Below are 57,671 nucleotides of genomic sequence, written 5' to 3'. Positions count from 1 at the left end.
GCGCGCCGTGCGCGGGATCGAGCAGCGCCGCGTCGAGCAGCACGGCCCGCCCGCCGCGGCTCACCCGGATGCGCGACGCATACCTGTCGAACGCCCAGCGCTCGCCCCGCGCGCTCCGGCCGGAGGACAGCGCGTCGACGAGCACGAGCGACGCGTCGTCGGCGAGCGCGACGTCGATGTCCTGTTCGTACCGCGAGCCCGCGAAGCAGACGACCGGATCGGGGATCGCGACGAGGAGCCCGCCTCCCTGGACCTCGGCATCGAGGCGCTGGCGGCCGCCGAGGGGCGAACGGTAGACCTTGGTCGAGGCCTGGGTGCTGAGCAGCGCGGCAGCCCCGCGCCCGACGCGCGCGTGGAGGTGGAGCTCGTCGCCGCCGACGAGGCCGCCGCCGAAGCTCGCGACGAACACCCACGCTGCCTGTCCGTGGTTCTTCGGAGCGAGCAGCCTGAGCGGGCTCCTGGCGAGCGCCTTCTCGAGCACGGTGCGCCCTGCGACGCGCGTGAACACGAGCTCACCGCTGCCGGCCTTCCCTGCGCGCCGCGCGGGCGGCGGCGGGTCTCGCAGGGCGGCGGGAGGATCGCTGGGCGTGGTCACGGGCCGGCGTGCGTACCACGGACCGCGCCTTGGCTGCGAGGAAGCGGAGCGCTTCCCGGGTGTGAGCGGCGCGAGCGGCGCGAGGGCGTGCTGCGCGCCCCGGCCGTGAGGGAGCTGAGCGCTTACCGGGCGCGAGGGAGCACAGGCGCGTACGGGCGCGAGGGTGCGCAGCACACACAACACAGGGGATGGATACGTCACGCGACCAGGAAGACGGCCAGGAAGGTAGGGAGAAATTCGAATCATCTTCCCGATTTCCCTCCTTCGCCTGGAACATGAAACATCCCGGACACGTGAGCATGCTGTCGGGACTCTCCCGAACACCACTACGGTGCTATGAGCGAGCCAGCCACTGCGTTCCTCCTGTCCCTGACGACAGCGCGTGTCCGGGGTGTCCGCCGGCCGCTGTGGGCGTTCCGTGACTCGCTGTGATGGCGTTTGCATGGATGACATGTTGCTTGACGGGAAAGCGCAGCTCGGGTCAGCTCGTCGGGCGGCCGGGGGGCCGCGGAGGGGGTCCGATGTTCATCGTCAGGAAGGGCGAAATGCCGCCGTGGTCTCGTCGGTTCAAGGAAGCGGCGTCGCGCCTGCTGGAGCGCCACGGCGGGACCCCGTTCGAGCTGCGCTTCTGGGGCGGCGAGCGGCTGCGCTTCGGCGCGGGCGCGCCCGAATTTGCCGTGACGTTCAGGACGCGTCGGTCGCTCTGCGAGACGGCGTTCCGGGGCACGCTCGGCCTCGGTGAGGCGTATGTCCGGCGCGAGGTCACGTTCGAGGGAGATCTCGAGGACTCGCTCGCCGGTCTGTTCCAGCTCGCGCGGTCCGTGGAGGCGCGCTTGCCGCGCCTCGTGCCCGCGTCGTCGTCGTTCGACCGCGGCCTCTCGGGCGTGCTCGACGCGCTCCGGCTCGGGCTGCTCTCCGGGGCGGCCAAGCGTGAGAGGCTCGCTGTCGAGCGTCATTATGGGCTAGGCAACGACTTTTACCCTCTTTACCTGGACAGGCGCCTCCAGACGTCGTGTGGCTATTTCAGCTCTCCGGGCGAGACGCTCGACGACGCGCAGGCGCACAAGATCTCCCTCGTCGCGCGGAAGCTCGCGCTCCGGCGCGGGCACAGGCTCGTGGATCTCGGCTGCGGATGGGGGCACCTCATGTTCCACGCCGCGGAGGCGTACGGGGTGCAGTGCCTCGGTATCACCCTCTGCGAGAACCAGGCGAGGTACATCCGCGAACAGGCGGCGGCGCGGCGGCTCCCGGTCGAGGTCCGCGTGATGAGCTGCGACGAGCTCGAGGACGAGCCGCGGTGGGATCGGCTCGTCTCCCTGGGCTCGATGTGCCATGCCGGAGAGCGCCGTATCGAGGTGTTCTATGACACGGTGAAGGCGCTGCTCGCCCCGGGCGGCGTGTGCCTGCTCGAGAGCGTCACGAGAGAGCAAGAGTCGTCGCGGACTGACCCCTTCCTGCAAAAGCACATCTTCCCGGGGTACTGGCCTCCTTCGCTCCAGGGGATGGCGACGCGCGCCTCGGCGCGCGGGCTCGACGTGCTCGACGCAGAGAACCTGCGGCGCCACTCGGCGCTCACGGCCCGCTGCTGGCGCCGTAACTTCCTGGAGAACAGGGAGAAGATCGAGCGGGTCACCGGCTTCGACGGCGCCTTCATGAGGACGTGGGAGTTCTATCTCGCGTGCGCGGCCGCCGCGTTCCGCAGCGGGCACCTGGGCGCCATCCAGATGGTGCTGGCGAACGGGGCTCCACGCGACTACCCCCTCGCACGCGAGCCCCTGTATGCCACGGAGGAGCCCTCTCTGCGGGAACGCGCGCCGATCGTCCCGGCCGTGCAGCTCAGTTCGTGGGGGGCGGCGCTGCCGTCCTGATCTGTCGGGCACTGTCCCGCGCGTGCGGCGGGGCGCGCGGCGCGCGCGTCCCCTGCGCGGAAGAGCTTGTTAAGCCCGCGCGGCCAGCTATCAGCTAAGGATGAGCGAAAGGCTTGCGGCCAGCGCCCGTCGCGGCGCCGCGCCCTCGTCGTCCGTGTCGCGCCCTCGCTCCGCGGCGCGCGTGGTCTGCGCCGCCGCGGGGCTCGTCGCGCTCTGTCTCGTGCTCGCATCGTGTACTCAGGTCCGCTACCTCGCGCAGGCGGGCGCCGGCCAGCTCTCGATGGCCTGGCGCGCCGAGTCGCTCGAGGACGCCGCCTTCGACGCCCGCAGGCCGTGGCGGACGCGCGCGCTGCTGCGCGAGGTCCCGCACATCAAGCGCTTCGGGGAGCGCCACGGGCTGACCCCGACCGGCAATTACAGGACGTATGTCGAGCTCGATCGCCCAGCCGCGGTCTGGGTGGTGAGCGCGTGTGAGCCGCTCCGGTTCCGCTCGAAGACATGGAGTTTTCCTGTCGTGGGTACGGTCCCCTACATGGGGTGGTTCGATCTCAAGGATGCCAAGGCGTTCGCGGCGCCGCTCAAGGCGGCCGGCTGGGACGTCGACGTGCGTCCGGCGGGCGCCTACTCGACGCTCGGCTGGCTCGAAGATCCGGTCCTGTCCACGATGATCTCGGACGGGGACGAGGCGCTCGGCGACCTCGCCAACGTGGTGCTCCACGAGTCGCTGCACGCGACGCTCTACCTGAAGGGGCAGACGAGGTTGAACGAGAGCCTCGCGAGCTTCGTCGGGGACGAGCTCACCAAGCTTTACCTGGACGAGCGGGTGGGCCCCTTCTCCGCGGAGAAGACGGCCTACATGAGGGAGCTGGAGAGGGGCGAGGTGCGGACGCGCGCGCTGCACGCGGCCTACGTCCAGCTCAATCGGCTGTACGCGTCCCCGGCGCCCGACGCCGAGAAGCGGGCGGAGAAGGACGCGGTGCTGGCCCGGCTCAAGGCCGACATCGGGGCGCGCCGTCCGATCAACAACGCGTCGCTCGTGCAGTTCCGCGTCTACAACTCGGGGACTCCGGAGCTCCGGGCGCTGCTCGCGACCTGCGGTGGCAGCTGGCCGAGGTTCCTGGGCGCGTTGCGGAGGCTCGAACGCCACAGGTTCTCCACGCCCCAAGAGAACATCGCCCGGGTGGTTGAGCCGCTGATCCAGGCCGGCTGCAGGTAGTCCAGCGAGCTGTGCTGTGTGCCTGTGCCGCGAGCTGTGCCCTGCGCGCCGCGAGCTGCGCTATGTGCCGTGCGCTGCGCCCATGTGCGATGAGCTGCGCGCCGCGCTGCGTATTGCGGGCTGCGCCGCGTAGCGCACTGCGCCTTTGGCGGGGAGCGCGTCGTCGAGATACGACGCAAAGCGTCGGTGGTGCTCGTCCTGCCTTATTGAGTTTCTTCACTTCCACGGTGCAATGCAGGGCGTCCCGCTGCTCGATGGTGAACGTATTCATGTCCAGGTGACATTTGCGTTCTGGATCTGAACCCATCCCTGGATCGGACCAGTCCCTGCGGAAATGTATGACCGGTGCTGGCTTCCGGGATCGTGCGCGCGCCTCGGAGGGTGGGTTTTAGCGGCAATTTTGGCTGCTGGGCGCCAGGGCCGCGGCGCCTCCGCCGTTGGCCCGCCGGTTGCTCTATGTATCCACCAGATGTCGCCCCTGCTCGTCGTCCTGTTTCATGCGGACTCGAAGGGGATGACCCCTGGCATAACCTTCGCAATGCAAGCCTCGGTCTTCGGGGGGACGCCAAGCGAGGTGATCGGCGGCGCTAGCCGAGCGATCGCGACCCCGCCGTCACCCGAATGCCATGGCCCTTGCGGTATCGGGCTCCTTGATTGACTTGTCGCCGGGTGCCGGCGGAGAGCTTCGGTTCACGTGACGACAGACGCCTTACGAGGCGGTTAAGGAGGGATGGCCGAGGCACGCGCGACGCGCGTTGCCCCTTGCGTTGGCTTATCCTGACCAGCTTGTCAGACCTCGGTCTGAGCTTTTCTTATCTGTTGTGCCGCTCTCGATGTTGACGCTGCTTCCCGCTTCGCTTCAGCTTCTCCCCTGCTTCGCTTGAGCTTGCCCGTTCGATTCCGGTTTGCGCTTCGCTCTTTGCTTCAGCTTCATCTTTCGGTTTGACTGGCTTCTCGAATTGTCTTAATCTTCGGCCCGTCTTCGCTTTGTCTTCGCTCTTTACTTGATTGCGCTTCGAATTGCTTTCCTGACTTCTCTCTTCTGATCTCTTCTGATCGTGGGCCTCTCCAGGACTCCGGTGGATTCCTCCACCGGCGGTCCTGTGCGGTCCCGGTGGGTCCGCGAAAGCGGGCCTCAGGCCGGCGGGTTCTTCCCGACCGGCCTTTCTTTTTTGGTGCACATGAGCGCTTCCCGGGCGCGCCCTCGACGCCCTACGGAACCCCCTTATTGGGCAGCCTTTTTCAGCGGGGAAATTGAACAGGGAGGCGAGGAGACAGGGAGTATTTGAAGATGTGCTCCCCGTCTCCCCGTCTCCCTGTGAACTCTCCGAAGAATCTAAGGGGATGCCTTAGCTAGACGCCGCGAAGCCCGTGGCGGGTTGCGTCTCGAGTCTGAGCGTCGTTGTCAGTGGCTGTCGTCGCCAGGGGTGTTCCTGGGGTGGACGGTGGCAGAGACGATCTTCCACTCGCCGTCGATCTTCTCGAGCCGTAGCACCACGGGCAGCTCGTCGCGCCGGACCTCTTGCCCGTGCCGGGCGCCCGTGACCGTCGCAGTGGCGGTCACCTCCGCCGTCATACCGGCCGGGTCGATCTGGATCTCCGTGCCACCCAGGCTCACATCCGCGGTCTGATAGACGACCGCTGCCTGGGTCGCCGCGTTCGCGAGCTCGTCGCGGCCGCGGAGGCTGTCGCCGATCTCGGCGATACGGGCGCTCGCCTCCTTCGCGAAGATCTCGGCGAACTCACTGCGAATGCGGCCGTGACGCACCAGCGGATTCCGCTCGCCGTCGTCGACGCGCACCGCGTCCTCGAGCTGGGTGAGCCGTTCGCGGATCCGTTCCTCCTCGGAGGGCGACAGCAGCAGCGCCGCCGCGCCGAGGACGGCGCCGGCGGCGATGAGCCCGAGCGGGAGCCAGCGTTTCATGCTGCAAGTATAGGCGAAGGCGCGGCGCGAGCGCGCGGAACAGCGGAATCGAACCCCGCTGGCGCCCTCTGTGGGCGATCGGAGCTATCGCCCCACGATCGGCTCGAGGCACCGATCGCGCGCCTCGCGCAGGGCGCGGAGCTCGACGTCGATCCCCTCGCCGCCGCCCGCGTCGATGGTGAGCCGGTCGCCGCCGGTCGTGCCGAGCTCGGTGCAGGGCACGCCCGCCGCCTTGGCCTGCCGCGCGACCTCGGCCGCGTCCTCGGGCCGGACGCTCACGATGATCCGGCTCGGGGCCTCGCCGAACAGCGCCTCGGCGAGCGGCTCGCGCGCGCCGCCGTCCGGCGCGCCCGGCAGCCGCACCTTCGCGCCCACCAGCGCCGCCGGATCGTCGGCGGCGGCGCAACACTCGCCGAGGGCGATCGCCAGCCCGCCCTCCGAGACGTCGTGCGCGCTCCGGAGGAGCTGCGGCCGCGAGCGCGCGAGCGCGAGGCAGAGCCCCTGGAGCCGCGCCTCGCGGTCGAGATCGAGCGCGGGCGGCGGCCCCTTCACCTCACCCGTGTGGCGCGCGACGTACTCGGAGCCGCCGAGCGGGCCGCCGCGCGGATCGCCGAGCAGCAGCACGGTCAGGCCGGCGGCGGGGAACGAGGCCCGCTGCACGTCCCCTGCGTCCGCGACGAGCCCCACCACCGCGACCGTCGGGGTCGGCAGGATCGCGCGGCCGTCGGTCTCGTTGTAGAGCGACACGTTGCCGCTCACGACGGGCACCGACAGCGCGCGGCACGCCGCCGCCATGCCGTCGATGGCGAGCGCGATCTGCCGCATGATCTCCGGCCGCTCCGGGTTGCCGAAGTTGAGGCAGTCGGTGAGGCCGATCGGCTCCGCGCCGGCGCACACCACGTTGCGGCACGCCTCCGCCACCGCCATCGCCGCGCCCTGGAACGGGTCGAGCTCGCAGAGGCGCCCGTTGCAGTCGCTCGAGAAGGCGAGGAGCTTCTGGTGCCGCTGGCCGTCCTTCTCGCAGGGGACGCGCACAACAGCCGCGTCGCTGCCGGGCCGGACCTCGGTGCCGCCCCGCACGATCTGGTCGTACTGCCGCCAGACCCAGGCGCGCGAGCCGAGGTTCGGGGAGCCCGCCATCTCGAGGAAGAGCGCGGACCACGAGGCCGGCGCCGGGATGGAGCGCGGATCGAACGCCCGGCGCGCCGGCAGCGAGGCGTCGTCGCGCTGCGGGCGGTCGTACTTCGGCGCCGCGTCGGTCAGGAAATCCACGGGCAGGTCGCAGACGACGACCGGGTCCAGGGCCACGCCGGCGGCCGCGCCGCCGAGCGGGTCGTAGCCGGGCGTGGCGCGCACGACCCAGCGGCCGGTGTCGGTCACCTGGCCGATGATCGCCGCGTCGAGCTCCCACTTCGTGCAGATCTCGATGACGCGCGCCTCGCACCCGGGCTTCGCGACGAGGAGCATGCGCTCCTGCGACTCGCTCAGCAGCATCTCGTACGGCGTGAGCCGGGCCGCGCGCCGCGGTACGAGGTCGAGGTTGAGGTCGAGGCCGCTGCCGCTCCGGCCCGCCATCTCGACCGACGACGAGGTGAGCCCCGCGGCGCCCATGTCCTGGACGCCGACGAGCAGGTCCTCCGCGAAGATCTCGAGGCACGCCTCGAGCAGGAGCTTCTCCATGAAGGGATCGCCGACCTGCACCGTGGGGCGCTGGCTCGGGCCGCCCTCGGAGAACTCGTCCGAGGCCATGGTCGCGCCGTGGATGCCGTCGCGCCCCGTCTTGGCGCCGACGTAGAGGACGTTGTTGCCGACGCCGCTCGCGCGCCCGTAGAAGATGCGGTCGGCGCGGACGACGCCGCAGGTGAAGGCGTTGACGAGGATGTTGCCGTCGTAGGCGCGATCGAAGAAGAGCTCGCCGCCCACGGTCGGCACGCCGATGCAGTTGCCGTAGCCGCCGACCCCCGCGACGACGCCGCGCAGCAGCTGCGGCGTGCGCGGGTGCTCCGGCCGGCCGAAGCGGAGCGAGTCGAGGTTCGCGATGGGGCGCGCGCCCATCGTGAAGACGTCGCGCAGGATGCCGCCGACGCCGGTGGCCGCGCCCTGGTAGGGCTCGATGTACGACGGGTGGTTGTGCGACTCCATCTTGAAGACGGCCGCGAACCCGTCGCCGATGTCGACGACGCCCGCGTTCTCGCCGGGCCCCTGGATGACCCGCGGGCCGGTCGTGGGCAGCCGGGCGAGGTGGACGCGAGAGCTCTTGTACGAGCAGTGCTCGCTCCACATCACGCTGAGCACGCCGAGCTCGGTGAACGACGGCTGCCGCCCGAGGCGCTCGCGCGCGCGCTCCCACTCGCTCGCCGAGAGCTTGTGCGCTTGCGCGAGCGCGGGGTCGACCGGCGGATCGCCGGGGAAGGGGGAGGGGGCGTTGACAGGGGCGGCGCTCATCGCGGCCTAGCTAGCGCAAGGACGGGACGAGGGGAAGCCGTTGAGCGCCGCCCTAGGAATCCCGCTTCACGAGCAGCGCTGTCAGGTCGTCGATCTGCTTGGCCGAGCCGGCGAAGCGGCGCACCTCGGCGAGGAGCGCGCCGAGGATGTCGGACGTGGGGCGCGCGTGCAGGCGGTGGATGAGGTCGCCGACGCGCTCCTTGCCGAACACCTGCCCGGCGGCGTCCTGGTACTCGTAGAAGCCGTCGGTCAGCAGCACGAGGAGATCGCCCGGCGCCATCACGAGGGGCGGCGTCGGGGGCAGGTCGAGATCCTTGAACATGCCGAGCGGGACGGTCGACGGATCGCGCCACACGACCTGGCCCTCGGCCGCCCGATAGTGGAGCAGCGGCCCCTGCCCGGCCGCGTGGAAACGCAGCTGGTGCGTCGTCGGGTCGAGGATGCCGAGGAACGCCGTGATGAAGCGGTCGTTCGGCAGGTCCTCGATGAGCTGCTGGTTCACGTGGTGCATGAGCGCGTCCATGTCGGCCGAGAGGCGCAGGCCGATGCGGAGCATCGCGCGGAACTGGGTCACGCTGAGGGCGGGGCCGATGCCGTGGCCGGCCGCGTCGGCGAGCAGCAGGAGCATCGGCGACATGTCCGCGCGCTCGTCGAGCCGGATGACGTCGTAGATGTCACCGCCGGTGTCGTCCGCCGGCTTGCTGAACGCCGACAGCGAGTATCCGGGGCAGCGCGGCAGCCGCCGCAGGAGGATGTTCTGCTGGATGTCGCGCGCGATGGTGAGATCGTGCTCGAGCTTCAGCTTGATCATGCGCTCCTCGAGCAGGAGCGTGCGCTGCACGGCGACGGCCGCCTGCGCCGCGAGCAGCTCCGCCACGTCGCGCTCGTCCGGGCCGAAGTGGTCCGCCTTCGAATTCAGCATCTGCAGCACGCCGACGAGCTTGTCGTCGAGCCCGATGAGCGGCACCGTGATGAGGGATTTCGTGTGATACCCCGTCCGGCGGTCGATCTCCTGATTGAACCGCGGGTCGGAATAGCAGTCGTCGACGAGGATCGTCTGGCGCTTGCGCGCGCACTCCCCGGCGATGCCCTTGTCGATGCTGACGCGGATCTGGGCCTCGCCCGTGGCGACACGGGAGTAGAGCTCCTTGGCCTCCTCGTCGTAGAGGAAGACGCTCCCGCGGTCGGCGCCTATCACCTCCCGCCCCGTCTTGATGATGAGCTCGAGCAGCTCGGTGAGATCGCACGGCGCCGCGAGCTTGCGCGAGACGTCCAGGATCAGGATGAGCGACGACGCATCGATCAGGGAGGGAGTGCCGGCGCGCATGCGGCCGGAGAGTTTGGGCTACGTGGAAATAGGGGTCAAGACATGGTCTCGCCCCGGGGGCTCGTGACGACCTCGTCGCCCGCGCATGTCCGCGCCGCCGTTCCGCCGTTCCGGCATGGTTCCCTCGGCGCGGCCCCGTTTTTCGAGCGACGACGGCCGCGAGCGGCCCCCGCGACGATGCGAGATCGCGGTCGATGCCGTCGGCGCGGGGCCCGGGGCGGTGGAGGTCGGCGCTACCACCTCGGCCCTACCTGTCCTAGAACACGCGACGCACTCTCCTTGAAAGCGAGCTCTTCGATGAACCGCCTCCGCCTCGTCGCCCTCGCCCCGGCCGTTGCCCTGGTCGTGGCGGCCTGCGACGCGCCGCCCGCTCCCGTCGGCGCGGCGCCCGACGCCTCGCCCTCCGCCGCGCAGGCCCTGCCGCAGCCGGCCGCTGCGCCGCCGCAGTCGGCCGACGCGCCGCCGCAGGCGAGCGCCCCCGCGGCGGCTGACGGCGCGGGCGCTCCGACGGCGACGGACGCGGCGGGCGGTGGTGCGCCGGCCGACGCGGGCGCGCCGGCGGTGGACGCGGGCCGGAAGCGCGAGGACGCGGGCGCCGCGACGGCGGGGCGCGACGCGGGGCCGCTCGTCGGCGACGCGGCAGAGCGCGACGCGGGCGGAGGGCGCACCGAGGCGCCGGCCGCGACCTCCGCTTCCGCGCCCAGCACGGCGGCGCCGCCCTCGGTGCCGCCCGCCGCGGTGGGATCCGCGGACGCTGTGGCGGCCGAGGTCGACGCGATCTTTGTGGGCAAGAAGACATACTCTGCGCGCTTCAAGCAGGAGCACACGCAGAAGGTCTCGGGGGCCGTCAAGAAGCAGAGCGGGACGCTGTCGGTCCAGAAGCCGGACAGGATCTCGTTTCGCTACGATCCGCCGAACCAGAACCGCATCGTCTCCGACGGCGTGTCGCTCAAGGTCTACGTCGCCGAGGACCGGCAGATGTTCGTCACGCCGGTGCAGAACTCGGAGTATCCGGGCGCCCTCTCGTTCCTCATGGGCCACGGGCTCCGCCCGTCGTTCACGTTCACCTTCAACGAGAAGGCGAAGTTCGAGGGCGGCCCCGTGCTCGTCGGCAAGCCGCGGTCGCCGACTCCCCACTACGAATTCGTGATGTTCTATATCGACAAGGCGCTCCTCGCGAAGAAGGACCCGGGCGTCGTGCGCCGCGTCCTGATCGTCGACGCGCAGGGCAACCGGAACCGGTTCGACTTCGAGAACGCGTCGCAGCCCGCGTCGATCGATCCGGCGGAGTTCCAGTTCACGGCGCCGCCGGGCACCGACGTCAAGCAGAACTGATGACCCCGCGCCTCTCGCTCTCGGAGCTCTTTCCTGACATCCATCCGGAGTGGATCCTCGCCGAGGATGACGATCTCATCGTCGTCGACAAGCCGGCTGGCCTGTCGACGCACGCGCCGGAGGCGGAGCGGATCGACGACATGGTGACGCGTCTCCGCGCCTTTCTCCGCGGCCGGGGCGACGCCGAGGCGTACCTCGGGATCCACCAGCGGCTCGATCGCGACACCTCGGGCGTCCTCCTGTTCACGCGGCGGCGCGAGGCGAACGCGGCCGTCGCGCGCCAGTTCGAGGGGCGCACGGTGCAGAAGACGTACGTCGCCGCGGTCTCCGGCTTCGGCGATCGCCCGCCGCGCGGCACCCTGCGGCACCGCCTCGTCCCGGCGCCGGGAGGTGCGATGCGCGCGCTCGCCGAGACCGGCGGGGCGCGAGAGGATCGGGCCGCGGGGCGGGAGGATCGGGCTGCGGGGCGGGAGGATCGGGCCGCGAACGGCGTACTGGCGATCACCCGCTATCGCCTCCTCGAGCGCCGCGGCGACCGCGCCCTGCTCGAGCTCCGGCCCGAGACAGGCCGCACCCATCAGCTCCGGGTGCAGCTCGCGGCGATCGGCCTCCCCATCGCCGGCGATCCGCTCTACGGCGGCCCCGAGGCGCCGCGCCTGCTCCTGCACGCCGCCGAGCTCCGCCTCGATCACCCGGCCACGGGCGCGGCCGCGATCTTCCGCTCGCAGCAGCCGGCGGCCTTCGAGGCGTGGCTCGCTGCCGCGCCGGCGGACCCGTACGCGGGCGGCGTCGCGGCCGTCGAGCGCGCCATGCGCGAGGCCGCCGAGCGGCGGTACGGGATCGCGCGCGCCGGCGACACCACGGCGCTCCGGCTCGTCCATGGCGCGGGCGACGGCCTCCCCTCCGTCTCCGTCGACCTGTACGGCGAGCACCTCGTCGTGTCGCTGTTCGGCGCGGGCGAGGGCGAGCCGGGCGCGCCGCCGCGGGACCTCGTGCTCGACGCGGCCCACCGGCTCGGGGCGAAGGGCGTCTACCTCAAGGCGCGCCCGAAGCACGCGAGCGTCATCGTCGACGCGCGGCGCGAGGAGTTCGCGCCGCGGCAGGCTGTTCGAGGGGAGGACGCGCCGGAGGAGTTCACCGTCCTCGAGCACGGCTTGCCGTTCAAGGTGCGGCTCGGCGACGGGCTCTCGACCGGCGTCTTCCTCGACCAGCGCGAGAACCGGCGGCGGGTGCGGGAGCTGTCCCGGGGGGCCCGGGTGCTGAACCTGTTCGCCTACACGGGGGCGTTCACCGTCGCGGCCGTGGCGGGCGGCGCGCGCGAGAGCGTGACGGTCGACGTGTCCCGGGGCGTTGTCGCCTGGGCGCGCGACAACCTCGCCGCGATCGGCGCGGACCCGGCGGCGCACGTCGTGGTCGAGGCCGACGTGTTCCCGTGGCTGAAGGCCGCCGCCCAGTCCGACCGGCGCTTCGACCTGGTCGTGCTCGATCCGCCGAGCTTCGCGACCACGAAGAAGAGCCGCTTCAGCGCGGCGAGCGATTTCAGCGCGCTCGCCGCGCTCGCCTTCCGCGTGCTCGCCCCGGGCGGCAGGCTGCTCGCCTGCACCAACCACCGCGGCATCGCGCGCGCCAGGTTCCGGCGTCATTTGCACGAGGCCGCGCGTGAAGCAGGATGCGACGTCGTGCAGATGAAAGATCTCCCCGATCCCGTCGATTTTCCCAGCGAACCCGGCGCGGAGTCCCACCTGAAGAGCGTCCTCGCCAGCGTGGGCGCGCCGTCCGCGAGGGCCCGAGAGGGCAAGCCGTCCGCGAAGGCCGCGCCGTCCGTGAAGGCCGCGCCGCCCGCGAGGGCAGGGAAGGCCGCGCCGTTCGCGAAGGCGGGGAAGGCCGCGCCGTCCGCGAAGGCGGGGAAGGCCGCGGCTGCCCGGGGCGCGCGCCGAGGGCCCGCCGCTCCGGCCCGGACGACCCGCCGAGGTGCGCGATGAGCCAGCGGCGCCTGCTCATCACGATCAGCTCGTACAGCTACCTCGAGCCCGCCTTCCTCGCCGCGGGGGACTTCGAGCGCGGCCTCGTCGAGCGCAAGAGCTTCCCCGACGGTGAGCGCTACCTGCGCGTCGCGGTCGACTGCTGGGGGCGCGACGTGGTCCTGCTCGGCGGCGCCCCTCGGGACCTGGACTGGCTGGAGATCTACGATCTCGGCTGCGCCATCTCGCGCGCAGGCGCGCGGTCGCTCTCCATCGTGATGCCTTATTTCGGCTACGCGACCATGGAGAGGGCCGTGAAGCCGGGCGAGGTGGTGACCGCGAAGACGCGGGCGCGGCTCATCTCGGCGATCCCTTCGTGCGACGCGGGCACGCGCATCTTCCTCTTCGATCTGCACACCGATGGCATCGAGTTCTATTTCAGCGATTCGCACGTGACGCGCCACCTCTACGGCGCTCCGCTCATCACGCAGGCGGTCCGCGAGCTGATGGGCGATCGCCCGTACGTGCTGGCGGCGACGGACGCCGGTCGGGCCAAATGGGTGCAGAGCCTCGCCCGCGGCCTCGGCGTCGAGCCGGCGTTCGTGTACAAGGAGCGGAGAGGCGATGGCGTCGGCGTGACAGGCATCAACGCCGATGTCTCGGGCCGCGAGGTCGTCATCTACGATGACATGGTCCGCACCGGCTCATCGCTCGTCCAGGCGGGGCGCGCCTACCTCGCCGCCGGCGCATCCAAGGTTCACGCCGTCGCGAGCCACCTCGTCTTGCCGGGCGACTCGCTCGAGAAGATCAGGAAGGCTTCCGTGTTCACGACGCTGCTCGGGACCGACTCGCACCCTGGCAGCCAGCAGCTCGCCGATGCGCCCGGCGCCCTGCACTCGGTGGCGCCGCTCCTCGTGCGCGCGCTCGAGCGCGAGACATAGGGAACCTCCGGCGATGCCTTTGACGATGCCTCTCACGGTGGACGTTTCGAGTCGCCGAGGATGTGCGGACGACGACGGGAGAGAGGGAGAGCGCCGAACCCTGCGCTGAATTCCCTTGCCTGTGACGATCGACGCGTGGATGCTCTCGCAGCGAGCACGGCTCGCGAAGAAAGGATGAGCGTCGAGGCCATGGACGAGCTGGTACGACAGGTCGCAGAGAAGGTTGGCATCTCGGAAGACAAGGCCCGCGTGGCCGTGGAGACGGTGGTCGGTTTCCTGAAAGAGAAGCTCCCCGCGCCGCTCGCCGCCCACGTCGACACAGCGCTCGGCGCGGCGGCCCCCGCCATCGCCAACCTGGACGTCGGCAGCCTCGCTGGCTCGCTCGGCGGCCTTTTTGGCAAGAAGTAGCGACATCTCCGTCGAGCGCGCGGCCGGAGCGATCTCGACCGAAGTCCACCTCTCCTGATCCTGACCTGGACGACGCCGCCTTCGCGCTTCGGGCGGAGGTGCGCTCATGTCCAGGACGTGTTCGCGCCTCGCTGGCTGGCGCGGCGTGAGCATGCGCTGATTGCGCCTCGGCACGTCACGGCTCCGTCCTGGTCCGGCGCGCCCTCGACCCAGGGCCGCGACCGCGGCCTCGATCTGGGTTGAGTCTTCGCATCCCCTCGAGCGCAGGCCCTGGAGCGGGCCGTCTCGGGCGCGGCGGCGGGCGACAAGCGTGGAGAACCGCGGGTTTCCTGGACGACGCGCGCGCAGCGATGGATAGCGGCTGCACAGGCGGGCTCCGGCACCGGGCTTGCGAGCATCGAAGGCCTGGAGAAGCACCCGCCCACCTCCCTCTTCACGCGGGCGGTCCGCTTCCGCGAGGAGAGGAGCGATATTCCATGGCGTCCGTGATCGGCGGCGAAGCCGCGTTCATCGGGTCCTTGACCGAACTGATCGAGCTCAACTGGTCCACGGTGGACGCGCTCGCAGCAGCGCTCTCGCGGATGAGCCGACCAGGCGACAAGAGCCGGCTCGCGAGCTTCCTTCACGATCACGAGCGTCACCTCGAGGTGCTCGCCGCCCTGGCCCACGAGCTCGGCGAGCCGCCGATCGAGAGCGGCGTCCGACCCAAGCTGAAGAGCAAGGCGCTGACGAACGGGATGGTCGGAGATCGCGCGATCCTCGAGGCGATGAGGCATTACGAGGAGGACAGCTGCGCTGCTTACGAGCGGATGATATCGTTCCGTGAAGGCCTCTCCGAGCGCGCGCGCGACGTCCTCCGGCACTCGCTCGCGGTGGAGCGGCGCCACCGGGACTGGTTCTCCGAGCAGCTTGACTCGCGACAAGGGCTTTTGCTGTTGCCGCTGTAGCGCGCGAGCGCCCTTTAGAAGACGCGGCCTTCGTCGGCCGTCTCGTGTATCATCGCCGCGATGATTCGCCCTCTCGTCCTTGCATCCCTTGGCATCGCCCTTCTTCTCCTCGGCTGCGACGAGCCCCCGAAGCCCGTTGCGGGAGCAGCTTCGGCCGCGCCTTCTGCGGCGAAACCCGCTGACGCGCCTCCTGCGGCGAGCCCCGCGGCCACGGCCAGCGCGCCGCCGAAGAAGCAAGACGTGGTGTGCACCAAGAGCGATCCGGTGACCTTCTCTCATCCGGCGCTCGAGGCCAAGGTGCGGCAGCAGCTCCAGAAGCCCGAGGGGCCGATCAAGCGCGCCGAGCTCAAGAACATCAAGACCATGAACCTGTCGGATGCCCAGGGGCTCGACGAGCTCGATCCGTGCCTCTTCCCCGAGCTCACGGGCGTCAAAGGGCTCTACCTGCCGCCGGGCAAGATCGACGACCTCCGCCCGATCAAGGGCCTGCTCCGGCTGGAGTCGCTGCGCGTGTCGGCGACCCTGGTCAAAGACCTCTCGCCGCTCTCCGGCCTGGTCAAGCTCGACCGGCTCGACATCGGCCGCACGCCCGTCGCCGACCTCTCGCCGCTCGCCGGCCTCACCAGCCTCACCGAGCTCCAGTTCGATGAGACCGAGGTGACCGACGTGAGCCCGCTCGCCGGCCTGAAGAAGCTCGAGATGCTCCAGATGAAGCGGACGCGGGTGAGCGACGTGTCGCCGCTCCGCGAGCTCAAGAGCCTGAAGAACGTCTACCTCGAGGGCTCGCGGGTCGAGGACGCGAGCCCGCTCCGGTCGATCCCCGGGATCAAGATCCACGGAGGCTGAGGCGGCCGGCCCTCGCGCCGCCGCCTGCGCGTCCCGCCGAGCGCCGCATGCGGGCCGCGCCGAGCGCCGCCGCGAAGAGCCCGAGCTGCCAGCCCGCCCCAGCGGAGCCCGCGGCGCCCGCGCCGGCTGCGCCGCACTCGCAGCGCAGCTGGCCGTGAACGCCGAAGTTCGCGCCGGGCGCGCCCTCCTCCGCGTCTCCGGTGGCAGGAGCGCCCCCGGAGCCGGCCTCGCCAGCGCCGCCGGCGCCCGCGCCGCCTTCGCCCGGAAGCGGCGGCGCGTCGATGACGTGGAGCGCCGGCCCGGAGCCCTGGACCAGGAACGGGCGCGGCCGCAGCGCCGGCCCGAGCGGCAACGCGGCGAGCCTCGCTGCTGGCCACACGACGGCCTCGTCCGGATCGAGATGCCACGCGCTCGCCACGTCGGCCTCCGGCACGGCCCGCCGCTCGGCGCCGTCGATCAGCCAGAGGGAGGCCGCGCCGTCGTCGCCGCGCACGAGCAGCGGCGACGATGGGAACGCGTTGCCCTCCGGCAGCGCCTGGAGCGCCGCGTCCGGCGCGCTGGCGACGTCCCAGAACCGCGAGAACCCCCAGGGGCCGAGCGCGCCGTCGCTGTCGAGCGGCCGCCTCACGCCGGAGGGCAGATCGAGCGGGCACTCGAGGGCCCTCGGGCTCCCCTCGAGCTCTACCTCCTCGCCGCTCAGCGCGTCGACCCCATAGGCATGGACCGCGTGCTCGCCCCCGAGCAGGCTGAGCGGCATCGGCGCCTCGAAGCCGTGCGTGCACGAGCCGAGCGGCTCGCAGAGGTCGTCGCGGCGCAGGTCCGCGGGGAAGCTGTAGCCCTCCGCGCCCGCCTCGGTCGCGGGGACGTCGAAGTAGAGCCGCGCGTCGCCCGGCGCGCTCTCCGCGTCCGGGTCGCGGGCCCATCCTGCGATACCGCTGCAGCCGGCGGTCTCCAGGGCGCCCTCGGGGGGCTTGTTGAGCAGCGCCTCGTACGAGGCGACGAGCGATGTGTAGGGCGGTACATAGACCACGCCGACGCCGCTCACGGACTGCCGCACGTTGAAGTGCAGGTGAATCGTCGTCGGCGTGTCCCCGAAGACGTTGGACACCCGCCCGATGCGCTCGCCCCGCGACACGTCCTGGCCGGGCGAGACCTGGACATCCGACATGTGCAGGTAGTCGTAGCGAGTCCCGTCCTCGCCGGTCAGGTACACCGAGTAGCTGCCGACGCTCGTGATGGTGCCATCCACCACCGCGACGACCCAGTGCTTTCCCGCCTCGCACGTCGCCGGCCGCACGTCCTGCCCCTGGTGCCCTGTGCCGGAGGGGCAGAGAGGCATCTCCCACGAGCGGAATTCGCAGTAGTTGTCGCGCCACGGATACGCATAGTTGTCCGCGTCGCACTGTCCACCGGCCGGGCCCGCGCTCCCGCCTTTGCTGTAGACCTGGGAGTTGGCGAACGCCGGGCCCTCCTCGAGCGGAAAGCGCATGGAGGGCGCATACACGACGTCGTCGACGCGCCCCTCTCCCGAGCCTGGAAGGAGCTCGCCGGCCGGACGGTACGAGAACGGATCGGCCGCGGCGGCGCTCGGCGGGAGCGCGAGCGCGAGCGCGGCTGTCGCGATCAGCGAAGCCAGCGCGGCGCAGCGGGGGCGCAGCGGGCGGAGCGGCGCGATCATGGCATGTCTCCCGCGGCCCTGGGCTCGTCGCCGCCCACATAGACGAGCTCCGCGGCGAGATCGAGGACGAGCGCGTCCGAGGCGCAGGCCGGCGCCTTCGGGGAGGCGCACTCGACGTCGAGCGCGTACGAGACGCCGTTCTCGGTCCACGACGCGCTCCAGATACCCTCGTTCGCCGTGACGAACGCCGGCGCCCCGCGCACGGCACGGGACCCCCGGAACGGTGGAATGCTCGGATATTTGTGCGCGAGGCGGGTCATTGTGAGCGAGACGGTGATCGCGTCCGTCTTTGCCCAGAACGAGGTCCAGTGCTCCCTGGCGACGATGACCGGCGCCGCCAGGAACTCGCGCCGCGACGGCACGAGCACCGGGACCCGAGAGGCCCTGGCGGCGTGGGACGCAGTCTTCGGGAGCGCCGCGAGCGCGGTCCGGTCGAGCGAGGCGGCCGGTGGCCAGGTGACCGCGGAGATCACCGGGGTTGCCGCGGCGACGAGCGGCTGGGCGGCCGCCGGATCGGGCGGCGTCTCGGCGGGAGGCGCGGCCTGGTCGCACGCGGCGACCGCAACAGAGAGGAGGATGGATACAGCAAGAGGCACGCCGCGCATGGCCCCTCCCGAACGGGGAATCATCGATTCTAATCGAGAACCTGCATGCGTGGCCAGGGGATGGCGGCATGCGAGCACGATGTCGCTCGGGTGTAATCCGGACGACCAAACGCCGTGCGAGACGGTTTCATGAGCCAGCGTGTCAAGCGAGGCCAGGGTCGATCCAGACCGCGGATGCCGCGCCGGATGAGCCTTGGACGTATCCCAGGAACACGACCCGTTCTTCGGTGTCTGCGACGACCTCGTGCTGGATCAGCCCTCGATGAGGCTGTATCAGGGAGCCCCGGCGATCATGTTCAAACTTCGGATTCTTTCGATGATGCGCGAGGCCTTCCTCGCGGATGACGGGAGGATTCATGATATACGTAGGCACCGCTGCCCCTCCGGTCCTCGCACCAGATGAATAACCGAGGTTTGAATGAGTCGCTCTGCTTCAATCGATGTCCGCATTCCGGGGCTCAGGTCGAAATTTCAGGACATCGTGGCCGCGTTGCTCGAAGCTGGTTGGTCCTACGATGACCATGGGCATATAAGCTACTTGCCGGCCGGAGATCGAGGGGATTTCGATTGGCAGTGGGCGCGGCTTGATCGCTGGTCGGATGTTCTAGCGGTGATCAAGCACAAGGAGGACGTGGGCGAGCTTGTGGGGATCTCCTTGGTACACAAGGATGCTGGTTCCGGCGGAGAACTCCTCCTGGATCCCAGCGATGACAGATTGACGATCAGCCTCACCATCAACGTGCGCGACGTGCACGAGGTCCCTGGTATCGTCGATTTTACCTGGTATCTCGAGCGTCTCGTCCCTGCGATCTCGCGTGCGGGGCTATCCATCGAGCATGTGGAGTGCAGCCAGTTCTGACGCTGCAGCTCGAGCGGTCAGCGTGCGCAGGGCTGCGGCCCGGGCCGGCCGCGCCCCTGACGAGCGCAGCGGCCCGCCGCCGCCCCCTCAGAGCGTCGTCCCGCCCGCCGCCCGCGCGAGCGCCTGGTCGATCGCCCCCGGGCTGAACCCCACGAGGATCTGCCCCCGCACATCGATGATCGGGATGCTCCCCCCGCGCTGGTGGCTCTTCGCGAGCTTGTCCTGCATCTCCGCGGCCGCGCCCGCGTCCTCCTCGATGTCCTTCACCACCGCGGCGATCCCCTTCGAGCGCAGGTAGTCCGCGGCCTGGTGGCACGGCTTGCACCACGAGGCGCCGTAGATGATCACCGTGACCCCCGCGAGGTGGCTCGGCGCGCCCGGCGCGCCGGCGCCCGCCGAGCCGCCGGGGCCCGGCGCCGCGGGCGGCGGCGCCGTCTTCGCGAGGTGCTCGGCGCGCCGCTTCTCCAGCAGCGACTCCCATTCCCTCCGCGGCATCGTCCGGACCGCATACGTGCCGTCCGGCCGCTTCTGCGTCAGATCCGCGACGTAGAACGCGTCCCGCGTCCCCTCCGTCCGGTCCGAGAGCATGGCGCGCACGAGCGCGCGGCCCTCGGCCGGCACGTCGGCCGGGCGCATCTCGACGTGCGTGTCGCCCTTCTCGTCGATCCACGTCAGCATCAGGTTCGCCGTGTCGTCGCGGAGCTCGAGCGACGGCAGCTCGGCGACGGCCTGCGCCGGCGCAGTGCCGTCGTCGCGCTTCTCCTTGCACGCCGGGCCGAGCGCCGCCGCAGCGAGCGCGAGCAGCACCCCCGCGACGTGAGCCCCCCGCGCGCCCCCCGCCCGCCGCTTCACGCCTCGCCTCCCGCCGTCGCCGAGGCCCCGAGCTCCTCGCTGAGCGCCATCCACTCCGCCATCGCCGCGTCGACGCGCTTCGCGAGCGCCTGCTCCTCGCGCGCCGCCGCAGCGAGCTTCGCCCAGTCGCCGCCCGGGTCCTGCTTCAGCGCCTCGCGCATCTCGGCGAGCCGCGACTCACCCGCCGCGATCTCCGTCTCCAGCTCCTTCACCCGCTTGCGCTTGCGCTCCGTCGCCCGCGCCGCCGCCTTGTCGGTCTCGAACGCCCGCCGGCGCGCCGCCGCGTCGCCCGCGCCCGCGTCGTCCGGCGGCGGCATCGTCGCGCCGCTCCGCCGCACCGCGCGGCCAGACGCCTTCGCGCCCCTGTCCGCCGCCTCCCCCCGCGGCTCCTCGCGCGGCGGCGGCGCGCTCGCTGTCTTCCGCGCTCCCCGCGCGCTCTTCGCCCTCTCGCGCTCCTCGCGCGCGCGTTCCGCCTCCTCCGCCTCGGCCGCGAGCTTCTCGAGGTTGTCGCGGTAGTCGCGGAAGCCGCCGGGGTAGATGTCCACGCGCCCCTCGCGCACCGCGACGATGCGCGTCGTCACCGCCTCCAGGAACCTTCGGTCGTGCGAGACGAGCAGCACCGTGCCCTCGAAGCCCGCGAGCGCCTCCTCGAGGATCTCGGCGGCGGGGATGTCGAGGTGGTTCGTCGGCTCGTCGAGGAAGAGCAGGTTGCGCGGCTCGAGGAGCAGCTTGCCGAGCGCGAGCCGGCTCCGCTCGCCGCCGGAGAAGCCCTGCACCTTCCGGAGCGCGTCGTCCCCGTAGAAGCGGAAGCGCGACAGGTACTGGCGTGTCGCGTCGACGTTCATGTCGGCGCGCACGCTGCGGATCTCCTCGACCGCGGTCCTCGACGGGTCGAGCGAGCCGAGGTGCTGGTCGAAGTAGCCCTGGCAGAGGTTCGTCCCGCGCCGCACGTCGCCCGCATCCTCGGGCGCGCCGGCGCCGGCGAGCAGCTTGAGCAGCGTCGATTTGCCGGTCCCGTTGGGCCCCACGATGCCGACGCGGTCGCCGCGCCGCAGGAGGAGGTCCACGCCGGAGAAGAGCGTGCGCCCGCCGCGCGAGGCGCCTAGCCCGCGCGCGTCGAGCACGATGTCCCCGCTGCGCGGCGCGGGCGCGAACCGGAACCGGACCTTCTCGGCGGTCGCCCACACGTCCTCGGGCCGGTCGATCGTCTCGAGCTTCTCGAGCATCTTGCGCCGGCTCTGCGCCTGCTTCGTCTTCTGGCCGGCGATGTTGCGCCGGATGAAGTCCTCGGTCTTGGCGACGAACGCCTCTTGCCGCTCGGCGAGCTCCCGCTCCCGGGCGAGGTCCTCCTCGCGGGCGACCGCGTAGTCGCTGTACTTGAGCGGGTAGGCGCGGAAGCTGCGCTGCCCGAGCTCGAACGTGTGCGGGCAGACGGCGTCGAGGAACGCGCGGTCGTGCGAGACGCAGAGGAGCGCGCCGCCGAGGCCCGCGAGGTGCTTCTCGAGCCAGGTGATGGTCTCGATGTCGAGGTGGTTCGTGGGCTCGTCGAGCATCAAGAGATCGGGCTCGATCGCGAGCACCACGCCGAGCTGCAGGCGCCCGCGCTCGCCGCCGGACAGGCTCGAGACGGGGCGATCCATGTCGGCGGGCGAGAACCCGAGGTGGGCCGCGATGATCTCCACGCGGCGCTCGAGGTCGTCGCCGCCGGCGATGTGGTAGCGATCGGTGAGATCGCTGAGGCGGGCGAGATCGGCCTCGCTGCCGCTGGCGGCCGCGTGCTGCGCCGCGGTGAGGGCGTGGCGCAGCTCGAGCACCTCGGAGAACCCGGAGAGGAAGGCGTCGAGCACCGTGCCCTCGGCCGCGAGCTCGTGCGACTGCCGGAAGTACGCGAACCGGATCCCCTTGCGGATCACGACCGAGCCCGTGTCGGGGGTGAGCTCGCGGGCGACGAGGCGGAGCAGCGTCGATTTGCCCGCGCCGTTCGGGGCGACGAGCGCGGCGCGCTGGCCTTGCTCCAGGGAAAAGGTGATGCCCTGGAAGAGCCTGTCTGCGCCGTAACCGAAGCTGAGGTCGGCGACCTGGAGGACCGTCATTGCGGCCGAGTTCTAGCATGTGTCCGGCGCGCGCAAGGGCGCTCGGGGCGCGGGGCCCGAGTTCGCGCGGACAGCGTGGATGACCGTGAGCGCTCGCCGCGCAGGCGATGGTGAAGTTGCGGGGGCGCCTCGCCCGCCTGGGCGAGCGAGGCGCTCGGGCTCAGGCCTCGGCCATGGTCGCCTTCACGGCCGGGCGCTCCATGATGCGGCCGAGCCATCCCTTCACGTTCTTCAGCTCGGAGATGTCGATCTTGGCCGCCTGAAGGCCCCAGCCGAGCACGGACGCGAGGTCGAGATCCGCCAGGGTACAGCGCTCGCCGGTGAGGTACTGGCGGCCATCGAGGCGGCCGTCGAGGATGCGGAGCAGGCCGCGCGCCTCGGTCATCGCCACCTCGGCCTGCTTCGCGTCCTGCTGCTCCTTGGGGAACCAGTCGCTCGTGTTCTTGATGTAGCGGAACAGGGCGCTGGTCATGTTGACCTGACCCCAGACGAGCCACGTCAGGGCCATCAGCTGCTCGGGCGAGCCGGGGGCCGGCCACAGGCCCTTCTCGACGCCGTAGCGCTCGCCGAGGGCGATCTGGATCGCCACCGACTCGAACATCGGGGTGCCGTCGATCACGAGGGTCGGCACCTGGCCATTGGGGTTGAGGGCGAGGAACTCCGGCTTCCTCTGGTCGCCGGCGCGCAGGTCGACCCGGACGGCCTCGTGGGGGACACCGAGCTCGGCGAGCGTCAGGCGGATGCGTCCAGCGCTGGACTGGGGGGAGTAATAGAACGTGATGGTCATGGTTGGCCTCCGGCGCCCCTTGTAGTGGATCCGATTCGCCGCCGTCACGCTCATCGTGCATGGGACCGCCAAGTTTCCTCGGGGCCCCATCGAAACAGCGATGTTCCCCTTTTGTCATGGGGAGCAAGAAATCGACAGAATTGGGCGGGTGAGCGAGGGAGGTCGCTCAGGCGTCGATCGGCGTGAAGAGGACAATCGTCAGGACAACACGAGCGCTTCTTCTCTCCGGCGGTCTTCTCGGCCTCACCGCGCTCTCTCCGCGCGAAGCGCAGGCCTCGAATGACCCGACCTGATCCCGGCGCGGTGACATCGTGCCAGTCCTCCTCAGCAGCGCATCCTCGCGATGGTGCCGTATCCTGCTGCACCGGAGCAGATCTTTGCTGTTGCGGACGAAGAGGGGAGCGCGCCTCGCGCCCGCGGCACCGTCCTTGCCCGTAGCGGGGTCGCCGCGCCCCGCACGGGAGGCGCGCTCTGGAAGGGAAACACGATGCGCAAAATGCTTCTTCACTTTCACGTCGTTCCGATCCTCCTTGCCCTCGCCGGCGGTTGCTCCGGCGAGAGCGACCAGCAGACCGACACCGGCGGTACGCAGACCGGTGGTACGCAGTCGGAGCAGCCCCCGTCGCCGCTCGGGCCCGAGCAGCAGGCGGAGCTCAGCGCGCTGCTCGACGAGCAGGAGTCCTCGGCGAACATGACCGCGGAGGACTTCGCCTCGAGGTACGCTGTGCCCTTCGCCTCGGGCCTCTCTTACGCGCCGGCGGACGCCGAGGGCCTCTCGCTCGTCCAGAGCACCTCGCTCGCCCTCGACCAGGACGAGCTCGCGAAGCTCTCCGAGAGCGGCTTCGTCATCTCGGAGAAGAAGGCCTTCCCGACCTTCGTTTACGGCTACGCGAGCATCTACGCGCTCGATTTGCCGCTCTACGTGTCCGCCGACTCCATCCTGTACGCGGTCCACCGCTCGTACGACGCGATCCTGAAGGGCGTGGAGCTCGCCGCGCTCGCACCCGAGCTCGGGGCGATGCTCGAGGAGATGCGCGCGCGGCTCGCCTCGGGCGCCGGCGGCGAGCTCGGCGCCGAGGCGCGCGCCGACGCGGATCTCTTCACCGCCGTGGCGCTCTCGCTCCTGAACGACGCGCCCGTCGCGCCCGTGGCTGGCGCCGACGCCGCGAAGATCGACGAGCTCGTCGCGGGCGCCAAGGCCCACCAGGGCACGGGCAACGTGCGCCTCTTCGGCTCCGATCGGATCATGGACTTCTCGCAGTTCGAGCCCCGCGGCCACTACACCGACTCGCCGGAGCTCCAGCGCTACTTCCGCAGCATGATGTGGCTCGGCCGCGTCGACTTCCGCTTCCTCGAGACCCAGCAGGACGGCACGCAGGTCCTGCAGCGACGGCAGCTCGAGGGCGCCTATGTGCTGCGCGCCCTCGCCGACGAGAACACCCTCGCCCGGTACACGCGCATCGACGACACGGTCCAGGCCTTCATCGGCGAGAGCGACTACATGACGTTGCCCGAGCTCGACGTCCTGCTCGCGGACCTCGGCCTCGCCGGCGCCGCCGGCCTCGCCGGGCTCTCGGACGAGCAGATCATCGACGTCGTGGTGAAGAAGGGCCACGGGACGCAGCGGATCTCGAGCCACATCATGATCAACGGCCTCGGCAAGGGCACGATGCCGCTCTCGTCGAGCTTCGCGCTGCTCGGCCAGCGGTACGTCGTCGACTCGCACGTCTTCTCGAACGTGGTGTACGACCGGGTGAAGGGCGGCTCCGTCAAGCGCATGATGCCGAGCCCGCTCGACGTGGGCTTCGCCGCGCTCGGCAACGATCAGGCGGGCCTCTTGCTCGGGCCCGAGCTCGGGCAGTTCCCCTACGCGCCGGATCTGCACATGATGCGCGTGCTCGTCGACGCGCACCCCGGCGACTTCTGGAGCAAGAACCTCTACAACCACTGGCTCGGCGCGCTGCGGGAGCTGTCGCCGGCGAAGGCGCTCGCCGACACCACGGGGCTGCCCGCGGTGGCGAAGACCGAGGCGTGGGGCCGGCGCCTCCTGAACACCCAGCTCGCCTCGTGGGCCGAGCTCCGGCACGACACGCTCCTTTACGCCAAGCAGTCGTACACGAGCGGCGCCACGTGCGAGTTCCCGGACGCCTACGTCGACCCGTACCCGGCGTTCTTCGCGCGCATCGCCGAGCTGGCGGAGCAAGGCAGCCGCGCCGTCGAGGCGCTCGACCTATCGGGCGCGCCGTCGCTGCCGGGCGCGCCGCCGTCGTCGCTGCTGGAGCAGCGGGTGCCGGCGTACTTCGCGAAGCTGCAGAGCGTCGCGAGGACGCTCGGCGAGATGGCGGAGAACGAGCGTGCCGGGGTGCCCCTCACGGCGGAGCACCTCGATTTCATCAACCAGGCCGTCCGGATCCAGCGCGGCTGCGGCTCGGACGAGGGGGCGGTGGGCTGGTACGCCGAGCTCTTCTTCGACGTCTTCCAGACCGTGGCCGAGGACCCGACGATCGCCGACGTGCACACGCAGCCGACCGACGAGAGCGGGGCGCCGGTCGGGCGCGTGCTGCACGTGGGCACCGGCCGGCCGCGGCTCATGGTCGTCACCGCTGATCCGTGCGGCACGCCGCGCGCCTTCGTGGGGCTCGCCTCTTCGTACTTCGAGAAGATCACCGAGGGCTTCGAGCGCATGACCGACGAGGAATGGGCTGGCGAGCTCCACCAGACGACGCCTGACGACGTCGCCTGGATGAAGGACCTCGTCTCCCGCTGATCCTGCTCAGGGAAGCGCGCCGGAGCGATTCCGCTTTGCTGGAATTGTGTCGGGTTGTGCCGGTGCGTCAGGGTGATCATGGTTGGTCTGCCCGCTCGCTTCGAGGCGCGAACAGACCGTCGTGTACACATCTCCATTGCAATTTTGCATCGGGCTCTGCGATACGTGAACAAGGGGGATCGCTGGCGTTGCCACCCGGTTCAGGGGAGAGACCGGGCGAGCGAGCGCTGCGGGAACGCGCATGATCAGTCTGTCCGAGTACGCGCTCACGGACGTAGTTCACGAGGGTAGAAGCGTCGTCGTTCACCGCGGTTACCGGAAGCAGGATGGCGCGAAGGTCATCGTCAAGCGGCTGAAGGCCGAGCTCCCCGATCCTACAGAGCTCGCGACGCTGCGGCACGAGCACGCGATCCTCAGGGATCTCGCGATCGCCGGTGTTCCGAGGGTTCATGGGCTCGCGACCTCCGAGCGCGGCGTGGCGCTCGTCATGGAGGACACGGGTGGGCGGGTGCTCTGCGACATCCTGCGTGAACGAGGCCTCGATCTCCGGACCACGCTGGAGGTCGCCATCGTCCTCGCGGCCATCCTCGAGTCCCTCCATCAAAGGCGCATCGTCCACAGGGACGTCAAGCCGCACAATATCCTCCTCGATCTGGAGTCGAAGGCGATCAGGCTCATCGATTTCGGCATCTCGGCGCGCCTCGCCCAGGAGGTGCAGGCGATTGGAAGCCCTGAATCGCTCGAAGGTACGCTCGCGTACATCTCGCCCGAGCAGACCGGTCGCACGAGCCGCCTCGTCGATCACCGCTCCGACCTCTACTCCCTCGGCGTCACGCTGTACGAGATGCTCACGAGGTCTCTGCCTTTTCGAGCGGTCGACTCTGTGGAGCTCGTGCACAGCCACATCGCGAGGACACCGGCCTCGCCGTGCAAGGTGTCGCCTGACATCCCGAGGGTGGTGTCGGACATCGTCATGAAGCTCCTGTCCAAGGCCCCCGAGGACCGGTATCAGAGCGCTCACGGCCTTCGGGTCGATCTCGAGGCCTGCCTGTCTCAGCTCGTGCGGGCGGGGCGGGTCGAGCCGTTCCGCCTCGGAGAGCACGATCTCTCCGCCGAGCTCTGCATCCCGCAGAAGCTCTATGGCCGCGAGGTGGAGACCGCCGCGCTCCTGTCCGCCTTCGAGCGCGCAGCGCAGGGGGCGACCGAGCTCGTGATGGTCAGAGGCCCTGCCGGCGTCGGCAAGTCCGTGCTGATCAAGGAGATACGGCACGCCGTCGCGCACCTGCGCGGAGGGTACTTCATCGCCGGCAAATCCGATCAACTCGACCGGAATGTCCCGTATGCCCCGTTCCAGCAGGCGCTCCGGGAGCTGATCCGGCAGATCATGGTGGAGCCAGCGGAGGCGCTGAAGCGCTGGAGAGACCGGATCACGGCCGCGCTCGGGGAGAACGGGCAAGTGATGGTCGATCTCGTCCCCGAGCTCTCGTGGCTCATCGGGCCGCAGCCGAGCGTACCTGAGCTCGGGCCGACCGAGGCGCAGGTCCGCTGCCACATGGTGTTTCAACGCTTCATGAGGGCGCTCGGGTCCTCCGAGCGCCCGTTCGCCTTGTTCCTCGACGACCTGCAATGGGCCGATCCAGCCTCGCTGAACCTGCTCAAGGTCATCCTGAGCAACACGGGCGGCGCTCATCTGCTCGTGATCGGCGCGGCCCGGGATCAGGAGGTCGACGAGGGACACCCGCTCTCATTCGCGCTCAGCGACATCCGGAGCGCCGGCGCGACCGTCTCCGAGCTGCCCCTCGGGCCTCTCGGCCTCACCGACGTGAACCAGCTCCTGTCTGACACCCTGCACTGCGAGCCGCAGCGCGCGGCGCCGCTCGCCTCGCTCCTGTTCGAGAAGGTGCACGGCAACCCGTTCTACCTGAATCAGCTGCTCCGGCGGCTCCGCGAGCAGCAGCTCATCACCCTGGACCGGAGTGCGGAGGCATGGACCTGGGACCTCCGGCGTATCCAGGACACGCCGATCGCGGAGAATGTTGTCGAGTTCATGGTGGAGAGCCTGCGAAGGCTCCCCGCCGAGACGCAGGAAGCCCTGAAGCTCGCCGCGTGCTTCGGGCACCAGTTCGATCTGGAGACGCTCGCGCTCGCCCGCGAGAGGCCCCTTGCGGAGACGGCCGCGCACCTGTGGGGGGCGATGGACGAGGGGCTCGTCCTGCCCCTCGGCGCCGACTACCGGTTTTACCATGATGGCGTCGCGCGAGACGCAGACATCCCGGAGCAGCCGGCCTGCAACGTCTCCTATCAATTTCTCCACGATCGCGTGCAGGAGGCCGCCTACGCCCTGATCGAGCCCGCGCAGAGGCCCGAAGTGCACCTCAGGCTCGGACGGCTCTTGCTCGCCCGCCGCGAGGGAGCGAGCGGCGACGGCGAGACGTTCGCGATCGTCGACCACATGAACCTGGGCGCCTGCCTGCTTGAATCCGAGGACGAGCGGATCGAGCTCGCTCGGATGAACCTCGCCGCCGGTCGGAGGGCCAGGTCCGCGGCGGCCTTCGAGGCGGCGTTCAGGTACCTGGACGCCGGGATCTTGCTCCTCGACGGCCTCGCCGACGGCTGGGAGCAGGGCGGCGAGCTGACCCTCGCGCTGCACATGGATCTGGCGGAGTGCGAGTTCCTGACCCGCCGCTTCGAGCGCGCGCTCTCTCGGTGCGACGCCCTGCTCGGCCGGGTGCGAGAGCGGATGGATCTGGTGCGCATTCATGAGCTGCGCATGACGGTGTGCATGGCGCAGGGGCGTTATGCGGACGCCATGGCCGCCGGGCTGGCAGGCCTCGCGCACTTCGGGATCGAGCTGCCGGAGGCGGGCGAGCAGGTCGCGGCGATCGTGGGGGCGGAGCTCGCGGAGGTGCAGGCCGGCCTCGGCGGGCGCCGGATCGAGGAGCTCATCGATGCGCCCCTGATGGCGGACCCGGACAAGCGGGCGCTCATGAAGTTCCTCGTCGTCATGCTCAATGCCGCGTATGCGTCGAAAAACCCGCTCTTTCCCTTCCTCCTCGCCAGGCAGGTCAACCTCTCCCTGAAGTACGGCCACTCGGCCGGGTCGGCGAGCGGCTATATCACGTATGGGTTCTTCCTCTCGGTGGCCCAGGCGCGCTTCCGGGAGGGGTACGAGTTCGGCAAGCTCGCCATCGATCTCAACGACAAGCTCAACAACCCCGAGATGGTCTGCAAGCTGAACTCGCAGTTCGCGATGTTCATCCATCGCTGCAGGCATATCCGCGAGGCGCTGCCTTATTTCGAGCGGGCCTACAACGCCGGCGTGCAGTCTGGTGACTTCTTCCTGCCCTATACCTGCTTCCAGATGGCCGATGCGCGGCTCGCCCTCGGCGAGGAGCTCGGGAGCGTAGGCGAGGTGATCGCGAAGCTCCTCGCGCTCGTGCAGCGGCTCAAGGACACCCCGAGCGCGGCGACGCTGCAGATCATGCTGCAGATGGTCGCGAACCTCACGGGACAGACCAAGCGCCGAGACACCCTGAGCGACGACACCTTCGACGAGGCCTCCTTCGCCGCGACGCTGGGGGACATGCCGCTCGCCGCGCTCTGGTACCACGTGACCAAGGCCCAGCTCGCGTTCCTCTACGAGGATCCGCAGGGGGCCCTCGCGCTGGCAGATCTCGCCGCGCCGATGATGGCCCTCGCCGGCGCCATGCCGATCGTCGACATGCTCCCGTTCTATGCCGTGCTCTCGATGCTCGCGCTGCCGGATGCGGCCGAGCGCGAGCGGCGCGGCGCCGCGATCGCCGCGCACGAGGCCCGGCTCTCGCTCCTCGCGGCGAGCTGCCCCGAGAACTACCGTCACCGCCATCAGCTCGTGCTCGCCGAGGTGGCGCGCGTGGCCGGGAAGGAGGTCGAGGCGATGGCGCATTACGACGAGGCGATGTCCGGCGCGCGCCAGAGCGGGTTCGTCCACGAGGAGGCGCTGGCGAACGAGCTGTGCGCGAAGTTCCTCGCGGCCACAGGGAAGATGAAGGCGGCGCGCGTCCACATGACCGAGGCGTACGACGCCTATCGCCGCTGGGGGGCGATCGCGAAGGCGTCGCACCTGGCGGAGCATCATCTCCCTCTCCTCCAGGAGTCCGCGGCGCCGCCGTCAGGCGAACGGTTGACGTCGGTGTCGCTGCCCACCACCACCACGTCGAAGAGCGCGGCGCTCCTCGATACGACGACGATCCTCCGGGCAGCGCAGACCATCTCCGGCGAGCTCGTGCTGGATCACGTGCTCGAGCGCCTGATGGGGCTCGTCCTCGAGAGCGCCGGCGCGCAGCGGGGCGCGTTGCTGCTCGCGCGCGAAGGCCAGCTGCTGGTCGAGGCGACCGCCACGGTCGAGCCGAGCAGCGTGCTCGTGGGCCTCTCGCTCCCCCTCGAGCAGAGCGGCGACGTCGCTCAGGCGGTTGTGCGCTACGTGGCCAGGACCAAGGAGCCCGTCATCCTGAACGCTGCCACGCAGGACAGTCGCTTCGCCGCCGACCCGTACGTCATCGCGCGCCGCCCGCGCTCCGTCCTGTGCGTCGCGCTCTCTCACCGGGGTCGCCTCACGGGCGTGCTCTACCTGGAGAACAACGCGGCGTACGGCGCGTTCACCGCGTCGCGGCTGGAGATGTGCGAGATGCTGTCGTCGCAGGCGGCGATCGCGGTGGAGAACGCGCTGCTCTACGCGAAGGTCGAGGCGGCGAGCGCCGATCTGCGGCGCGCCAACGAGGGGCTGGAGGGCGAGGTCGGGCGCCGGACCGCCGAGCTGCGGGAGGCCAACGATCGGCTCGCGCGCGAGCTCGTGGAGCGCGAGCGCGCGGAGACCATGCGCACGGCGCTCCAGGAGGAGATCCTGCGGGTCAAGGACGAGCGGCTCGCGGAGATGTCGACGCCGCTCATCCCGATCTCCGATCGGGTCGTGGTCATGCCGCTCGTGGGGACGGTGGACCCGCCGCGGGCGCTCCAGCTGATGGCGACGGCGCTGGAGGGCGTCCAGGCGAGGGGCGCCGGCGTCGTGATCATCGACATCACCGGCGTGAAGCTTGTCGACACCGAGGTCGCGAGCCTGCTGATCCGGACCGCGGACGCGCTGAGGCTGCTCGGCGCCCGCGCGGTGCTCACCGGGATCAGCCCCAGGGTGGCGCAGACGCTCGTGGCGATGGGCGTCGACCTCGGCCGCATGGTGACGAAGCAGACGCTCCAGAGCGGCATCGCCTACGCGATGGGGAGATCCGCGGCGGCGTAGCGCGCGTTCGCGCGACGCCGCCGCGGCGATCTCGCCCGCGGTCGAACCACCCGTCTCCGGAGGATGAGATGCGTTATGCCGCTGCGGCCGCCGCCAGGAACGCCTGCGAGAGCTCCGACGGCGCCGGCAGCGCCGCGCTCGCGAGCCCCCGCCGCGCCACCGAGAGCCAGCGCATCGGGTCGGCGACCGCGCCGCTCGCGATCGCCGCGAGCAGGCGGCGGCGCATCCAGTCCTTGCGGCGGTAGAAGCTCGTACCGTGCTCGGCCGTCGGGCGCGGGACGTAGCTCGCCAGCGAGACGTGCGTCTTCTCGTGGAGCAGGAGATCCGCCAGCGCCGTGAAGGCGACCGCATCGTCGCGCAGGAGCACCGCCGTGAGCAGCGCCCGCACCCGCGCCGACGCGAGGTTCACGCTGATCCCGCTCCCGTCGGTGTGCGCCATCTCGTCGGGGCCGTAGAGGTCCTGGTGCACCCAGATCGGCGACGCCGGCAGATCCGTGGACTCGGAGATCGCCGCGTCGAGCCGCTCGATGATCGTCATGGCCGCGGCCACGGCGCGGACGCCGGGCACGTCGATCGCGGTCTTGAGGAGCGCCTCGCGCGAGGTGCGGGGCATCGGGCAGGGCGCTGCGCCCGGCGCCCGCGGAGGCGCCCCGGCGGCGGCCTGGAGGGGCTGCGACGCCGCGCCCTCGCTCGCGAGGCGCCGCCAGAACGCCTGCGCGAGCGGCTCGTCGAGCGCGAGGTACACGAGATCCCCGGGCCGCACGCCGGCGGCCTCCCGCGCCACGGCGGCCTCCGGCCCCGGACCGGAGGCGCCGAGCGGCCAGCGGGCGGTGCTGCGGACCTGGCTCGACGACAGCGACGGCGCGGCATCGAGCGGGCGGAGCGCGCCGGTCCGGTGCGCCTGGAGCAGCTCGCGCAGCGTCAGCGGCGCGCTCCGGTAGTGGACCTGGCCGAGCGCGGACAGCGCCGCCCCCGAGGGCCGCTGGCCGGCGTCGACCACGATCGACCGGAAGAGGGGCGCGTCGAGCAGCCCGCTCGCGAAGCGGATGACGTGCTCGGGCGCCGCCACGGTGGGGGTGCGCGCGACCGGATCGAGCTCGTCCACCGCCTGCGCGGACGCGATCGTGATGCTCTCGCCGAGCAGCGCCGCGTGGAGGAGCCGGTCGAGGACCGAGGAGAGGCGGTGATCGACCGCGCGCAGGAGCTCGCGGTCGTACAGCGCGTCGCGCAGGACGAACCGCTCGAAGGCCGCGACGAGCGCCGCCTCGACCGCCGTGGACGCGGTCGCCGCGACCGCCGAGCGGCCCTTGTTGAGCGGCACGCTGAGCGGCAGCTCCGCGACCAGGCCGAACCCCGCCGCCGTGATCGCCCGCGCGAGCTCGCGGTGAAGCCCGAGCTCGGGGCCAGGGAAGGGGTCGATCCGCGTCGCCACCGTGAGCCCCTTCTGGGTGATCGTGAGCTGCGGCTCGATGCCGTCGCCCCGGCCCACGAACAGCTCGACCGCGCCGCAGAGCTCGCCCGACGGCGGGAGCCGGAGCGGCACCTCCGCGGCGCGGCGGAGGCGCCCTCGCGCCGTGTTGACGAGCGCGCCGTCCACGTAGATCCGCGCGACGGTCGCGTCGACCAGCCCCACCGCCGCGGTGACCTCCGCGGCGAGCGCCGGCCGCGAGATCGGCTGCGCGAGCGACAGCCTCACCGAGGTGCCCGTCGTCGGGCGGCGCGGCGGCTCGGAGGCGCGCTCGTCAACACGGCGCGCCGGGGCGCCCGCGCGGCCGCCGTCCGCGTACGGCGCGGGCGGGGGGCGGGGCAGGGACAGGAGCGTCCACGAGAAGTCCTCGTAGGGCGGCCCCCCGCCGAGCGGCGCGACGAGCAGCCGGTGCCCGCCCGAGGGCGTCGCCGTGACCACCTCGATCCACGGCGCGATCTCGAGCACGGAGAAGAAGCCGATCCCGTGCTCGCCGATCGCGTCGGGCTCGCCCGCCTTGCCGCTCCGGAAGGGCACGAGCAGGTCGGCGAGGAGCTCGGTCCGGCCCATGCCGCGGCCTTGATCGGTGACCGAGATCTCGCGCCCGTCCTCGGACGAGCGGACGTCGATGCGGGCGCCCGGCGGGGACGCGTCGAGCGCGTTCTGGAGCAGCTCGCGGAGCGGGCCGATCCGGGACGACGCCTGCGCGTAGATGGTGCGGGAGAGGATGCGCTGCGCGAGGTCGGGCACCGTCGCCTCGCCGCGGCAGGCGGCGACGAGCGCGAGGCGCTCCGCGCTGCTCGCCTGCAGGTAGGCCTCGGCGCGCCCGTGGATCCGCACGAGCAAGAGCTCCGAGAAAAGCCCGTACGAGATCTGGGTCATGGCTCGCCTCCAGACGTCCTTTCGCCGGGCCGGGGCGCCGCGAAGGCCGTCCCGTCCACGGGTTCGCCGACGATGAGATCGCGCTCGAGATCGGCCTCGCGCACGCCGGAGGCCCGGTCGAAGGCGGCCCGCAGCGCGTACCAATCGCTCCAGCCGGAGGGGCGCCGCACCGCCGCGCTGTCGTCGCGGATGAGCAGGAGCCGGCGCGTGCCGAGGCACGGCAGCGGCCCGGCCGGCCGCCGCCCCGGCGCGTCGGGGAGCGGCGGCGCGCCCGGCGCCCGGCGCGCCGCCGCGCCCGCGCCGCGGTCTGGCTGGAGCCGGCTCCGGCAGAGGGCGACCATCGTCGTGTGCGGGCTCGTCGCCCGCGCGACGAGCAGCGGCAGCCCCGAAAGGTCGCCGCGACGCCGCGCCAGGGCCGAGAGCGTCTCCGGCGCGTCGATCTCGAGCTCGTCCTCGAGCAGCTCGCGCTCGCCGGGAAGGTGCGGCTGCCACTCGCGCTCCGCCCAGAAGCTCTCCGGCACGAACAGCCGCTCGGCCACGCTCGGCCCGAGGAACCCGAGCAGCGCCTCGCGCCGCTCGGGGGTCACCATGCAGCGCTCGGGGCCGAGCAGGGCGCGCGCGAGATCGAGGGCGACCTCGTCCCAGCCCGCGGATTGCAGCATGAGCGCGCTGATCTGGGCGGCCATCTCGGCGAGCCTGTCGCGCGTGCGCCGGCCCTCACCGCTCGCCGCGGCGAGCTCGATGAGGCGCCGGTAAAAGGCCGTCGCGACCGCGGTGAACTCTGGCCCGACCTTGAGCGCGTCCCGCCCCTCGGTCAGCTCCACGGCGGCCGGGAAATCGATGAGCGCGAGCTCGGCGAGGGCGAGGCAGGCGTCGACCTTGACCCCGGCATGGAAGGTGGCCGCCGAGATGCTCGGGAGCAGCCCTCGCCCGCCGACGTGGAAGCGCGCGAGGAGCGCGTCGTCGCGCTCCCCCTCGAGGTGGGTCCGCGCCTCCAGCGCGGCCGCGCCGGGGGGCTGCGGCGCGACCGCGACCCGCTCCTGGATGAGCTGCCCGCCGGAGATCAGCCGGCCGTCGTTCACGGCCGCGCCGTCGAGCAGCACGAGGGCGCGGCTCGCGGGGAAGAAGTGGAGCGCGTCGCGCAGGTACGCGCGGACCGTGGCCGTCTCGAGCAGCGCCGACGTGACGCGCACGCGCGTCCCGAGCAGCGGCGCGATCCGGCGCACCGAGCACATCAGGGCGGCGGTGAGCTCGGGCGACGCGCGGCCGCGGGCTTGCCCGAGCTCCTCCGAGGCGGCCGCAGGCGCGTCGCCCGCGCTGGGCCAGGCCACGACGCGGATCGCCCATCCCTCGACGCCGTCGCCGGTGGTGAGGTGGAGGCTGAAGCTCTCCGGATCCGAGAGCCCCAGCCCGAGCACGGAAAAGAACCCGACCCCGAACCGGCCGAGATCGATCCCTGGCCGCTTGTCCGTCGCGAACGGGATGAGCAGCCGTGAGAGGATTGCCCGGAGCCCCATGCCGGCGCCGGCGTCGCTGACCTCGACGCGCCCGTCGGTGACGGCGATGTCGACGACGGGCTGCGGCGCGCGGGCCGCGTCGGCCGCGTTGAGCACGAGCTCGATGAGCGGCCGGAGCGGATGCCCGAACTGCCGGCAGATCTCCTCGTCGAGGATCTTGAGCAGGTAGGCGCGGTCGATGGGCGGCTCCGCGAGGTCGCGCTGCCCTGCGCACAGCGCCTCGAGCGCGGGGCGGTGCAGGCCGACGGCGACGAGCTCGTGCAGCGCCCCCAGAAAGTACAGCCCGGCGTCGCCCGGCAAAGGCGTGGCGCGTCGGTTGCCGCCCTCGTCACCCCCCGCTCCGTAGTGCGCGTGCACGCTCGACTGCTCCCCCTCACGCCCGCCCTCGACATGCCCCTGCGCGAACTGCGCGCACCCACCGTGCGAATGCGCGCCGAGTGAGCGCCGAGTGGCGGACGAGCGACGGCGCTTTCACCGCCCGTGCCGAGCCGAACCGTCGGGCGTCGACCGTCCGTCCTTCAGCGCGCGGCCGCCGGGGGCGTTGGCCTCCCGCCGCTTCGACCTACCCGGCGGCTTGGTGCTCGCGCGGCGAGCTCGGTGCGCCGCGCGCTTCGTCCTCGTCCGCGCCCTGGGCGTCGCCGAGCCGCGCCGCGGCCCCGCGGGGGAGCGCTGCGCCCTGGGGGAGGGTGGCGCTCAAGGGCAGCGGCGTGACGCTCTGGGGCGGCGGCGTGACGCTTTGGGGCAGGTCGGAGAGCTCGGGCAGCTCGGAGAGCTCGAGCGCGCTCCACTTGCCGGGGGGCGGAATCGACATCACCCCGGCGCGCTCCCGCTCCAGGCGCGCGTTCAGCTCGCCCCCGATGAGCAGCGCAAGCGCCAGGAGCCACAGCCAGAACAGGAAGATCGCGACGGTCGCGAGGCTCCCGTAGAACGTGGCGTAGCGGCCGAGCGTGGCGACGTAGAGTGAGAAGAGGGTCGACACGGCGGACCAGAGCACCACCGTGAGCACCGCGCCCGGGAAGATCCGGCGTCGCTCGATGTTCGGGCGCTGGATCGAGATCCTGAAGAAGGCGGCCACCATGCAGATGACGAGGCCTCCAGGGAGGGCGAAGGCGACGATGCGGGCGCCGATCGATCCGGAGAGCGTGCCGATCAGCACGCCGACGCCGGCGACCACGGGCACCACCGCCAGGCTGGCCATCACGCACGCCGCTGCGATCGCCCTGCGCACGTACCAGGGGCGCTCGCGCGTGTTGTAGATCGTGTCGAACACGCCCATGGCGGTCGAGAGCCCGGAGGACGTGATCCAGAGGAAGCCGGTGATGCTGATCGGCGCGACCGCCGACGACTGCGAGAGCCGGATGAGCTCCTCCGAGACGAGCTTCGCGACGTCCGGGGGCGCCGCCTGCAGGATGGGACGCACCACCACATCCGACCACTGGTGGATCCGGCTGAGCACATAGCCGGCGAAGGCCGCGAGCGGGATCAGGCTGAGGAACGCGTCGAAGGCCATCGCGCTCGCGGCCCGCGGCCCGTTGTGGCGATCCAGGCTGACGATGACGCTCCACAGCGCCTTCGCTGCGCGGTGGCGCGCGATGTGTTGCCGGATCGGAGCAGGCACGGAGGGCAGCGTCGCTCTCCCTCGTGCGGGGCGCAATACCATCCGCCCCGCCGCCGCGCGCGGCCGATCTCGGGACGGCGGCGATGTCCGTGCAGCGGCGCTCCGGCGTTACGGCGTGCGCCTAGGCGTCCGTGTTCCTGTCGGCGGCGAGGAGGCTCTGTACGGCGTAGGGCACCGACTCGACGCCAGCGAGCTCGGCGAGGGCGTAGGCGATGTGCTCCCGGCTCGCGTGCGGCGGGATGCCGACGATCGCCCAGGAGCCGCCCTCGCCGCGGTGCAAGTTGTTCCCGCGCTCGACGCGCATCGCGGCGAGCGCGGGGTAGACGGCCACCGTCATCCGCTTCGGCCGGAGGCGGTCCAGCGTGCGCATGGCGAAGGCGATCCGGTCAAACTCGCTGGGGTCCCGATACTCGACGTGCCGCGCCCGGTCGAGCTCCACATGATGGGCATCACGCTCGCGCACGTCGTGAGCATACCCCAAGCAGGCCGCCGCGCCGCTCCGGCCTGCGGCCCCGGACGGCGGATCGAGCTGGCTCGAGCGAGCCGCGGGTGCCGGCGCCGGCCGGCCATGCTACGCGCCGAAGCGCCATGGACAGCCTCCCCCTGCTCGCCGATCACCCGTACGCCTCCTTCCTTGATCAGGTCGAGAAGCCCGCGCGCTACGCGGGCGGCGAGGTCGGCTCGGTCGTGAAGGACTGGGCGTCGGTCGAGGCGCGCGTCTGCCTGGCATTCCCGGATGTCTACGACATCGGGATGAGCCACCTCGGCTTCAAGATCCTCTACAAGCTCCTGAACGACGACCCGCGCACGCTGGCCGAGCGCTGTTATACGCCCTGGATCGACATGGAGGCCCAGCTCGTGAAGCGCGGGCTGCCGCTCGTGTCCCTCGAGTCCGCGCGCCCGCTCAGGGACTTCGATGTCGTGGGCTTCTCCCTGCAGTTCGAGCTCACGTACTCCAACATCCTCACGATGCTGCACCTCGGCGGCATCCCGCTGCGCGCGGCGGACCGCGGCGAGGACGACCCGATCGTGATCGCGGGCGGCCCGACGGCGACCCACCCCGAGCCGATCGCCCCCTTCCTCGACGCCCTCGTCATCGGCGACGGCGAGGAGAAGGCGACCGAGGTCGCCCTCCTGTGGGCGCGGCTCAAGCGCGAGGGCGTGCCGCGGCGCGAGCGGCTCGTCGCGATCGCGCGCCTCGGCGCCGTCTACGTGCCCTCGCTCTACGCGACCCGGGTCGATCCCGACACCGGCTTCGAGGTCGTGGACCGCCCGCTCGCCTCCGGGATCCCGTTCCCGATCGAGCGCGCCCTGGTCGACCTGAACAGGTACCCGTTCCCCGACGAGAGCCCCACCGGCGGGCCCGAGGCCATCTTCGACCGCATGTCGATCGAGATCGCCCGCGGCTGCACCGAGGGGTGCCGCTTCTGCCAGGCCGGCATGATCTACCGACCCGTCCGCGAGCGCGATCCCGAGCAGATCGTCGACACCGTGATGCGCGCGGTGCAGCGGTCCGGCCAGGACGAGGTCTCGCTCACGGCGCTGTCGACCGCCGACGTCTCGTGCATCTCGCCGCTCATCAAGAAGGTCACCGAGCGCCTCACCGCGGAGCGCATCTCGCTCGGCGTCTCGTCGCTGCGCGCCTACGGGCTCGAGCCCGACCTGCTCGACGAGCTCAAGCGCGTGCGCGCGACGGGCCTCACCTTCGCGCCGGAGGCGGGCTCTCAGCGGATGCGCGACGTCGTGAACAAGAACGTCACGGAGGAGCAGCTCCTCGAGACGGCCGAGCGCGTGTTCAGCCGGGGCTGGGGCAAGATGAAGCTCTACTTCATGATCGGCCTGCCGACCGAGACCGACGAGGACGTGCGCGGCATCGTCGAGACGGGTGCCCGCGCGGCCGGCGCCGGGAGGAGGGCGGCGGGCAAGGGCAAGCCGGTCGACGTGACGGTCAGCGTCTCGACCCACGTGCCGAAGCCTCACACGCCCTTCCAGTGGGCGGCGATGGACACGCTCGCCGAGGTCGGGCGCAAGCAGCAGATGCTCAAGGACACGGTACGGCCGTATCGCGCCGTCACGCTGAAGACCCACGAGGCTAACGCCAGCGTCCTCGAGGGCATCTTCGCCCGCGGCGACCGCCCCCTCGCCGACGTCCTCGAGCGGGCCTGGCGGCACGGCGCCCGCTTCGATTCGTGGGAGGACCAGCTCGATCTCGCCGTGTGGGAGGAGGCGTTCACGCACGTCGGCGTCGACCGCGCGAAGTACCTCGGCACCCTCCCGGTGACGGCGCGGCTGCCCTGGGATCACATCGATGTCGGCCTCGAGGAGGGCTTCCTCGCGAAGGAGTACAGGAAGGCGCTCCAGAGCCGCCTTAGCCCGCCGTGCGGCAAGGTCGCCGGCACGTTCGTCCACCACACGAACCTCGACGACGCCAGGGCCGACACGCGGCGGCTCGTCTGTTACGACTGCGGCGTCGCCTGCGACATGACGCAGATGCGCGAGGAGCGGCTCACCTTCCTCGATCGGCTCGGCGCTCACCGGCGCTCGCTGCCGGTGCTCACCGACGCAGGCGCCGCGCCGCCCGCGGGCGCCGCGGGTCCCTCTGCCGCGCCGGCGAACGACGGCGGCGCGGAGCGGGAGAGCGACGGCGGCGCGGGGCGGGAGAGCGTCGCTGCTACGGCGCCGGAGAGCGGCGACGACAGGGAACCCTCGCGCGCCGCAGGGGAGGCGCCCCAGCGCGCGCGGCGGATCGCGCCTGCGCCGAAGGGGCGCGGCGGCTTCCGCTACCGCTTCCGCTTCGAGAAGGCCGGGCCGATGGCGCTGCTCGGCCACCTCGACGTCGTGCGCGAGCTGCCCCGCGTGCTCCGGCGCGTCGGCGCGCCGATGACCTACACCGCGGGCTTCCACCCGAAGCCCGACATGACCTTCTCGCCGGCGCTCTCGCTCGGCGTGATCAGCCTCGACGAGTACGTCGACCTCCGCCTCGAGCGCGACCTCGATCCCGCCGCGCTCGACGCGCTCGTCGCCGCGATGTCGGCCGCGAGCCCGCGCGGGCTCGTGTTCAGCGGCGCCGTCAAGCTCGGCCCGGAGGACCCGTCCCTGAGCAAGCTCATCGCCGGCGCGCGCTACGCGCTCGCCTTCGCGCGCTCCGCGATCGGCGGCGACGCGGAGGCGCTCCTCGCCGCCCGCTGCAGCGCCGCCCTCTCGGCCGCGTCGCTCCCGATCCGCCGGGAGATCGACCGGCTCGCCAAGATGGTCGACGTGCGCCAGTACCTCGTGCGGGCCGAGGTCGGCGGGCCCGAGGTCCACTCGGCGCTCGCGCGCGCCGGGCTCGTCGGCGATCTCGTCGCCCTCGAGGTCGAGGTCGATATCCGCGGCTCGGGTGCGGTGAAGTCGTCCGAGGTCGCGGCGGTGATCACGGGAGAGCCGGGGGAGGCGCCGGGCGCGATCACGCCGCCGCCGCACCGCGCCGTGCGGCTTCAGCTGTTCGGCCGTACCTCGCCGGCGGGCTCCGCAGCGGGCGAGCGCTTCTCGCTGTTCGATCTCGAGCGGGCGCGCCGCGTCAAGCCGGCTCCGGAGCGAACACCGGCCCTCCCGCTCGCCGCGGACGCCGAGTGAGCCAGCCCAGGACGGTCGTGTCGTAAAGATCCTCCCGGCGACGGCAGCGAACTGGGCGCAGAGCGTGCGCGGGCGATCGCTCGGGGATCGGCTACGCTGCGCTTTGCTTTATGGCAAAGGAGGGTCAGGAGACGGCGTGCTGCGCGGCGCGCCTGGCCGCGGCGGGGGCGGTCGGCGCGAGCGTCGCCCACGAGCTGCGCAACGCCCTCGCGGTCGCGGAGTCGTCGCTCTACCTGGCGCAGCGCGACCTCGACGATCGGCCTTGCCTGCTGCGCCACCTCGACCGGGTGACGTGCGAGATCCGCAAGGCGCACGAGGTCATCGGCAGCGTCCTCGGGCTGGCGCGCGGCGAGCCGCTGCGGCGCGAGCCGGCGCACCTCGGCCGGCTCATCGAGAGCGCGCGGCACGCGCTGGTGCTGCCCACGGCGGTCCGGTTCGAGGTCGCCGTCGCGCCGGCCGACCTCACGCTCCTGTGTGACCCGATCCTGCTCGAGCGCGTCTTCTCGAACCTCTATCTCAACGCGATCGAGGCGTTCGACCAAGGGCCTGGCGGCGAGATCGTCACGCGGGCGTGGAGGGGTGATGAGCGCACGCACCTCGAGGTCGAGGACAACGGCCCTGGCGTTCATCCGTGCGTGGCCGACCACCTCTTCGAACCGCTCGCGACCGCCAAGGTGAAGGGGACCGGCCTCGGCCTCGCGTTGAGCCGGGTCATCGTCGAGGCGCACGGCGGTGAGATCACCGCGACGGCGGGCCGGTGCGGGGGCGCGGCGTTCCGTATGTGGTTGCCGAACGCGTGACGGGCGCGGAGCGGGGCGAGCTCGCCGGGACGCATCCTCGGCGTGCTATCGTCCTCTCATGCAGGTCAAGCGCCGGACGACGGAGCGCGGCCCTTTTCGCGCGGAGCACCTCCGCGCGGGTGATCCGTACGAGCTGTCGAACGGCCACCCCGTCTACTGCGCCCCCACGGGGGGGCGTGCCTCGGGGCCGAACCAGCTAGGCAGCTCGGTCGTGGGGTGGGACCCGGCGGTCAAGGAGGTGGGCGTCGACACGGGGTACTCCCCGGAGCCGGGCACCCTCCGGGCGCCGGACGTCGCGGTGGGGAACGTGCCCGACAGGCCGGGCTGGGTGAAGGGCGTGCCGGAGCTCGCGATCGAGTACGCCGACGTGGGGCAGGACGAGGAGGCGCTGAAGGAGAAGATCGCCGACCTGCTCGCGGCCGGTACGAAGCTCCTGTGGGTGGTGCGCCTCATCGGTCCACGGCGGGTCGAAGTGCACGAGCCGCACCGGAAGGTGCGCGTCGCGCTCCCCGGGGAGCTGCTGAGCGCGCCGGGCATCCTGAAGAACGCGGTCCGTGTCGAGGCGCTCTACGACCGCAGCGAGGCGGAGAAGAGCACGCTGACCAACCTCCTCCAGCGGCGCGGATACGAGGATCTCGACGCGGTGCTCGATGCAGGGCGCGAGGAAGGCCGCGAGCAGGGGCGCGAAGAAGGCCGCGAGCAGGGGCGCGAGGAAGGCCGCGAAGAGGGGCGCGAAGCGGGGCGCGAGGAGGGAATCCTCGAGGGCAAGCGCGACGCGCTGAGGCGTGTCCTCGATCGGCGAGGATTGCGGCTCACGAAGGCGGCCGCGGCGAAGATCTCGTCGTGCAGGAGCGAGCGCGAGCTCGACCGCTGGCTCGACCGCGCCCTCGTCGCGTCGGCCACGGCGGAGGTGTTCAGGCGCGCAGGCCGTTGACCCGGGCCCGCGCGCCGCACGGATCAGGCGCGGCGGTGGCCGCGGACGAGCTCGGCGATGGCCTCTCCCAGGCCCTCTAGCGTGAGCGCGAACATCGGGAAGATACCCTTGATCGCGTCGACGGTCGGGTGGGGGTAGGGGCCGATCCCGTCCGGGTTCAGCCACACGGCGCGGTCGAAATGGTCGCGGAGCATCATCAGCCAGGCGACGCCGGGCAGCCGCGCGTCGGGGTCGAACGAGGCGCCCGCGCCGCCGCCGGAGCCCGACGAGCCGAGCAGCTCGTAGGGCGCCATCGAGGCGTCTCCGACCATCACGAGCTTGTGGTGCTTGCCGCACTCGCGGAGGAGCTCGCGCACCGGGACCGGATCGAGGAGCCCCTCGGTCCTGAAGACCCTCTCGTAGACGCAGTTGTGGAAGTAGTAGCTCCTCAGCTCCTTCCAGTGCGTCGCGCGCTTCGCCGCGCTGAAGAGCTGCGACACGAGCGCGGCGCTGGGATCCATCGAGCCGCCCACGTCCATCATCAGGATCACGCGCGTGTTTGGCCGGCGCGGGGGCCTCGTGACGATCTCGATCTCGCCCGCGTTCCTGGCCGTCGCGTCGATCGTCGCCTCGATGTCGAGCTCGCGATCGCCGCCCTCGCGCGCGAAGGCGCGCAGCTTGCGCAGCGCCACCTCGATCTGGCGCACGTCGAGCGTGAGATCGCTGCGGTAGGGGCGGTAGCGGCGGGCGTCGGCGTTCTGCACGGCGCCGCTGCGCCCGCCTGCGGGGCCGCCGACCTGGATGCCGCTCGGATGGAAGCCGCCGCGGCCGAACGGCGAGGTGCCGCCGGTCCCGATCCACCGGTTCCCCCCGTCGTGGCGCTCGCGCTGCTCGCGGAGGCGCTCCTCGAACCGCCGGAGCACCTCCTCCAGATCGAGCTCCTCGATCATGGCCCTCTCCTCGTCGGACAGGGCGCGCATCTTGACGGGATCCCGGAGCCACGAGAGGAGCTCCTCCGTGACCGCCTTGGCCTCCACGTGCACGCCGCGGAAGTGCTGGGCGAACGCCAGATCGAAGTCGTCGAGGTGCGCCTCCGAGTGGACCAGCATCGCCCGCGCCACGTGGTAGAAGCCTTCGAGCGAGCTCTCGTGGAGGCCCGCGGCGAGCGCGCGCGCGAGGCCGACGGCCTCCTGGGCGCCGACCGGGACCTTGCGGGCCCGGAGCTCGTAGAGGAACGCGACGAACATCGCTACGACCGGAACCGCCTGCCGCCCGCCAGCTGATCGGCCAGCGCGACCAGGTCCTGCTCCTTCTTGAGCAGCGCGCCGAGGAACGGCAGCGCCTTGTCGAGCTTCACCTCGCCCACGCCCGCCCTCCGCAGGACGGCGATCCAGTCGATGAGCTCGCTCGTCGAGGGGCGCTTCCGGATCCGGGTGTTCTTCCGGATCTCGTAGAAGACCTGCATCGCCTGGTCGGCGAGCGTCCGATCGAGATCGGGGTGGTGGACGCGGACGATCTCCCGCATGAGCTCGGGCTCCGGGAAATCGATGAAGTGGAAGACGCAGCGGCGCAGGAAGGCGTCCGGCAGCTCCTTCTCGTTGTTGCTGGTGATGATCACGACGGGCCGCTCCCGCGCGGCGATCTCGTCGCCGGTCTCGGCGATGCGGAAGCGCATCCGATCGAGCTCGTGGAGGAGATCGTTCGGGAACTCGAGGTCCGCCTTGTCGACCTCATCGATGAGGAGCACGACGCGCGCCGGGGCGTTGAACGCCTTACCGAGCGGGCCGAGCTTGATGTACCGGCGGATGTCGCGGACGTCGCCGTCGCCGAAGCGCGCGTCGTAGAGCCGCTGCACGGTGTCGTAGACGTAGAGCCCGTCCTGGGCCCGCGTGGTGCTCTTGACGTGCCATGTGATGAGCTCGGCCGACAGGCTCCGCGCGATGGCCTCGGCGAGCAGCGTCTTGCCGGTGCCGGGCTCTCCCTTGACGAGGAGCGGCCGCTCCAGGACCAGCGCGCAGTTGACGGCGGCCTCGAGCGCCTCGCTCGTGAGGTAGCGTTCGGTGCCGCGGAAGCGGCGGAAATCGGACATGCCGGAACGGTAGCACCCCCGGTCGAGCGCGGCGGACCGCGCGGGGATCAGAGCCAGTCGCGCGCGAGGTAGGCCGTCCACGAGGCGGCCCGCTCCCAGAGGGGGCGCCGGGCCCAGCGCGCGACGGTGATCTCGCGGCAGTGGGCGAGATCGTCGGCGAACATCCGCTCCATCGCGCCCGCGAACCCGCGGTGCGAGACGACGGCGTTCACCTCGAGGTTCATGCGGAGCGACTGGCTGTCGAGGTTGGTGGAGCCGACGGTGGACCAGAGGCCGTCGACGACCGCGGTCTTGGCGTGAAGGACGCGGCCGCGCCACTCGAACAGGCGGGCGCCGGCGTCGAGGAGGTGGCCGTAGATCGCGCGCGACGCGAGCAGGACCGCGGGCACGTCGGTGGTGCCGGCGACCATGATCCTGACGTCGACGCCGCGGCGAGCCGCGGCCGAGAGCGCGTGGATGATCCGGAGCGGCGGCAGGAAGTAAGCGTTGGTGATGAAGATCCTGCGCCGGGCGCGCTCGATGGTGAGGCGGTAGGCGTCGCGGATGCCGTGGCGGTGTCTCCGGCGGGGGAGGTCGTTGCTGATGATCTGGACGGCGGGGTCGGGTCTGCGCTCGGCGTAGCCGTAGCGCTCGTCGTCGATGGGGGCGCCGCCTGTGCGCTGCCACGTGCGCAAGAAGAAGTACTGAAGCTCGGCGGCGGCGGGGCCCTCGATGCGGAGATGCGTATCGCGCCAGTCGGCGCCGCCATGCTCCGGAGCCGCGTAGTCGTCGGAGAGGTTGAGGCCGCCCGTGAAGGCGATCACACCGTCGACGATGAGCGCCTTGCGGTGATCGCGGCGGGCGACCTTCCCGAGCGGGGCGGAGAGGTCGAGGGGGCGAAACGCGAGGGGCCGGACGCCGGCGCGGCGGAGCCCGTCGAGGAAGGACGACGAGACGGAAGAGCCCCAGGCGTCGAAGAGGACGTTCACCTCGACGCCAGCCGCCGCCCGCTCCTTGAGCGCCTCGGCGAAGCGCTGGCCGGTGCGATCGCCCCGGAGGATGTACGTCTCGAGGCAGATCGTGCGCCGGGCGCCGGCGATGGCCTCGAGCATGGCCGGGTAGGCCTGCGCGCCGTCCTTGAGGAGCGCGAGGCGGTGCGCGCCGACGGTCATCTCGGCGAACGCGGGCGCGGTAGGGGGCTGGGACATGCGGCGGGGGCAAGGCTGCCCGGGACGAGGCGGCGCGATGATAGCGCGGACGGGCGCGCGACGCCTCGGCGTGATGCTTGGCCGGCGTCGGTCAGCTGTCGATTCTGCCGGCCCCGCGTCGGGCCCGCCATCGCGTCCGGCAGTCCAGGGGGCGACGCTGCACCGCGTCCCAACCATTCATGTCCTCGGACAGGAGCGGTATGCGGAGCTATCCGCGTATCTCGGGCGCTGAGACGTAGCGCTCCTGTCCTGTGACCGGAGCGAGGCCGCGCGGTTCATGAGGCCCCCCCCTGTCATCGACTGTCCGAACGAACACAACCACACGTGGGCATCGAGCTCAACCGGCGCAGCATCCGTCGGGGGCGGCGACATGTCTGCTCTATCGGAGGAAAAGGGGCGCGACCAGGTGGCGTTGCTTGCCCCTACCTACGTGGGCACCTAGCCTGGACCGCGAACGAAACCAACGCAGCGCGGAGGGAAACACCATGATGCCCATGATGAGCCTGCCGATGATGGGGCCTATGGGGATGATGCCCCAGATGATGGGGATGATGCCCCAGATGATGGGGATGATGCCCCAGATGATGGGGATGATGGGTCAGATGCCGAGCATGGCGCGGATGACCTGTGAGATGGACAAAGAGGGGATGGTCTGCAAAATGATTCCCATGGATGCCATGGGGATGGACATGCTGCGCCAGCGCTGTGAAGCGATGATGAAGATGATGGGCATGGGCATGCCCATGATGCTGATGTGCGGCAACATGCCGATGATGATGTGCATGAGCACCGGCATGGACATGAGCGCCGGCGCGAGCGGCATGAGCAACATGGGCGTCGGCTCGAACGTCGCCAGCAAGACCAAGTGATCGCGCCCGCGTCGCGGCGCGCCTGGCGTTTCCCGAGCGCCGCGCAGGACACACAGAATTGCCGCGGCGCCGGAGGGAGAAGAGGAGCGGCGGGAGACGTCCTTTTCCTCTCGGCGTCCTTGGCGCCTTGGTGATCCGGGCTGTCGAGCGCTCCGGTCAGCCTGTCTTCTCGACGTACGTCATCACCAGGTACAGGATGACCTGCTGATCGGTCAGGTTCCTGTACTGATGGGGCACGTCGGCGTCGAACATGATCGCGTCGCCGGTCGCGAGCACATGGCGCTCGGCGCCGACGACCATCTCCAGCGTTCCGGCGGTCACCACGAGGTTCTCCACGGTGCCCGGCGGGTGAGGATCCGCGTGTTCTGTGGCGAGGGGCGCGAGGGTGATCTCGTAGAATTCGACGGTCCTCGGCACGTCGAATGGGAACAGCGCGCGGGACGTGAACGAGCCGTCATGCGACGTCAACACCTTGGCGCGCGCGGCCAGGATGAGCGATGTGCCGCCGAGCGACTGGTCGCTGATCAGCGCCGAGAAGGGCACGCCGAGCGCCCGCGCGATCTTCCAGAGCACGTTGATCGTCGGCGTGCTCTGGCCGAGCTCGATCTGGCTGAGCATCGCCCGGCTCACGCCAGACGCCTTCGCCAGCCGCTCGAGGGAGAGCCCACGCTTGGTCCGGAGGCGACGCAGGTTGGCCCCGACGATGCCGGTGAGCGCCGAGGAGGCGTCCTGTGGGGCCATCTCGTAGGCCCAGGCGTCTCCAGACGTCTCGTCCACGTCCCGCTGCGGCCCCTCTCCATTGGTGCGGCTGGAGTACGAGCTCGTGGGGCCCGCGAAGCTCTCTGGCTTGCGGTGTGAGCGCGGTCCAGCAGGCGACGGGGGGCGCCCCGTCGATACGGCGGACGCTTGCACGTCGTTCTGATAGCCCTCCACGGGCAACGACGCGCCGAGCCCATCGCCGGAAACCAGCCCAGGCGAGCTCCGTGGCGTGTTCTGACGGACGGATTTCATCGCACCTGCCAGACGGGCATCCACGTCCACATCGGGAACCACCAGAGGGTGACCTGCATGGTCAATGAGCTGCCCGACAACGTCTTCCTGTCGCTCTCGGGAGCATGCTCGTTCCGAGCCATCCGCCGCTGCTGCCGGTATTCCTCGAGGTCGATCACTTGAGCACTCTGGGGGCGCATCCGCTTCACCTCCAACCCGTAGGTCTATCATCCGTTATAACGGATTGTCTGTCAAGGGACAGCTCGGCCATGACGCACGGGGGGCGGCACGCTGCGTTGACCCGAGGACGGTACGAGGCCCGCTCGTCCGTGGCGCAAGGCACCTGCATCCTCGACTATGCCGAAGAAATCGAGCTTTTCGTCCGCCCTTTCCAGGTTCAAGGCGTCCGATGATGAGTCTGCTTAAAATTGACGCGTCGCGTTTTTTTTGATCTGGGCGGAGCGAAGTGCCTCCGAAATAGTGGACGATGCGGAGCGTGGGCCGCCCGAGGGATCGCTCGTCTCGCCCTTCCATTGTCGGCCGCTGGCGCGGCTCACCTGCGCGAGCGGTTCACCGGTGACGGGGGAGCGGACGTTGGTGCTTTCCAGGAACATCCGGCGCGCGCCGCCCTCTGTCCTCCTATCGCAGCGCGGCCGTGGAGCTGGCGAGTGCGCCGCGACAACACGAACACACAAGGAGGCAGCCATGGCGGGCGTCGACGTGGGAGGTGGCGAGAGGCGGGCGCGAAACAGCGAGATCAACATGATTCCGTTCATCGATCTGCTGATGGTGACCATCGCCTTCCTGCTGATCACGGCGGTGTGGGTCACGAACTCGCGGCTCAAGACCAGCGCGGAGGTGCCTGCCGCCGCGGGGTGCGGAGAGGAGTGCCAGAAGGAACCTCTCAGGACGATGCATGTTCATGTCGGCGAGGACCAGTTCAACCTCGTGTGGAAGCAGGGCGCGACGGTCTTGAGCGAGGTGAGCGTCCCCAAACGTCCTGTCGAGATCGGCGGGGCGGGCGCCACCGCGATCCGCTACAGAGAGCTCGGCGAGGCCATCCGGCGCGAGTGGGAGCGGAGCGGCGAGCATCGCGCCCCGAGCGACCGCCGCGCCGATCAGGCCGTGCTCCACAGCGACAACAAGACGCCGTTTCGCGAGCTCGTCGCAGTGCTCGACGCGATCAATGCCCCGCGCCGAACCGTCGTCCTCGATGACGGCCGCAGCACCGAGATGCCAGCCTTCCTAGCCACCTTCTCAGCACGCTAGAGCGGCGTCCACCCGCTTCGGATACGGGCCCACCTCGACGTTTTCGGTGCTCGGCGCACTCCAGTGCGCCGAGCACCGAAAACGCCGATCTGGGCCCGTCTCCTGTGCGGGTGAACGCCGCTCTGCCGCCGTGGTCTAGAGATGGTGCGGGGAGCGGTCGTTGCGAGATGGCGGGAACGCGTTATGCGGTGAACTCTGTCGTGAGCGCTACCCAGTTCGAGGGCGGGCGGACGGCGTAGCTCAGCGCAAGGACCTCGATCAGCACCACCCGGTAGATGGCGTGGACGTCGTCGACGTCGACCTCGTGCGCGTTCGCCTCGAGCGCCGCGTCGAGGTGCTCCTGCACGAAGGCGAGGACGTCGGGCTGCTCCATCGCGATGACGTCGTCCGAGTCGACAGCCTCGGCAGGATCGTGGAGGCGGATCTGCTCGTCCAGGTTCAGCGACTCCTCGACGCCCGTGAGCGCCGTCTCGGTGACCTCGTCGAGGTCCTGACCGAACAGCTCGTCAAAGGCGAGCCAGATCGCCAGCGTCAGGAAATAGCCGAGGGCGAGCGCCGTCTCGTCGAGCGGGCCCGAGAGCACCGAGGAGATCCGGTCCGCGAGCGCAGGCTGCGTCTGCTCGAAGCGCGTGAACGCGTCGTCGAGCTGCTTGCGCGAGTCGTCGTCATCCTCGGCGAGCTGGTCCTCGATCTCGGACAGGACGCGCGCCGGCACCTGAGCGTACGAGGGGACGGGGCGAATGGCTGCGCGGCGTACCCACACGCGGACAACCTAGCACACGATGGCGCGGCTCATGGAGCGAGCAACCGGATGCTCGACGCCGGAGCCCAGCCCTCGGTGGCGCCCCAGCGGACCTCCGCGAGCCCGCCCGATCTCCTGCCGACCTCGACCGATGCACCCTCGGGGATCGCGCTCTGCTCCGCGCGGGGCAGCGCGCGCCCGTCCTCGTCGAGGAGCCGGACCTCGGGGACCACCACGACGCCAGCCCGGGTCGTGAGGCGGAGGTGCCGCGCCGCATAGGTCAGCGGCACGAGCGCGAGCAGCGCGACGAGCGCCGTCGGCGCAAGGACGCTGCCCGCGACGTGCGCAGGGCCGATAGGGCGGCGCCGCAGGACCACGCCCAAGGCGAGGAGGAGCGACGCGAGGAGCGTGGCCGCCGCCCAGGTGCGCTCCGAGGCGAGGCCGACGATGACCCGGCCGAGCGTCGGGCGCACGTCGACGGCGTCCGTGGCGCGGCGCGAGCGCCGGCGGGTGATCTCGGCGCGCACGAGATCCAGCGCGTGATCCGCGTCGGCATCGCCCGGACGGAGCCGCAGCGCCTCCTCGAACGCGGCCGCCGCCCGGCCGAGGTCTCCGGGGCGATCCGCGCCCTCGCGGACGCGCGTGACGTAGGCGAGCCCGCGGTTGTAGCTCGCGTCCGGGTGCACGAAGCCGCGGTCGGCGAGCAGCTCGAACGTGTCGATCGCCGCGCCGTACTCGCCGCGGCCGAGCGCGGCCGTGCCCTCCTGGAACATCATCTCCGGGGGCTCCGCCGGCTGCGCGCGCGCCTCGCTCGACGGCAGCGCCGGCGCGAGGCTTCCGGCGAGGAGGAGCGCGCCGGCGAGGAGGCGCCTGCGGCGGCCGTTCACGCGGGCTTCCATCGCGCGAGCTCGGTCACGACGGCGCGGCTCTGCTCGACGAGCGCCGCGGCGGCGGCGCCGCCGTCCTCCTGCGCGGTCGGCTCGAACCGGATCGCCTCGCACGCGGCCAGCGCCTCGCAAGCGCGCGACGAGAGCGGCCCGGGGACGCCGCGCCGGTCCAGCTCGCCCGGGAGCTCCGCGAGCAGGACGCCGCGCGAGCGGAGGCCCGTCGCGGACTCGATCGCCCGGTGCACCGCGCGCTCGATCGCCGCGGCCGTCGCCCCGAGATCCCCCTGCGCGGCCGCCTCCTCCGCTTCGCGCTGGGCGATCGCCGCGAGCCGGGCGGGCGAGCTCGCGCCCGCCGCGCGGCGATCGCGCGCCCGGCGCAGGAGCCGATCGCCCGCGCCGAACAGCGTGACGGCGAGCGGCGGCGCGGCCAGGAGCAGCCAGAACGGCGCGCCGTCGAGGGGCAGCGTCGCGGGCGGGGTGTGCGGGCCGAGCGACGTGCGGAGCCCCGGCATGCCGGCGAACGGCTCGCCGCGGCCAGCGCCGTCGCCCTCGGCGAGAGGCGCCCTGGACGGCGGTCCGGACGGCGCCGGAGGAGCCACCGGGCTGACCTGGACGACGCCGAGCTCGGCGCGCTCGACCACGTAGCGCTTCTGCGCCGGATCCCAGTAGGGGAGCTCGATCTTCCCGAGATCGACCGCGCCGCTCTCCTGGATCCGGACGACGTAGCCGAACGATCGGGTGCCGCCGATCGCGCCGCCGCGCGGCTCGATCGCGTCGCGCTTCTCCGGGTCGAGCCACTCGAGCCCGGTTCGCTCCGGCACCCGGAGCGATTGGGGGAAGTTGCCGGTGCCCGCGACCTGCACGGTCACGGCCACCGAGCCGCCCTGCTCGATCTGGCGCGGCTGCACCGTCGCCTTGAGCGTGAACTGACCGACGTCGCCGACGACATAGCCGGACGGGCGGCCGGCGAGGGGCGGCTCCGTGACCTTGACGACGACGTCGTTCGATTCGCGCAGCACGCGCGCGCCGATCCGGCGCGCGCTGATGCGCGTCTGCATGCTGCCCGTGTGCAGCTCGCCCGTCTTGAGCGGGAACAGCGCCAGCTTGTCGACAAGGCGGGCCGCATAGCGGTGCCCGCCGACCCGCGTGTACACGGGCCGCTCGTTGCGGGGGTCCTCGAGGAGCGGGTGGCGAAGGAAGTCCGCGGCGGGCGCTGCGCGGGGCTCGGTCATCTCGGCGTTCTCGCGGAAGTACAGGTAGAATGAGACCGTGACCTGCTCGCCGACCACCGCGGTCGTCTTGTCCGGGATGGCGCGCAGGAACACCACTGGGTCGGGCTCGCGCGGCATCGCCAGCTCGGTCGCCTCGGCCTCGGGCTCGTCCTGGGTCGGCTCGTCGTCGAAGAGGCCGCCCGGGCCGCCGAACGGCCACGGGAAGCCCTGCAGCGGGCCGCCGGGCAACAGGAACGGGTTGTTCGGCCGGCGAGGCCGCCCGCTCGCCGGCGCGACCTTGATCATGATCGGAGCCGCCGGCATGCGCCTGCCGTTCCACGAGATCGTCGGCCCCGGGATGGTGTAGCGGCCGGGCTTGTTCGCGACGATCTGCCACGTCGCGCTGATGCCCAGCTGCGTGATCATGACACCGCCCCCGAGCTGGGTCTTCATCTGCGTCCCGATGCTCGGGCCGGAGACGATGGAGAGGTCGGGCGGGACACGCAGCTCCGGATCGGAGGGCATGCCGGCGCCGCGCTCGACGAGCGCCTTCACCTCGACCGTGAACGGCTCGCCGACCTCGACGTCGGTGGAGCTCGCGCGCGCCGAGAGCTCCGGCTGCTGCTGGGCGCGCGCGCGGAGCGGGGCGAGCAACGCGAGCAACGCCAGGAGCAGCGCGGTCGCCAGCGGCGCAAGGCGCGGGGGGGCGAGCGCGAGCGGGCGCGTCACTTGTCCTCCATGCCGCGGCCGCGCCGCATGCCGGCCTTGTTCTTCGCTTCCTGCTCCTGATACGTCGGTGCCTCCTCGAGCTGGTCGAGGATGCGATCGTCCTGCCGGCCGGTCTGCGGCGGCTCCTGGGGCTGCTCGCGCGGTGGCTCGGGTGGCTCGGGTGAGCCGGCGTCGGGCGACTGATCCTGCGGGCCAGCGTCGGGGCTCTGATCCTGGTCGCCGCCGTCGTTGCCCGCGTCGGGCTCGCCGCCGTCGTCGCCCGCGTCGGGCTCGCCGCCGTCGTTGCCCGCGTCCTGGTCGCCGCCGTCGTCACCCGCGTCGGGCTCGGCGTCCGGCGGCGCATCGGGCTCGGCGTCCGGCGGCGCATCGGGCTCGGCGTCCGGCGGCGCGGCGTCCTTCTGGTCCTCGATGCGCCGCAGGGCGATCGCCCGGTTCCAGGCCGCGTCCCGGCCGACGCCGTCGCCGCCGGCCTCCTCGAGGACCCCGGGGATGATGGCCAGCGCCTGGTCGTAATACGTCACGGCGTCCTCGTACTTGCGCCGCAAGAACTCGAGGTTGCCCGAGAGGTAGCGGGCCCGCGCGCGCAGATCGGCCGGCACGCTCGGATCGGCCCCGATCGCCTTCACGAGGACCAGCGCGCAGTCGATCTCGATCCCGCGCAGCGCGTCGCGCTGCTCCTGCTCCGGCCCGCCGTCCGCGAGCTCCTCGTCACCGAACCGATGACCGTAGCGCTCGGCCAGGTGGAACAGCGTGAGCCCGAGATCGAACGAGCCGTTCGGCTTCTGGCGCACGGAGTCCGGCAGCCCGATGCCGGCGTCGCTGCACGGGCCCGTCCCCAGGTAGCTCTGGAGGGCCTGCTCGGCAGACTCGAGGTTGCCCGCGTCGAGATCGCGGATCGCCTGGTCGACCGCCGGCGCGTTCCGCTCGAACGGGGACGTCGGATCCCACCCGCTGCACCCGGTCGCCGCCGAGAACGCGGCCCCGGTGAGGCACGCGGCGGCGAGCCCGATCGCGATCCAGCGCCCGCGGCGCGCGAAGAACCCGGCGAGATCCACGCGCTTGCGATCACGACGCGGCATGCTGCCCTCCCGCCTTGCCCCGAGGCGCCTGCTCCGCTCCCGCCGCGAGGTCCGCGCCGAGCGGGCGCTCCTTCAGCAGTAGCGCGGCGCGCTTCGGCGCGGCCTCGGGGTGCGTCGCCACGAAGCGACGGCGCGGAGCGTCCTTGAGGAACACCTCGGCGATGAGGAGCAGGATCGCGAGGCCGAGCGGGTAGAAGTAGACGTCCGCGTAGACCGTCTCGACCCGCTCCGAGAGCTCGCTCTTCATCTGCCGCCTGAGCTCCGCGGCGATCGTCTCGATGCCCGTGGTCCCCTTCTCCGCGCGGATGATCTGCCCGCCCGGCGTGGCCTGCGCGATCGACGCGAGCTGCTGCTCGCCCGACAGCGACAGCTCGGTCGTGAGCGGCTTGCCCTGGCGATCCGTCCGCCACCCGACGATGCGACCGTCCTGGCCGATCTCCGGGATCGGCTCCGGCGTGCGGCCGCCGATCTGAACGACGTGGATCGTCGTGCCCTGGGCGCCGATCGCCTGGGCGACGCTCAGCGGGTAGCCCTCGAGGTCCTCGCCGTCCGTGACGAGCAGGATGATCCGCTTGTGCTCGGCGGACTTCGGATCGCGCTTCAGGAGCTCGCTCGCCTGGTCGAGCGCGCGCGCGATCGCCGTGCCGCCGATCGGCATGTCGTTCGGGTCGAGCTGGCGGAAGAACTGCGCGATCGCCGCGCCGTCGGCGGTCAGCGGGAAGCCCATCGGCTCGCCGGCGAACGCGACCGCGCCGAAGCGCGCGCCCTCGAGATCCTTGATGAGGCGGGCGACCTCGACCTTTGCCCGGAAGATGCGGGACGGCTCGACGTCGCGCGCGTACATGCTCTTCGAGTAGTCGAGCACGATCACCACGTCGACGTTGGTCGCCGGCACGAGCCGCGTGCCTTTGCCGTACTGGGGGCGCGCCGCGGCCACGAACGCGAGCGCCGTCGCGAGCACGAGCAGGACGCCCTTCCAGGCGCGGCGCTTCGCCGGATCAGCGGTCGTGAGCGCCTTCACGCGATCCTCGTCGCCGAAGCGCTTGACGGCGCGCGCCACGCCGAAGCCGCCCAGGATGAGCAGGAGGCCGATCAGCGCGGCGAACGCCGTCCCGAGCAGGAACCACGGGGCCGCAAAGTTCACGGGAACCTCCGGAGCAGCCAGGCGCGCAGGAGCGCGTCGAGCCCGATCAGGAACACCCCGGGCAGGAGCAGGAACGGGAAGAGATCCTCGTACGCGGCGCTCGACGCCTCGAAGCGGGTCTTCTCCAGCCGGTCGAGCACGTCGTGCATGCTGTCCGCGAGCGCCTTCGCGTCGGTCGCCACGTACGACGCGCCGCCGGTCTTCTGCGCGATCTCCTGGAGCAGCGCGGGGTTGACCGGGAAGCGGTGGCGCACGTAGCGCGGCTGCCCGAAGAGATCGATGCCGTCCTCGACCTCGACCTCGTCGTCGGTGCCGATCTGGATCGTGTAGACCTTCGCGCCGAGCGAGGTCGCGAGGTGGGTCGCGTACTCGGGGGAGATGGCCCCGGCGTTCGAGTCGCCGTCGGTCAGGAGGATGACGACCTTCGACTGCGCGTCGCTCCTGCGCAGGCGGGCGACCGCGGTGCCGAGCGCGTCGCCGATCGCCGTCGCGCTGCCGTCGATCACGTTGAGCGTCATCTGCGAGACCATCTGCGTCAGCAGGTGGTAGTCGAGCGTCGGCGGCGACAGCACGTAGGCGGCCTTGCCGAAGACGACGACGCCGAGGCGATCGGTCCTCCTGCGGCTGATGAAGTCCTGGAGGACGAGCTTGGCCGTGTCGAGCCGGGTCAGCCGCTTGCCGCGCGGCAGCTTCGGCTGGCCGGGGAGGTCGCTCGCCCGCGCGTCGAGGATCGCGCGCATCGAGCCCGACAGGTCGAGCGCCACGACGATGTCGATGCCCTTGTCGTCCGAGCGCTGCTCGCGGAGCACGCTCACCGGCCGCCCCATCGCGAGGACGAGCAGCGCGAGCGCCACGGCGCGCAGCACGCCCGGCAGGTCGCGCAGGTGGCTGCGCAGGCCGCGCGGCCCGCGCGCGAGCGGCGCGACCGTGCCGAGCCGGAGCCGCGGCCTGCGCGCGTCCTCCGCGAAGATGCCCCAGTACCAGACGACGGGCACCGCGATGAGCGCGAGCAAGAACCACGGGTTCTGCCAGCTCGCCGAGGACCAGGCGTCGCGGCGCGTGAGGTAGGGGTACACGCAGGCGAGCGCGGCGACGACCAGCGTCGCGATGAGGGCGAGCGCCGCGCGCTTCGTGCGGCTCAAGGCGCCTCCTCTCCCTCTGGCGCCCGGGACGGGCGAGCGGGTGGCTGCTGCTTGCCGGTGGGCGAGCTCCGGGGCCCGGCGCCGTCGCCGGGACGCACCGCCGGCGGGGTCGTGCGGTGCACGATGCTCTCGCCGTCGTCGAGCGCCGTGAGGCAGTCAGCCTCGCTCGGCTGGAGGCGCGCGAACTTCACGAGATCGCAGTCGGCGAGGAACCGCGCGATCTGTGGCAGCACCGGCACGGGCGGGCGCACCCGCGCGAGCAGCTCCCGCATCTCGTCGCTCGTCGTCTCGAGGCCGTCGAAGCCGTACCGCGCGCCGAGGTACTTGCGCACGCAGTCGCTCACGCGGTCGAAGTACTCACCGGTCCGCCCCTCGCCGAGCAGGTCGGAGCGCCGGAGCGCGTCGAGCTCCTCGAGCGCGGCGACCCACGGCAGCTTGGGCGGCGGGGCGGCCACCACGCGGGGCCGGCGCAGCCAGCGCCGGACCAGCCAGGCCACGAGCAGCCCGAGCGCCGCGCCGATGAGGATGCCGACCGTGAGCTGCTTCGCGAGCACCCACTCCTCCCGCTGCGGCCGCGGCGCCGGGTTCGGCTTGACCTTGGGATCCCGCTCGTTGGCGATCGGGTCCTCGATCACGATCTCGTGCGGCCGGGTGCAGACGGTGACGAGCTCCCCGCTCGCGCGGGACACGGCGATCGGCACCGGCGGCAGCAGGAGGGCGCTCCTCCCGGGCTCCTTGGGCAGCGGGACGAACGGGATGACGAGCTTGGTCGTGGCGCCCGTGTCGGTCGCCGTCGTCGTGCTGGTCGGCCCCGCGCCCGCGTCGGCCTCCGGCAGGACGAACCCCGCCTTCTGGATCGCGCGCGCGGCGTCGCTGTCGCCCTGGACCTTGAAGCCCTCCGGCAGCACCGTCTCGCCCTTGCCGTGCGTGACCGTGATCTCGAGGTGGGCCGCGTACCCGCTGAACCCGTTCTTCGGGAACGTCTCCTCGATCCGGGGGCGCGTCGCGCCGGGCGGCACGTGCTCCGCGCACGAGGCCCACACGCTCTCGCCGCGCCCCGTGGCTGCCGGCGCCGGGGCCGGGGCCAGAGCCGGCGGCGGCGGGGTGTCATCAACGGCGGGCCCTCCGGCGCCGCCGGCGTCCGGCTGCGATCGTGCCGGCGCCGCGCACGCGAGCGCCGCCGCCAGCGCGGCCCACGCGAGCGGGCTCGCGCCGCGCGAGGCGTGGACCGCCGAGCGACGCGTCCTCATCGCCTGAGCCTCCGCGCCCGCTTGGCGAACAGGTCGCGCAGCGGGCTCACGAAGCTCTCGCCTGTCTTCACCACCACGGCGTCGAGCGCGAGCTTCTTGAACAGCTTGTCGCGGTCGCTCCGGAGCTTGCGCATGGCGGTGCGGTAGTGGTCGCGCACCGCCCGGTCGCCGGTGTCCACCACGACCTCTTCCCCGGTCTCCAGGTCCTCGAACGTCGCGAGCCCCACGTCGGGCAGCTCCTCGTCGCGCGGGTCGACAAGCATCACCGGGATCACGTCGTGCTTGGCGCTCGCGAGCGAGAGCGAGCGCTCGAAGCCGGAGGCGAAGAAGTCGCTGATCACGAAGGCCACGCTCCTCCGCTTGGCCACCTTCACCAGGGTCTCGAGCGCGAGCTTCAGGTTCGTCCCTGTGTACTTCGGCTCGTGCCCGAGGATCTCCCGGATGACGCGCATCACGTGTTTGTCCCCCTTCTTCGGCGGGACGAGCTTCTCGATGGCCTCGGTCGCGAGCACGAGGCCCACGCGATCGTTGTTCTTGATGGCGCTGAAGGAGCAGAGCGCGGCGATCTCTGCGGCGACCCGCGCCTTCGACGCGCGCCGCGTGCCGAACTGCTCGCTCTGCGAGGCGTCGACGACCAGCATGACGGTCATCTCCCGCTCCTCGACGAACACCTTCACGAACGGCTCGCTCATGCGGGCCGAGACGTTCCAGTCGATCCAGCGCACGTCGTCGCCGGGCAGGTAGGCGCGCACCTCGCGGAACGAGAGCCCTTGCCCCTTGAAGACGGACGAGTACGTCCCGGAGAGCTGCTCGTTGGCGAGCCGTTGCGTCCGGATCTCGATGCGCCGGAGCTGCTTCAGGAGCTCCGGCGGCAGCGGGTTCTTCGAGCCGGAGGCCTTGATCACGGCACCTCGACCACCTCGAACACGCGCCGGACGATCTGCTCGGACGTGACCTCCTCGGCCTCCGCCTCGTAGGTGAGGACGACCCGGTGCCGGAGCACGTCGGGGCCGATCGCCTTCACGTCCTCCGGCGTGACGTAGCCCCGGTGGCGCAGGAAGGCGTGCGCGCGCGCCGCGAGCGCCAGCGCGATCGAGGCGCGCGGGCTCGCCCCGTACTCGATGAGGCTGCTCAGCTCCCGCATCCCCTTCTGCCCGGGCTCGCGCGTCGCGAAGACGACGTCCACGATGTAGTCCTTCACGCGATCATCCATGTACACGTCGCGCACGACCTTGCGCGCGGACACGAGCTCCTCGGGGGTCGTCACCTTCGCGGCCTTGCCCTCGACCACCCCTGTCGTGCGGTCGATGATCTGCCGCTCCTCGGCCCGCGCGGGGTACCCGACCTTGACCATGAGCATGAACCTGTCGACCTGCGCCTCCGGGAGGCGGTAGGTCCCCTCCTGCTCGATCGGGTTCTGGGTCGCCATGACCACGAACGGGCTCGGCAGCGGGTAGGTCGTGTCGCCGATCGTGACCTGCCGCTCCTGCATCGCCTCGAGGAGCGCGCTCTGCACCTTCGCCGGGGCGCGGTTGATCTCGTCG

At 71.4% G+C, this 57,671-nt stretch carries 42 protein-coding genes (2 of these 42 running past the window's edge); 16 read left to right on the top strand and 26 right to left on the bottom strand.

The genetic code is table 11. From position 1 onward, the window contains the following. A protein-coding gene (locus tag WME79_RS35925; protein WP_437524296.1) for an urease accessory protein UreD crosses the window boundary here: on the bottom strand, nt 1–595 show its 5' portion. The gene continues 269 nt to the left of window position 1, outside the view; only the first 595 of its 864 coding nucleotides appear in the window; the start codon lies at nt 593–595; its stop codon lies beyond the left edge, outside the window. A 545-nt stretch (nt 596–1,140) separates the two neighbouring features. Here WME79_RS35925 and WME79_RS35920 point away from each other — a divergent pair. Next, nucleotides 1,141–2,463 (top strand): class I SAM-dependent methyltransferase, encoded by a 1,323-nt coding sequence (locus tag WME79_RS35920; RefSeq protein WP_437524293.1) that lies wholly within the window; start codon nt 1,141–1,143, stop codon nt 2,461–2,463. 100 nt (nt 2,464–2,563) lie between these two features. Continuing rightward, nucleotides 2,564–3,679: an aminopeptidase gene (locus tag WME79_RS35915; protein WP_437524291.1), complete on the top strand. Its 1,116-nt coding sequence runs from the start codon at nt 2,564–2,566 to the stop codon at nt 3,677–3,679. 1,405 nt (nt 3,680–5,084) lie between these two features. On the opposite strand, the gene WME79_RS35910 is transcribed toward WME79_RS35915, so the two are convergent. The 3 genes from WME79_RS35910 to WME79_RS35900 form a co-directional block, all read right to left on the bottom strand. Next, nucleotides 5,085–5,603: a nuclear transport factor 2 family protein gene (locus WME79_RS35910; RefSeq protein ID WP_437524289.1), complete on the bottom strand. Its 519-nt coding sequence runs from the start codon at nt 5,601–5,603 to the stop codon at nt 5,085–5,087. Between the two features lie 84 nt (nt 5,604–5,687). Further along, the gene (gene purL, locus WME79_RS35905; protein WP_437524285.1) at nt 5,688–8,048 is read right to left on the bottom strand and encodes a phosphoribosylformylglycinamidine synthase subunit PurL; all 2,361 of its coding nucleotides are present in this window, start codon (nt 8,046–8,048) and stop codon (nt 5,688–5,690) included. Between the two features lie 52 nt (nt 8,049–8,100). Continuing rightward, complete coding sequence (locus WME79_RS35900) at nt 8,101–9,375, bottom strand: SpoIIE family protein phosphatase (RefSeq protein ID WP_437524282.1); 1,275 nt, start codon at nt 9,373–9,375, stop codon at nt 8,101–8,103. Between the two features lie 297 nt (nt 9,376–9,672). Here WME79_RS35900 and WME79_RS35895 point away from each other — a divergent pair, with 297 nt between their 5' ends. From WME79_RS35895 to WME79_RS35870, 6 genes are all read left to right on the top strand, one after another. Beyond that, nucleotides 9,673–10,710, top strand: coding sequence for a LolA family protein (locus WME79_RS35895; RefSeq protein WP_437524280.1), 1,038 nt, complete (start codon nt 9,673–9,675; stop codon nt 10,708–10,710). Beyond that, nucleotides 10,710–12,692 carry a class I SAM-dependent methyltransferase gene (locus WME79_RS35890; protein ID WP_437524277.1) on the top strand — a complete coding sequence of 661 codons (1,983 nt, stop codon included), beginning with the start codon at nt 10,710–10,712 and terminating at the stop codon, nt 12,690–12,692. Before WME79_RS35895 ends, WME79_RS35890 begins: the two co-directional genes overlap by 1 nt. Next, nucleotides 12,689–13,612, top strand: coding sequence for a ribose-phosphate diphosphokinase (gene prs / locus WME79_RS35885; RefSeq protein ID WP_437524274.1), 924 nt, complete (start codon nt 12,689–12,691; stop codon nt 13,610–13,612). Before WME79_RS35890 ends, prs begins: the two co-directional genes overlap by 4 nt. Before the next feature lie 189 nt (nt 13,613–13,801). Further along, the gene (locus tag WME79_RS35880) at nt 13,802–14,020 is read left to right on the top strand and encodes a hypothetical protein (RefSeq protein WP_437524272.1); all 219 of its coding nucleotides are present in this window, start codon (nt 13,802–13,804) and stop codon (nt 14,018–14,020) included. Nucleotides 14,021–14,496: 476 nt separating this feature from the next. Further along, a complete protein-coding gene (locus tag WME79_RS35875; protein WP_437524269.1) occupies nt 14,497–14,967 on the top strand; it encodes a ferritin-like domain-containing protein in 471 nt (156 codons plus the stop codon). Nucleotides 14,968–15,207: 240 nt separating this feature from the next. Beyond that, nucleotides 15,208–15,813, top strand: a complete 606-nt coding sequence (locus WME79_RS35870; protein WP_437524266.1) for a leucine-rich repeat domain-containing protein — start codon at nt 15,208–15,210, stop codon at nt 15,811–15,813. On the opposite strand, the gene WME79_RS35865 is transcribed toward WME79_RS35870, so the two are convergent. Further along, nucleotides 15,794–17,491 carry a M23 family metallopeptidase gene (locus WME79_RS35865; RefSeq protein WP_437524264.1) on the bottom strand — a complete coding sequence of 566 codons (1,698 nt, stop codon included), beginning with the start codon at nt 17,489–17,491 and terminating at the stop codon, nt 15,794–15,796. The genes WME79_RS35870 and WME79_RS35865 overlap by 20 nt on opposite strands. Further along, on the bottom strand, nt 17,488–18,096 hold the full coding sequence (locus tag WME79_RS35860; RefSeq protein ID WP_437524262.1) for a hypothetical protein: 609 nt from the start codon (nt 18,094–18,096) through the stop codon (nt 17,488–17,490). The genes WME79_RS35865 and WME79_RS35860 overlap by 4 nt, the downstream gene beginning before the upstream one ends. Before the next feature lie 418 nt (nt 18,097–18,514). Between WME79_RS35860 and WME79_RS35855 the strand changes: the two genes are divergently transcribed. Then, nucleotides 18,515–18,955 carry a hypothetical protein gene (locus WME79_RS35855; protein WP_437524260.1) on the top strand — a complete coding sequence of 147 codons (441 nt, stop codon included), beginning with the start codon at nt 18,515–18,517 and terminating at the stop codon, nt 18,953–18,955. 87 nt (nt 18,956–19,042) lie between these two features. Here the strand turns inward: WME79_RS35855 and WME79_RS35850 are convergent, their stop codons facing one another. The 3 genes from WME79_RS35850 to WME79_RS35840 form a co-directional block, all read right to left on the bottom strand. Beyond that, nucleotides 19,043–19,807 (bottom strand): glutaredoxin domain-containing protein, encoded by a 765-nt coding sequence (locus WME79_RS35850; protein ID WP_437524257.1) that lies wholly within the window; start codon nt 19,805–19,807, stop codon nt 19,043–19,045. Beyond that, a complete protein-coding gene (locus WME79_RS35845; protein ID WP_437524255.1) occupies nt 19,804–21,900 on the bottom strand; it encodes an ABC-F family ATP-binding cassette domain-containing protein in 2,097 nt (698 codons plus the stop codon). Before WME79_RS35845 ends, WME79_RS35850 begins: the two co-directional genes overlap by 4 nt. Before the next feature lie 160 nt (nt 21,901–22,060). After that, nucleotides 22,061–22,687, bottom strand: coding sequence for a glutathione S-transferase family protein (locus tag WME79_RS35840; RefSeq protein ID WP_437524252.1), 627 nt, complete (start codon nt 22,685–22,687; stop codon nt 22,061–22,063). Between the two features lie 496 nt (nt 22,688–23,183). Between WME79_RS35840 and WME79_RS35835 the strand changes: the two genes are divergently transcribed. Next, a complete protein-coding gene (locus tag WME79_RS35835) occupies nt 23,184–25,454 on the top strand; it encodes a DUF3160 domain-containing protein (RefSeq protein WP_437524249.1) in 2,271 nt (756 codons plus the stop codon). A 241-nt stretch (nt 25,455–25,695) separates the two neighbouring features. Further along, nucleotides 25,696–30,729 (top strand): AAA family ATPase, encoded by a 5,034-nt coding sequence (locus tag WME79_RS35830; RefSeq protein WP_437524247.1) that lies wholly within the window; start codon nt 25,696–25,698, stop codon nt 30,727–30,729. 73 nt (nt 30,730–30,802) lie between these two features. Here WME79_RS35830 and WME79_RS35825 read toward each other — a convergent pair whose 3' ends face one another. The 4 genes from WME79_RS35825 to WME79_RS35810 form a co-directional block, all read right to left on the bottom strand. Further along, entirely contained in the window at nt 30,803–33,076 is a 2,274-nt protein-coding gene (locus tag WME79_RS35825; RefSeq protein ID WP_437524245.1) for an ATP-binding protein, read from the bottom strand. Continuing rightward, nucleotides 33,073–34,950 (bottom strand): ATP-binding protein, encoded by a 1,878-nt coding sequence (locus WME79_RS35820; protein ID WP_437524243.1) that lies wholly within the window; start codon nt 34,948–34,950, stop codon nt 33,073–33,075. Before WME79_RS35820 ends, WME79_RS35825 begins: the two co-directional genes overlap by 4 nt. A 205-nt stretch (nt 34,951–35,155) precedes the next feature. Then, entirely contained in the window at nt 35,156–36,211 is a 1,056-nt protein-coding gene (locus WME79_RS35815) for a YihY/virulence factor BrkB family protein (RefSeq protein ID WP_437524240.1), read from the bottom strand. Nucleotides 36,212–36,332: 121 nt separating this feature from the next. After that, nucleotides 36,333–36,674, bottom strand: a complete 342-nt coding sequence (locus tag WME79_RS35810; RefSeq protein WP_437524238.1) for a hypothetical protein — start codon at nt 36,672–36,674, stop codon at nt 36,333–36,335. Between the two features lie 125 nt (nt 36,675–36,799). On the opposite strand from WME79_RS35810, the gene WME79_RS35805 reads away from it, so the two are divergent. The 3 genes from WME79_RS35805 to WME79_RS35795 all read left to right on the top strand — a co-directional run bounded on the left by WME79_RS35805 (nt 36,800) and on the right by WME79_RS35795 (nt 41,560). Then, entirely contained in the window at nt 36,800–39,826 is a 3,027-nt protein-coding gene (locus tag WME79_RS35805) for a TIGR03960 family B12-binding radical SAM protein (RefSeq protein ID WP_437524235.1), read from the top strand. A 110-nt stretch (nt 39,827–39,936) separates the two neighbouring features. After that, nucleotides 39,937–40,626 carry a sensor histidine kinase gene (locus WME79_RS35800; protein WP_437524232.1) on the top strand — a complete coding sequence of 230 codons (690 nt, stop codon included), beginning with the start codon at nt 39,937–39,939 and terminating at the stop codon, nt 40,624–40,626. A gap of 58 nt (nt 40,627–40,684) precedes the next feature. After that, nucleotides 40,685–41,560, top strand: coding sequence for a Uma2 family endonuclease (locus tag WME79_RS35795; protein WP_437524229.1), 876 nt, complete (start codon nt 40,685–40,687; stop codon nt 41,558–41,560). 23 nt (nt 41,561–41,583) lie between these two features. On the opposite strand, the gene WME79_RS35790 is transcribed toward WME79_RS35795, so the two are convergent. From WME79_RS35790 to WME79_RS35780, 3 genes are read right to left on the bottom strand one after another with little or no spacing between them, the layout of a single operon-like run. Continuing rightward, entirely contained in the window at nt 41,584–42,786 is a 1,203-nt protein-coding gene (locus WME79_RS35790) for a vWA domain-containing protein (RefSeq protein ID WP_437524226.1), read from the bottom strand. A 2-nt stretch (nt 42,787–42,788) separates the two neighbouring features. Then, complete coding sequence (locus WME79_RS35785; protein ID WP_437524223.1) at nt 42,789–43,628, bottom strand: AAA family ATPase; 840 nt, start codon at nt 43,626–43,628, stop codon at nt 42,789–42,791. A gap of 47 nt (nt 43,629–43,675) precedes the next feature. Beyond that, the gene (locus WME79_RS35780; RefSeq protein WP_437524221.1) at nt 43,676–44,815 is read right to left on the bottom strand and encodes a phospholipase D-like domain-containing protein; all 1,140 of its coding nucleotides are present in this window, start codon (nt 44,813–44,815) and stop codon (nt 43,676–43,678) included. Between the two features lie 485 nt (nt 44,816–45,300). On the opposite strand from WME79_RS35780, the gene WME79_RS35775 reads away from it, so the two are divergent. Beyond that, nucleotides 45,301–45,684: a hypothetical protein gene (locus tag WME79_RS35775; protein ID WP_437524219.1), complete on the top strand. Its 384-nt coding sequence runs from the start codon at nt 45,301–45,303 to the stop codon at nt 45,682–45,684. A 156-nt stretch (nt 45,685–45,840) separates the two neighbouring features. Here the strand turns inward: WME79_RS35775 and WME79_RS35770 are convergent, their stop codons facing one another. Next, nucleotides 45,841–46,695, bottom strand: a complete 855-nt coding sequence (locus tag WME79_RS35770; protein ID WP_437524216.1) for a helix-turn-helix domain-containing protein — start codon at nt 46,693–46,695, stop codon at nt 45,841–45,843. Nucleotides 46,696–47,121: 426 nt separating this feature from the next. On the opposite strand from WME79_RS35770, the gene WME79_RS35765 reads away from it, so the two are divergent. Then, nucleotides 47,122–47,943 carry an ExbD/TolR family protein gene (locus tag WME79_RS35765; protein ID WP_437524213.1) on the top strand — a complete coding sequence of 274 codons (822 nt, stop codon included), beginning with the start codon at nt 47,122–47,124 and terminating at the stop codon, nt 47,941–47,943. Nucleotides 47,944–48,124: 181 nt separating this feature from the next. Here WME79_RS35765 and WME79_RS35760 read toward each other — a convergent pair whose 3' ends face one another. The 9 genes in view from WME79_RS35760 to WME79_RS35720 are tightly spaced (at most 29 nt apart) and all read right to left on the bottom strand, a layout consistent with a single transcriptional unit that may run on beyond the window. Further along, nucleotides 48,125–48,706: a hypothetical protein gene (locus WME79_RS35760; protein WP_012239127.1), complete on the bottom strand. Its 582-nt coding sequence runs from the start codon at nt 48,704–48,706 to the stop codon at nt 48,125–48,127. 29 nt (nt 48,707–48,735) lie between these two features. Next, nucleotides 48,736–49,572, bottom strand: coding sequence for a hypothetical protein (locus tag WME79_RS35755; RefSeq protein ID WP_437524211.1), 837 nt, complete (start codon nt 49,570–49,572; stop codon nt 48,736–48,738). Then, nucleotides 49,569–51,512 carry a BatD family protein gene (locus tag WME79_RS35750; protein WP_437524209.1) on the bottom strand — a complete coding sequence of 648 codons (1,944 nt, stop codon included), beginning with the start codon at nt 51,510–51,512 and terminating at the stop codon, nt 49,569–49,571. Before WME79_RS35750 ends, WME79_RS35755 begins: the two co-directional genes overlap by 4 nt. Then, nucleotides 51,509–52,591: a tetratricopeptide repeat protein gene (locus WME79_RS35745; RefSeq protein ID WP_437524206.1), complete on the bottom strand. Its 1,083-nt coding sequence runs from the start codon at nt 52,589–52,591 to the stop codon at nt 51,509–51,511. Before WME79_RS35745 ends, WME79_RS35750 begins: the two co-directional genes overlap by 4 nt. Then, nucleotides 52,578–53,735, bottom strand: coding sequence for a vWA domain-containing protein (locus WME79_RS35740; RefSeq protein WP_437524204.1), 1,158 nt, complete (start codon nt 53,733–53,735; stop codon nt 52,578–52,580). Before WME79_RS35740 ends, WME79_RS35745 begins: the two co-directional genes overlap by 14 nt. Continuing rightward, nucleotides 53,732–54,877 carry a VWA domain-containing protein gene (locus tag WME79_RS35735; RefSeq protein ID WP_437524201.1) on the bottom strand — a complete coding sequence of 382 codons (1,146 nt, stop codon included), beginning with the start codon at nt 54,875–54,877 and terminating at the stop codon, nt 53,732–53,734. Before WME79_RS35735 ends, WME79_RS35740 begins: the two co-directional genes overlap by 4 nt. After that, on the bottom strand, nt 54,874–56,127 hold the full coding sequence (locus WME79_RS35730) for a hypothetical protein (RefSeq protein ID WP_437524198.1): 1,254 nt from the start codon (nt 56,125–56,127) through the stop codon (nt 54,874–54,876). The genes WME79_RS35735 and WME79_RS35730 overlap by 4 nt, the downstream gene beginning before the upstream one ends. Continuing rightward, nucleotides 56,124–57,032 (bottom strand): DUF58 domain-containing protein, encoded by a 909-nt coding sequence (locus tag WME79_RS35725; protein WP_437524195.1) that lies wholly within the window; start codon nt 57,030–57,032, stop codon nt 56,124–56,126. The genes WME79_RS35730 and WME79_RS35725 overlap by 4 nt, the downstream gene beginning before the upstream one ends. Then, a protein-coding gene (locus tag WME79_RS35720; RefSeq protein ID WP_437524192.1) for an AAA family ATPase crosses the window boundary here: on the bottom strand, nt 57,029–57,671 show its 3' portion. The gene runs 344 nt beyond the window's last position; the window shows 643 of its 987 coding nt (coding positions 345–987); its start codon lies beyond the right edge, outside the window; its stop codon occupies nt 57,029–57,031. Before WME79_RS35720 ends, WME79_RS35725 begins: the two co-directional genes overlap by 4 nt.

It is taken from the genome of Sorangium sp. So ce726 (genome assembly GCF_051521405.1).
Taxonomy (GTDB): Bacteria; Myxococcota_A; Polyangia; order Polyangiales; family Polyangiaceae; genus Sorangium.
This window is presented reverse-complemented; position numbering and strand designations above follow the sequence as displayed.

Bases quoted from the DNA above. Each gene is read 5' to 3' on its own strand.
- WME79_RS35775 (WP_437524219.1), top strand. From the start codon at position 45,301: ATGATGCCCATGATGAGCCTGCCGATGATGGGGCCTATGGGGATGATG.
- WME79_RS35845 (WP_437524255.1), bottom strand. From the start codon at position 21,900: ATGACGGTCCTCCAGGTCGCCGACCTCAGCTTCGGTTACGGCGCAGAC.
- WME79_RS35840 (WP_437524252.1), bottom strand. From the start codon at position 22,687: ATGACCATCACGTTCTATTACTCCCCCCAGTCCAGCGCTGGACGCATC.
- WME79_RS35780 (WP_437524221.1), bottom strand. From the start codon at position 44,815: ATGTCCCAGCCCCCTACCGCGCCCGCGTTCGCCGAGATGACCGTCGGC.
- WME79_RS35785 (WP_437524223.1), bottom strand. From the start codon at position 43,628: ATGTCCGATTTCCGCCGCTTCCGCGGCACCGAACGCTACCTCACGAGC.
- WME79_RS35895 (WP_437524280.1), top strand. From the start codon at position 9,673: ATGAACCGCCTCCGCCTCGTCGCCCTCGCCCCGGCCGTTGCCCTGGTC.
- WME79_RS35855 (WP_437524260.1), top strand. From the start codon at position 18,515: ATGAGTCGCTCTGCTTCAATCGATGTCCGCATTCCGGGGCTCAGGTCG.
- WME79_RS35745 (WP_437524206.1), bottom strand. From the start codon at position 52,591: ATGCCGCGTCGTGATCGCAAGCGCGTGGATCTCGCCGGGTTCTTCGCG.
- WME79_RS35730 (WP_437524198.1), bottom strand. From the start codon at position 56,127: ATGAGGACGCGTCGCTCGGCGGTCCACGCCTCGCGCGGCGCGAGCCCG.
- WME79_RS35770 (WP_437524216.1), bottom strand. From the start codon at position 46,695: ATGAAATCCGTCCGTCAGAACACGCCACGGAGCTCGCCTGGGCTGGTT.
- WME79_RS35915 (WP_437524291.1), top strand. From the start codon at position 2,564: ATGAGCGAAAGGCTTGCGGCCAGCGCCCGTCGCGGCGCCGCGCCCTCG.
- WME79_RS35835 (WP_437524249.1), top strand. From the start codon at position 23,184: ATGCTTCTTCACTTTCACGTCGTTCCGATCCTCCTTGCCCTCGCCGGC.
- WME79_RS35910 (WP_437524289.1), bottom strand. From the start codon at position 5,603: ATGAAACGCTGGCTCCCGCTCGGGCTCATCGCCGCCGGCGCCGTCCTC.
- WME79_RS35900 (WP_437524282.1), bottom strand. From the start codon at position 9,375: ATGCGCGCCGGCACTCCCTCCCTGATCGATGCGTCGTCGCTCATCCTG.
- WME79_RS35865 (WP_437524264.1), bottom strand. From the start codon at position 17,491: ATGATCGCGCCGCTCCGCCCGCTGCGCCCCCGCTGCGCCGCGCTGGCT.
- prs (WP_437524274.1), top strand. From the start codon at position 12,689: ATGAGCCAGCGGCGCCTGCTCATCACGATCAGCTCGTACAGCTACCTC.
- WME79_RS35830 (WP_437524247.1), top strand. From the start codon at position 25,696: ATGATCAGTCTGTCCGAGTACGCGCTCACGGACGTAGTTCACGAGGGT.
- WME79_RS35920 (WP_437524293.1), top strand. From the start codon at position 1,141: ATGCCGCCGTGGTCTCGTCGGTTCAAGGAAGCGGCGTCGCGCCTGCTG.
- WME79_RS35825 (WP_437524245.1), bottom strand. From the start codon at position 33,076: ATGACCCAGATCTCGTACGGGCTTTTCTCGGAGCTCTTGCTCGTGCGG.
- WME79_RS35880 (WP_437524272.1), top strand. From the start codon at position 13,802: ATGGACGAGCTGGTACGACAGGTCGCAGAGAAGGTTGGCATCTCGGAA.
- WME79_RS35795 (WP_437524229.1), top strand. From the start codon at position 40,685: ATGCAGGTCAAGCGCCGGACGACGGAGCGCGGCCCTTTTCGCGCGGAG.
- WME79_RS35860 (WP_437524262.1), bottom strand. From the start codon at position 18,096: ATGCGCGGCGTGCCTCTTGCTGTATCCATCCTCCTCTCTGTTGCGGTC.
- WME79_RS35890 (WP_437524277.1), top strand. From the start codon at position 10,710: ATGACCCCGCGCCTCTCGCTCTCGGAGCTCTTTCCTGACATCCATCCG.
- WME79_RS35800 (WP_437524232.1), top strand. From the start codon at position 39,937: ATGGCAAAGGAGGGTCAGGAGACGGCGTGCTGCGCGGCGCGCCTGGCC.
- WME79_RS35875 (WP_437524269.1), top strand. From the start codon at position 14,497: ATGGCGTCCGTGATCGGCGGCGAAGCCGCGTTCATCGGGTCCTTGACC.
- WME79_RS35790 (WP_437524226.1), bottom strand. From the start codon at position 42,786: ATGTTCGTCGCGTTCCTCTACGAGCTCCGGGCCCGCAAGGTCCCGGTC.
- WME79_RS35805 (WP_437524235.1), top strand. From the start codon at position 36,800: ATGGACAGCCTCCCCCTGCTCGCCGATCACCCGTACGCCTCCTTCCTT.
- purL (WP_437524285.1), bottom strand. From the start codon at position 8,048: ATGAGCGCCGCCCCTGTCAACGCCCCCTCCCCCTTCCCCGGCGATCCG.